The organism is Desulfobacterales bacterium (genome assembly GCA_030066985.1).
GTDB lineage: Bacteria > Desulfobacterota > Desulfobacteria > Desulfobacterales > JAHEIW01 > JAHEIW01.
In genome coordinates, this window is sequence record JASJAN010000031.1 from 1 (window position 1) to 56171 (window position 56171).

The following is a 56171-nucleotide window of genomic DNA, read 5'->3' on the forward strand; positions in this document are numbered from 1 at the left end:
AGCTGATTGCAGCGCGCGCAACCGGGCCCCAGTACCTTTACTTCCAAATAGTTATCTTCGGATTCTTCAATGGGTTGACCGACGCTTTTTTTAAACTCTCTTAAAAATGCCTGTCCATATGCTGTACGGGCGTGATCGGGAATGTAATTCATTTTCGCAAGTCGATCAAGGAGCTCAGTTGTGATTTCATCATCCGGTCTTCCGGCGCACACCTGGGCGACTTTCGATAGTGCCTGCTTTAGCCCGATAATTCCCATTCGGTTCTTGCCGACCTTAATCTGAGTAACCTCATCTGATGTCATTTTGGGTCTGTTTCCAATTTTTGGTGAATTCGATGAAAGGATCACGCATCAAGCGAAAAAATGCCCGAAGGTCATTCCGCTGATGGTGGCCATCACAACAACCAGACCAATAAATGCAACCGTTTTTTTGGTGCCCAATACACTTCTGATTACCAGCATGTTCGGCAGGCTGAGGGCGGGTCCGGCCAGCAACAATGCCAGCGCCGGTCCCTTGCCCATGCCGGCACCCATGAGTCCCTGCAAAATCGGCACTTCGGTGAGCGTTGCAAAATACATAAAAGCCCCGACGACCGATGCAAATAGGTTGGCCCATATGGAATTGCCGCCCACCAATCCGCTAACCCACTTTGACGAAATCAGCCCTTCGGATCCAGGCCGACCCAACAGCAAGCCGGCAACTAAAACACCTGCAAGTAAAAGCGGCATCATCTGTTTGGTGAAATCCCAGGTGGACAGAAACCAGTCTTCGGTTTCTCCCCGGGTCGTGGTCGTTAGGACAACCAGCGCCATGATGCCAATTGTAAAGGTGAGCAAAGGCAGATCCGGAACAATCATAGCAAAAGCCAATATGATGATGGCGGCCAGAATGACTTTATACAACTTTACCTTAAACCACAGCACTAGCAGCACACCCAGCAGTGCGGCAAAAAATCCGGTTAGTGGCCATTTCAAGCTATAAATCGCATTGTAAAATCCACCAGATTCGCCAGTCTCTCCCCAGGTGGCAAAAACCAGAATCGCCACCATGACGGCAAAATAAATCACGGTTTGCCACAGAGGCCTTTCGCCTTCGTCGTCGGGCATATGCAAGGCGGCTTGCACCTTGGCCTCCTCTTCTTTCCTGAATAAAAAGTGCATGATCAAGCCAATAATAATGCTGAATACAACAGCGCCGATGGCCCGGGCAGCGCCAATTTCAACACCCAGTACCCGCGCGGTCAGCACAATCGCCAAAACATTGATGGCCGGGCCCGAATAAAGAAATGCAATCGCCGGGCCCAGGCCGGCCCCTCTTTTCCAGATGCTGGCAAAAAGTGGTAAGACGGTACATGAACAAACGGCCAGGATGGTGCCGGAAACTGAAGCTACACCGTAAGCCAACACCTTTTTGGCGCTACCCCCCAAATATTTCATAACCGCCGCCTGTGAAACGAAACAGGCAATGGCTCCGGCAATAAAAAAAGCCGGAATCAGGCATAAAATCACATGCTCGCGAGCATACCATTTGGCCAGTGCCAGGGATTCGATGACAGCACTGGTAAATCGTTCGCTGTCAACTGGCAACCAAAAAATGACCAGAAAAGCACCGACAATCAGACTCAGCGGTTTCCAGATTCCTTTCCAGTCTACAAGACTTGGCTGTTTTTTGGTTTCGGTGTCTAATGATTTATCGGCAGCTGATTCGCTGCCGCTTATGACAATTGCTTCACTCATATGTTGCGCCTCCTAAACTGCAATTGATTTAGCTGAATGTCAGCCGGTAACAATCAATCTTTTTGAATTATGAAAGCCTCAAATTTATATATGCATATTTGTCTATATATTTTTAAATAGTACAACTAGCACAATTCGGATCGGTTGAGGAAAGGAGCCTTTTTATTTAATTCGGCCACCTCAGGGTCATTGTCAAGCCAGTGCCGGATATTCCCGAGCAAACTGGCAGCATAGGGGCTGCGGGTGCCGTCCGCCAGAAAATAATTTACCCACAGACCATCCTTCTGATAATCCACCAAACCAGCTTCCTCTAATATTTTCAAATGCTTGGAAACGGTCGGCTGGGCAACTTCCAGGGCAGCCTGCAGTTCGCAGACACACATCATTTTATGCTGCAGCATTTTTATGATTTTGATCCGATTGGGATCTGACAGTGCCTTCATGACTTTGATAAAATCTTTCATGGCAACTCCTTATATATTCCGATTTAGCAATATACTAATTCCTTCTCTAATCGTCAAGTGCTTTTTCAAATTGTGTTAATGCCCGATGATAACCTCGCGCATTGCCGCGCCTTTCAATTCATTTCCGTCACAAAGTTCGTAAATTGGCAATTAACAGTAATTCGTAACGTAATACTTTAATTTTATACAATTTTTAAAATCACCTAAGTGACAAAAGATAAAAAAGCGAAATTATGCAATTCAAATTGTTGACATCAACCAGAGATTAGAGTAGATATCTTTATATTGTATACATTATTTTTATATACAAATATTAGGCGCGCATGTTTTTGCCGTTATTAAGATTATCGGCATTGGGGCCCCAGATTGCATAGCACATTCAACAATTTATATCTTCAGGTAAGATAGCCCGTGAGCAGCAGATGTTGTTGATGCTCTGGGCAGGATTTTTCCAGAACTCTCTCTTCAGGCATAACAATAGACGGAGGCATGCAAATGTTCGCTTTGGAAGGATTTACCGTTACAAAATTTATCATCACGATCATTGCCATGATTGGCATTTCGGCCTTGTTTTCCATTTTCGGCCGGGGCGGCGGTGAATTCAAGCTCCCAGTATTAATAACGGTTTTAACGATGCTGCCCTACTTTGATATCGCCACCATCAGTTTATTTTGCATCTTTGTTCAAGGTATTACCATGCTGGCAGTGTATGGCTCCAAACACAAATTGGTGGACTGGCCCCTGGCGTTTGCCCTGGCTCTCATCGTTGGTTCATTTGCATTTATGGGCGGGTATTTCGCATTTAAGGTCAAGGCCCTTTACCTCAAAGGCACCTTTGCGGTGTTATTGCTCATATCGGCATATTTTATGTGGAAAGGTAAAGGCGTTCCCGGCAAGCCGGGCAAATTTGGTGTCTGGCATCGCGTCATGGGAAACGGTGAAGAATATGACATGAACTTGTTATTAATTGCTCTGCCCGTAGGAATCATCGCATTTATCGCCGGAATGGTCGGCATATCCGGTTGCGGGTTAATCATTCCAGTTTGCATCATACTTGGAGCCGTTCCCATCAGAATTGCGATCGGCACCAATACGATGCTCGTTCTAACATCCTCGGGCACTTCGTTTTTAGGCCACGCCGTCAGAGGAACAACACCATGGACTTTAACAACCATTCTGGGAGTGGCTGCGATTTGCGGGGCTTTTATCGGTGCCAATTTGCATATCGATATACCGGAAAAGTACATCAAGGCTGGCTTTATCACCCTGCTGGTTGTGGCATCTATATGGATGGTAGCTAAAATTTACATACTGTAATGTAAGACAAACGAATGATTATAGGGAGGAACGAAACATGAAAAAGTTAACCAAAAAGGAACGAATCGAATGTGTATTTAATATGAAGGAACCCGATTGTGTCCCGGTTTTTCCACGCAATCAGGCCCAAATGATATATTCCATGGGCTGGAAATTGCCGGAAATGACGGGTCAGGACTGGTATGATGCCGAAAAATCCGCCCTGGCGGCTTTATGGAACCTGGAATATATGGATTATGACGTTGCATTCGGCTGTTATTACGATATGGGATTCGGCGTTCCGGCCCTGGGCGGCATCCTGGACATACCCGAAAAATGGGGTATGAGTGTGCAGTGTTTGAAACATCCAGTGGAATCCAAAGCAGACTGGGATACCGTCAAAAAACAATTTCCACTGGACCCCCTCACGGATCCGCGGATGCGCGGTGCCCTGAAATCCATCAAATATGTTTCCACGGCAGTGGGTGATCATACGCCCGTCACACCGGCTTATTATACGGGCATTTGTGTGGTCAGTTTGATTTTAATGGAAGTCGGCGGCCTGATGGAGGCCTGCATGGAAGAGCCTGAATGGGTAGATGATATGTGCCGCCGAGCCTCTGATTTTGCAATGGACTGGATTCGCGCGCAGTACGAGGCCGGTGCCAATAGTTGGTTGTATCTGGCAGATTTTTGGGGCACCGAACTGATCTCACCGCAGATGGCCGATCGATTTATTACACCTTATGTCATCGAGATGAGCGAAATGGTTGAAAAAGAGTTTGGCCAGAAGACTTTTTATCATGTCCACGGGAATATGACCCGACCCAAGTCACAAGAGTGGCTTGAGAAACTAACAAAAGACGCCAATATCGTTGGCTTGCATCTGGACAAGGCCCATGACGCGAGCTGGATCAAAGAGGTCGTCAAGGGTAAAATGGGGGTGGCCGGCGGATTGCCGTTTAAGGGCGGTTTTCTGGATAAAGGACCGATTGAAAAAATTACTGCGGAAGCCAAAAAATCTCTGGATATCGCTGCTCCGGGTGGCGGTGTCATATTTGTGCCCACAGGACAGGTCCTGCCTTCCACACCCAATGAGCACTTTAAGGCCTGGATCGATATTGCGCATGAATACGGCAGATATCCGCTTGCATAAAGTGTTCAACATCCAAGGAGGAACTGGTTATGTCTGATTTTCCCGAACTGACCCAGGCGGTCATCGACGGCAACCGCAACAAGGTCGTTGAGATTGTCAATGCAGAATTAGAAAAAGGCACCACTCCCCAGACGCTGCTGTCGGATTACATGATCCCCGGCATGCTGCATGTGGGCGATCTGATGCAGGAGGGTGAATATTTTATTCCCGAGGTATTGCGTTCGGCCAAGGCGATGAAGGGGGCTTTGGAAATCTTGGAGCCGCTTTTGGCTGAAAGCGGCGGCGCGGAGTCAGCCGGCTATATTGTCATCGGCACTGTTGACGGCGACATTCACGATATCGGCAAAAATCTGGTGGCCATGCTGCTCAAGGGCAGCGGCTTTGAGGTCAACGATGTGGGGGTATCGGTGAAAACCGAGACATTTATTGAAGCGTTACAGGCAAAAGAAGGGCCGGTTTTGCTGGGCATGTCAGCGCTGATCACCCCTACCCTGGATGAAATGCCGGTGGTGATCAAGGCTGTCAAAGAGGCCGGTCTGCGGGATCGGGTCAAGATCATGGTCGGTGGAGCACCGGTCACCCAGGAGTTTTGCGATGAAATCGGTGCTGACGGTATGGCCGAAGACGCCGCAGCCGCAGTCACTCTGGCAAAGCAACTGCTCGCCGCATAAGATAAAAATTATCAATTGCCACTCAAGAGCAAAAGGAACCTAACAGATGATAGAACAAATTCAAATTTATACCCGCGGTTGCGTTCGATCCATAGCAGTGGAAAAAAGTCTGAGAAAGGCGGTCAGCAAAATGGGATTGGACGTTGAGGTCAAGGCCTATGATGATCCTGTAGTCCACAAAGCGGAAGGCCTCGATAGTTTCCCTTCCGTAAAAATAAATGGTGAACTCAGAGTTGAGGGCGACTTTACGTCTGTCGATGATTTTGAAGAAATGCTTTCAGAATATCAAAATTGACATGTGATCGCCCTAAATGATAAGACCCTACGAACACAGGCTGGAATGTCATAATAGAAGTCTCGGATCAGATCTCAACTGAATCAACGGGAAACTGGAACTGAATGCCCCCAAACATGAACAAGGAAGGTGAACTCGTGGTGACAGCTGATAAGCAGAGGGAAAATAAAGCTTCTAGGCACCTTGAAGAACAGAGCCAAAAGGTTGCCGAACTTTATAATTCGGGGACGAACTGCGACAAAGCGGTTTTATTAATCCTGCAGGAAATTTTAAAACTGCCGCCAGAAAAATGGGATTTTGCCGATTTTTATGCCGAAAACCCGGATGCCGATCGATTTTTATGCAAAGCGCTGGCCGCCGGTGCGATGGCTATTTATCTGGATGTGATCGGCCAGATGGAAGCCGAGACATCGCAATCCTCCGATATTAAAGAATCCATCGAACGCGTAAATCACATCTTTAATCAGCACCTGGAAGAGACCAGTGAAGGGAAACCCATTCATCCGGTTGATTTCGATCCATTCGCATATGATGAGGCATTGAAGGGCATAGAAATCGATGAGCGTTATAAAAAATCCTATCAAAAAAAAGTAAAAACCTTATTTCAAAGTTTTGAAACCGAATTTAATGCCTGCAACTGCCAAGATGTACTGGGTTTCGATCCATTCAGTTATGTGGATTACGATGAGGAGATGCAGGAATACATTGAAGAGGGCGAGTGGATGCAAAAATGCATCGATTGTATGCAGTTCCTGGTTAAAAAAATGGGAGATGCTGCCTAATCCCCTGCTCTTCCGACTTTTTCGGGCGTAATCTCCAGACAGCCGGATTAAAACACGCGCAGTGGCCGACCGATCAGCGGTCACTGAATACGCCATGACCTTCACGGTAATATCATATCCTGTTTCAGATTTTACATATTGTTCCAAATAATTTTGATAATGAAACAATCTGTTAAAACCTCGTTTTTTGAAAACAGTTTCCAATGATCTATATCAGGTCAGAATTTAATATATAAAAAGCCTGACCCATCATTAACCACTTGAATTTAGTACTTAAAAGAATCCGGCATAACAAAGAGGCAAACTGCGGCCAGTGCCATTTTGAGTTTCCGACCATTCTGGTATGTGTTTTGCTCAGTGATGATCATAGAAAAAGTGCCATAACACAGACGCAAACCAGGCGAAGCGGGTTCGCCACCGTCCATCAAGTCTAATATCCATACCCATGAACAAGGAATTGTAAAGCCAATTCCTTTGTAAACGCTCAAACAGTGACTATCAGAACCGTTGGAGGGGTGCTGCAGCTATAAGAGTCACAGCCCTGCTGCAGCCGCTATTTTTATTAATCCGCATAATTAAGGAGGCTGGATGATGAAGAAATTTAAACTTTTTTCATGTATAGCAATTATTGCGCTGCTGGCATTCGTGATCTGCGGCAACGCTGCTGCCAAGACTGTCCTGCGAATGAATCACCAATTTCCGGCAGCTGCGGCCGGATCCAAAATTGATCAATGGTTCGTAGACGAGGTTAAAAAAGCCACCGGTGGAGAAATTGAAATCCAGATCTTTTGGTCCAACGCGCTGGGTGCCGCCAAAGAAAACCTGACACTGCTCGGCACCGGAGCTATCGATGCCGCCGGCATGTCCGCAGGCTATTTTCCAGCCCAGTTGCCATTTTTCGCCGCACCGAACTCGCTGCCCATGGCAATGGATAATATTTGTCAGTCCAGTGCCTTGATGAAGGCCTTTATGGAAAAAATTCCGGCCTTCCAGGAAGAAGCCGAACGCAACAAAGTGGTTCCGATTTTCTTTCACCTGCTCAATCCCTACTTGCTGGTCACCCGCGAGCCGGTCAACACACTGGATGATCTCAAAGGCAAAAAAATCCGTACCTGGGGCGAGGACATGCCGCGCCTGGTAAAAGCCGCCGGCGGCACACCGGTAACCATTTTTCTGCCCGAGCTTTATGAAAACCTGCAACGCGGCGTCATCGACGGCTGCCCCTTTTCAGTGGATTTCATCCAGACCTATAAAATCTATGAAGTTGCCAAATATGTGACTGAGGTTGTTATGTGGGAAGGCCCCGCCTGGGGGGTATTCTTCAGCCAGAAGTCCTGGAACAAGCTTTCCGACAAGCACCGGCAAATCATTCTGGATGTAGCGGAAAGAGCCCGTAAACGAGAATTGACCAAGACCGCGGAAGCCGAGATTGCTGCCAGGAAATTCCTCGAAGAAAAAGGAGTTAAGTTTTCTGCATTCCCGGCTGCCGAACTGGCCAAATGGCAAAAAGCTAATCCGGATTTTTACGGAGACTGGATCAAAAAAATGGAGAAGCAGGGCAAGGGTGCCGAGGCCAAACAGACTGTGGAGCTCTGGAAAGATCTGCGCAGCTGGATCAATTGTCCGTAAATGCTAACAAACTCGATCAAACAGGGGAGAACTCATCGCTTCTCCCCTGTTTGTTTCAGAGACCCGTATGACAGAGAAAAAGAAAAAAAGTCTGTTGGACCGGACAAATGAAATCGGCGCGGTGCTGTCGGGTGTTGCGCTGCTGCTCATGATGATCATGGGAGCCCTGGATGTGTTTCTGGGCAAGGTGTTTAACACACCCGTACCCGGAACATTCGAAGCAACCGAGGCCCTAATGGTCGTGAGTGCTTTTCTGGCGATTGCATACAATCAGCAGGTTCGCGGCCACATCCGGGTCGAATTATTTACATCCAGAATGCGCCCCAAGCTGCAGCTGAAATTTGAGGTCCTTAACTATTTTCTATCAGCCCTTTTTTTCTTTTTACTGACCTGGCAGGGCTGGCGATTTGGTATCGAAAGCCTTAGAGTCGGGGAATATGAATCGGGACTGATTGCCTTTCCGGTTTACCCCGCAAAGTTATTGCTCGCGCTGGGTTTGACCCTAATGACCCTACAGTGTTTGCGGGATCTGGTGACGGCATTCAAAAATATTTTCAATCCCGAGACCAATCATACGACTTAGGTCTAACTCTATTGGGAATTAACCCATGGATCCGTTTCACGTCGGTATCGCATCAGTTATCGGACTACTAATTTTATTGGGCTGTGGTGTACCGGTCGCAGTTTCCCTGGGTATTTCCGGTTTCTTTGGATTGATGTTTGCTTTGGGGCCCAATTTTGCACTTTCAATCGTGCAAACCCTTCCCTACAGTGTTGTTGCCAATTATTCCTGGGCGGTCCTGCCGCTTTTTGTTCTGATGGGCACTTTGGCGGCGTCGGCCGGTCTCACAATGGACCTGTTTCGAGCCGCCAACATGTGGCTCAGTCGGCTGCGGGGCGGCCTTTATCTGGCGGTGATCGCCGGCTCTGCAGGGTTTGCAGCTGCTTCCGGATCGACGGTGGTCAACTCGGTGGTTTTCACCCGGCTGGCTCTGCCGGAAATGCTGAAGTATAAATATTCAAGGTCGCTATCACTGGGATGTATCTGCGCGGCAGGGACGTTTGCCGCTATGATTCCTCCAAGCCTGACAATGGTCATCTACGCCATCATCACCGAACAGTCTATCGGCAAACTTTTGCTCGCCGGAGTCATTCCCGGTATCATCTCCGCGATTCTTTATGCAATATTGATTTTTTCGCTGGTGCGATTTAAGCCTTCCCTGGCGCCAGCCATACCTGAGGTACGACACAGTTTAATGGAGAAAATGAAATCCCTTAAAGGTGTCTGGGGAATCGTGCTTCTCATCCTGCTGGTGCTCGGCGGAATTTATTCCGGGCTGTTTCCGCCTTCCGGCGCCGGAGCAGTGGGCGCCTTCGGAACATTTATGATCGCCCTGTTCAAACTCGGGCCGAAAAAGGGCTGGCTGATGGAAGGTCTGCGGAATTCGGCTGCGGTGGCATGCACTATTTTCACCATATTGATCGGCGGATTAATTTTTTCCCGGCTGCTGGTCATCACCGGTGTCGTCACCGAGTTTACCCAGTTTGTTTCCAGTCACATCCACACGGCCGCCGGCATTATGGTGGCCTTCAGCCTGATGTATATCATTATGGGGTGTTATCTGGATACCGCTTCCATGATGATCATCACTCTGCCCTTTGTATTTCCGGTCATTATGCAGTACGGCATCAATCCGATCTGGTTCGGCATTATCTTTGTGAAGGTCATTGAAATCTCCGTTATCACACCACCGGTCGGCTTGAATCTTTACGCCGTGATGAGCGGTGCCGGCAAGGATGCCAATTTCAGAGATCTCGTGTTCGGGGTTATCCCTTTTATAATAATGGATGTGATTACATTGACGATTTTAATTGTTTTCCCGGGCCTGTCGACCTGGCTTCCGGAAACCATGATGGGTAGTTAAAAATCTCAGGAGGACACCTGTAATGCGGTTTGCAACTAAAGAGTTAAACACATTTTCAGAAGAACAAATCAAAGAGTACCAGGAAAAGCGGCTGCGTCGACAGCTCACATACAGTTTTGAAAATTCAGAATTTTATCAAAAAAAATTCCAGGATTGTGGCGCACATCCTGAAGACATAAAGACACTGGAAGATTTCCGTAAACTGCCCATCATGATGACCAAACAGGACGAGCGCGATAGTCAGCATGAATCGCTGGAACGTTTCGGGCACCCCTTTGGAATGCATCTGTGTGCGCCCCTGGACTCACTGGAATTGACGTCGACCACCTCCGGGACCAGTGGCACACCGACGTTTACCTATACTTTTTCCAGACGGGATATCAACGGTCCCGTGGCCGACCTGTGGGCCTTTATGTTCAAGGCCGCGAATATCAACCCGGGGGATCGCGTGCTGTTTGCCTATGCCCTTGGCGTTTATGCCACCAGCATGCTGCTGTGGGGGATCAGAAAAATGGGCGCTTTACCGATCGACGTGGACGTTCGCGGCGGAGCGGATGCCATTTTACAATTTGCACAGCTCACCAAACCCGTTTCTTTCGCCACCACACCTTCCCTGGCTGAATTTATGATTGGCAGAGCGCCGACCACTATCGGCAAAGAAGTGGGTGAGCTCGGGTTTGATTCTCTGCTTCTGTGCGGCGAACCGGGGCCCGGTATTCCGGAAGTCAAGGAGCGCTTGGAATCGGCCTATGGCGCCCGGGTTTATGATTACTGGGCACCGGGGGGATTGGGGTTCGGTCTTTCCTGTGATTCGAACGAATATCATGGCCTGCATTGCTATGCGCCGGATTACAATTTATTTCAAGATGATTTAATCGACGTGTCGACGCGAGAGCCCATCGATAGTGTTGACGGCGCCATCGGTGAGGCTGTGCACACTTCTCTTGATCGAGACGCCTGTCCGATCATCAAGTATGCTTATGGAGACATTGTCCAGGTGATCACTGACACATGTCCTGAATGCGGTTTTCCGGGCAAACGCTTAAAATTTGTGGGGCGATCCGATGATATGCTGATCGTCAAAGGCGCTAACGTATATCCGGCCGCCATTCAGGAGATTGTCAACTCTTTTTTCCCGCGTGTCACGGGTGCCATGAAAATCGTGCTTGATGAAAAGCCCCCGCGGGTCGTACCGCCGCTGAAAATCAAAGTGGAATATGCTGAGGGCATGCAGCAGAATCAATTGGATACACTGGCAAAAGAAATCAAGTCGGCCTGCAGTCACAGCATAAAAATCAACCCCCAAGTCATCTGGGTGCCGCCCAACACGTTTGAAAAATCGCTGCGCAAAACCTCTCCTTTTGAAAAAACCTTTGAATAATTTGTTTTTTTCACAGGGAGTTTAATGATATTGGGTTGACCGTATTCCTACAGCGTGGTATAGATTTCAACGTACACTTAAAATACAAGTGTGATGGATACACCATAAATATGCAATGCTTACGACGAGGGGGTGATCTAATTGCGTTTCAAGCTATGACCGTCCGCGTTTCTTCTACCGACCCAGTCCACATCTCTTATCTAACCTAAATTGTCCAATCAAAAAGGAGTCTTAACGATGTCACTAGAAAAATATCACAAAATGGGCGAAATTATGGATCGATTTTTAAGACCCAACACCTTTCCCGTCGCCTACAAATTAATCAAAGATGAAAGCGAAATCCCAGAGAAGGCGCTGCGTCCGTTGAAAAATTATAAAACCCGCCTGTTAATCTGTCAGTGCCTGCATCTGACCAAGACCACCGGTAGAACCCACGCCTTGCTGACTGAGGATAATTATTGCCTCGAAGGGTCCTGTGCCCACGGGTGGGCAAAAAAGCCTCCATACATGCTAGACGGCACGGCCATCTATCCCCGACTGGTGCCGGACCTTGAAGTCGCCAAAAAATTTGAAAACGACAAACCCTTAATCCCTCCGGACAAAGGCTATATCGGGGTTGTCATGTCACCCTTGGGCTGGACAAAAATAGAACCCGATCTGATTCTGTTGAGCTTAAATGCCGCCAGGATGAACCGCGTTATCGAGGGCATCTGTGATCAAACCGCAGAGAAAATCGTGGCCGAGAACAGTGGCCGCGGCGGGCTTTGCTGCTGGGGCATTGCACCGGCGATGAATACCGGTAAACCCACCTATGTTATCCCAACCTTTGGTGAATATCGCTTTACCGGCGACAGTGATGACGATATGTGGTTTATCCTGCCGGTAGCCTATCTCGAACCGCTGGTCAAAGGCTTTGAACATATGCATAAAGCCGGCTGGCGTTATCCGATTCCGCGATTTGTCGAACATGAGCCCCGCTGGCCGGACGGCATGTACGGCTGGGAAACCTACGAAGCCTTTCAAGAGAAAGAAGGAAAGGGCGAGAAGTACGAAGACTATAAGGATGACTGGTTTGGAACCTATACGGATAAAGACTGGTTTGAAAAATAAGCCTGCTGATGCGTCATCTGTAAAAACAAATAAGGCGCCCCTGCGAGGGTGCCTTATTTGATTATACAGTCCGGTTGAAAGCATTTTCGGCCACGAGCCTGAAAATAAATCAACTACCCCATCATACCCGACCCGGTTCATGCGCCCGCCATTTTGAAATTTACCACTCGTAAACAATAGACCATTGTGGACACACATTGTTTCATATGAATCATTTTGTTTCATTCCGGCTCCCTCATGAAACGTTTCATTTATCAAGGTCAAAACATATGGTTCAGATAGCAATCAGACGTGAAGGCACCAGAGGTGAAATACTTTCCAGTTTCCTTATATTATTAAATATTTTTCAATCCTGCAACACCAGGTATTTCGTTGCTCAAAAAACTCTGTATACACGGCTCTTGGTATGTGTATTGCAACAGCTAGAAATGAAATTCGATACCCAGGTTGCTTAAACAAGCCAGATCAAGGTTTCAAATCACACCCCTGGGGGGGGGAACACCATATCTTTAATGATGAATCAGATTGAATTTGATATGGAAGCCCGTCATGACCCGATCAACTTCAATCTTTCTAATCAACTGACAATAAACCCAAATTTTAATAAGGACAAACCTCAGATGAAAATTACGTTTTTAGGCACCGCCGGCCTCGTGCCCGGTATGGGGCTCAAAGTTACTGGATCACGCGGTATGCTCTCGATGTTGATTGATAATGACACCCTTTTGGAAGTCGGTGACGGGGCTTTAAGAAATATCAATGCCTACGGTGTTGATCTAAATGCCATCCGGCGTATTATGATTTCCCACCTGCACTCCGACCATTTCATCGGTATCGTACACGTGCTTTTCGATATGATGAATGTGTGCAACCGAACCGAACCACTTGAAATTATCGGACCGGCCGGCATTCAGGAAGCCACCCAGGGTTTGATGGATCTGTGTGAGCTTCCGGTGGCCGATAATGAAAAAAGGGGCTATGACCTCATATTCAAAGAGCTTGGCGAATCGGAACATTTTGAAGATGTCCGCACCGTGCGCGGGGAGCATCCTTCCGAGGCGCATGCTTATCGCATCGAACGCGATGGCCGCTCACTGTTTTACAACGGTGAGTCCAGTTTTACAGAACCGGTGATCGATCTTGCCCGGGGCGCGGATCTTTTTATGAGCACGGTCGTCGTAGTGGAACCCCATTCCTTTCATATCGCACCGGAAGATCTGGGCAAAGCAGCCACTGAGGCCGGCGTGAAACGCATCGCGGTGGTCCACTGGCCTACGGAATATGAAGAAAACAGAGATGCGTTCAAAACACTCATCCTGAAGCATTTTGAAGGCGAGGTGCATGTACCGGATGATTTCACCACGATTGAAATTTAATCAGTCCGTCATAAATCGGTTTAATTAACGATATACTTGCTCAGTATAATGATTACCGGAAGGAGGATTGAATGAATAAAAAGGAGCGATTTGATGCGGTAAGGCAGCGCAAAGCGCCGGATTACATGCCGGTGTGGCCGCGGGTCATGTCTCAGATGCTATACAGTCACGGGTATTTACTGCCCGAGGTCACCGGTCATGACTGGTATGACTCAGATAAGGTCACCGAGGCGGTATTGGCCAATATCAAAGAAGTCGACTACGACATCGCCATCCCCTCCTATGTGGACTACGGGTTCGGTGTTCCACCGCTGGGCGGCAACATTATGATTCCGGAAAAATTTGGTTTGGCCGCAGGCACCACCGAGGATCAACCGGTAAAGAGCAAAGACGACTGGCCGAGGGTGCAAAAGCTGATGGCCCAATACGATGTCACCAAGACCGACCCGCGCATGGCCGGCTGTCTTGAAGTAATGAAAAACGTATCGGCCGCCGTCGGCGATGAGATGCCACTGGTGCCGATGTATTATGTAGGCACCACCGCAGCCATGTTTTTGTTTCGGCCCAACGAGGCCTTTTTAGAGGACACCTATGATGATCCGGACTGGGTGGCGGAAATGTGTGATCTGGCCACAGAGTGGGCCATCGACTGGATCGGTGCTCAGTATGAAGCCGGTTGCAATTCGGTTTGTTTTACCGCCGAGACCATGGGCACCTTGATGCTCAGCCCCAAGATGTGCATCGAGTTCAACCTGCCGTGCGTTAAAAAGCTGGTTGAAGCGGTCAGAAAAAATCACAACCAGGCCACCTGGCTGCACATTCACGGGGATATGACCACCCCCAAGGCCTTTGAATATCTAGAGTTGCTGGTTAAAGAAGCCGGTGTGGAAGGTTTTCATTTTGACGAGTTCAACCCACCGGATTGGATCAAGACCGAAGTCATCGACAAGTTAGGGGTGCCAGCCTGCATCATTACCGACGGAGCCGACATTGTTAAAGGGCCGCCGGAAACAATTGATGCGCAGGTTAAAGATCAGATCTCTAAAATCGGCGATGGGCTGGGAGTGATGATGGCGCCCAGCTGCCAGGTGCTGCCGGCCACCCCTCAGGAAAATTTTAAGACCTGGGTGGATGCCACCCATCAACACGGTAAATATCCGCTTGCATAAAGCACCAAACCCTTAAGGAGGAATTGGTTATGTCTGATTTTCCCGAACTAACCCAGGCGGTCATCGACGGCAATCGCAACAAGGTGGTTGAGATTGTCAATGCAGAAGTAGAAAAAGGCACCACCCCTCAGGCGCTGTTATCCGACTTTATGATTCCCGGCATGCTGCATGTGGGCGATCTGATGCAGGAGGGTGAATATTTTATTCCCGAGGTATTGCGTTCGGCCAAAGCCATGAAGGGCGCTTTGGAGATTTTGGAGCCGCTTTTGGCTGAAAGCGGCGGCGCGGAGTCAGCCGGCTATATTGTCATCGGCTCTGTCGACGGCGACATTCACGATATCGGCAAAAATCTGGTGGCCATGTTGCTCAAGGGCAGTGGCTTTGAGGTCAACGATGTGGGTGTGTCGGTGAAAACCGAGACATTTATCGAAGCGCTCAATGAAAAAGAAGGGCCGGTTTTGCTGGGTATGTCAGCGCTGATCACCCCTACTCTGGATGAAATGCCGGTGGTGATCAAGGCTGTCGAGGAGGCCGGACTGCGGGATCGGGTCAAAATCATGGTGGGCGGAGCGCCGGTCACCCAGGAGTTTTGCGATGAGATCGGTGCCGACGGCATGGCTGAAGACGCCGCGGCTGCAGTCACTCTGGCAAAGCAGCTGCTGACCGACTAGTGCTCAATTTGTAAAAGGAAAGAGGTTTAAACAATGGCAGACGTACTGACGACAACCGTAAGATCAGCATCAAAGGAAGTTTCCTTCAGCCGTGAGTTGCCGACGGCGATTATCGGTGAGCGCATCAACCCCACCGGCCGCAAAAAGTTGCAGGAGGAGCTCAAGGCCGGTAATTTTGACACGGTCAAAGCCGATGCGCTGGCGCAGATTGAAGCCGGTGCGGCCATCTTGGACGTCAATGCCGGTGTGCCGGGCGCCGATGAGCCGGCGCTGCTGGTGCAGATGATCGAGGTGCTCAGCGAGTTGACCGATGTGCCGCTTTGCATTGACACGGCTAATGTTAAAGCGCTGGAGGCCGCGCTGGCGGTTTATGCGGGCAAAGCGCTGGTCAACTCTGTCAACGGTGAAGAAGAAAAGCTGGAAAAGATTTTGCCGTTGATCAAACAATACGATGCGGCGGTCATCGGTTTGACCATGGATGATGAGGGTATTCCCAAGACGCTGGAAAAACGCATCGAGATCGCCGGCAAAATCATGGATCGCGCCGCCAAAGTCGGTATTGCTGCCCAGGACATTGTCATCGATCCTTTGGCGATGTCGATCGGCGCCGACGATCAGGCCGGCAAGATGGCGCTGGATGCGGTCGAGGCGATTGTCAAAGACTATGGGGTCAACATCACCATGGGCTGCAGCAACATATCATTTGGCATCCCGGATCGCGAGTTGCTCAACGGAGCGTTTTTGGCCATGGCGATCCGCTGCGGGCTAACCTGCCCGATCACCAATCCGCTGTTTGATGAGGTAGTCATCTCGATTCTGGCCGCCGATCTGGCCATGGGTCGTGACGAATTTGCCACCAACTGGATCGGTGGTTACCGCAAACGCCAAAAAGCCGCTCAAAAATAGGCGCGGCAAGGAGAGACACATACCATGATTGAAAAAATTCAATTTTACACTGCCGGCTGTCCCCGGTCACAGATCTCGGAGAAAAATTTAAAAAAGGCCATGGGCAAGCTGGGCATTGAGTTTGAGGTCGAAAGCATTGATGATCCAAAAGTTCATGAAGCAGACGGGGTATCGGCCTTTCCGGCTATAAAGATCAACGGCGACATCAAGTCCGAAGGGAAATTCATCACAGTTGATCAGTGTGAAGAAATTTTGGACGAATACAAATAACGAGGCGATATTTTGATGAACAAATCGCATTCGGGCGTATGCCTGAACCGTTTTTCTTTTGTCTCAACATTTTAATTAACCTGAAAGGAGGCGGTCACTTTCCCCTACCCTAATGATAAAACAAAAAAACCATTAAGTTCTGAAGAGGCATGCAAACGGGTTGCTGAACTTTTTAACAAAGGAACCAACTGAGACAAAGCCGTTCTGCAAGGTTTGCAGGAAGCGTTGGGGTTATCCCGGGAAAAATGGGAACTGGGATCTTTTTACTCGGAGAATCCGGATACCGAAACCTTTCTGTGCAAAGTGCTGGTTGCCGGAGCTGTCACCATATATCTCGATATCATTTCAGGCATCAATATACAGCAGATGCCGCCTGAAGGACAGGATTCGGCTCAACGCGTAAATACAGTGTTTAATATTTTTCTCGAAAAATGCAGCGGTGACAGGTGTGTGGATCCGGCAGTCTTTGATCCGTTCAAACAGGATCCGGCTTTGGACGGCACTGCGGTCGATAGCAGCTTTAAACAGGAATACAAACGCCGGATTCAGAAGCTTACAACTGCCTTTAAAACACATTTTAAAGTTAACACTTGTCAAGAGATTTTAGGGTTCGATCCTTTTCGTTATGCCGAATACGATGAAGCCATGCAGGAATTTATCGAAGAAGGCGAGTGGCAGTCCAAATGCAACGAATGCATCGAATTTATCGTAAAAAAAATATGTGAGAACGACTAGGCACGTCGCTTGATAACCATTAAGGGTCTCAGCAACTGAAGCGTCTGGGGGCCAATGAAAGGAGGTGATTTAAGGATATCACTGCAATCAGGATACACCATATCCAATAAAAGCAAACCAATCAGAGGGGGACTACCTATGAAATTAAAACACATCATTCTACTTTTACTTGTGGCTCTTTTTCTTATTCCTTCAGTTCCTGCCTTTGCTGCCGGTAAGCTAATAGAAACAGACGTCATCACCACCGAAAAAATGAAAATCGTCTGGGGCTATTGTCCGTATGGCATGCTGGAAACATCAGTCATGAAGGAAAAACAGTTTTATAAAAAATACCTCCCTAATGTTGAAGTTGATTGGTTTTTCGGCCTTTGGAGTGTTCATCTGATTAACAATTGGATTGCCGGAAAACTTGAAATTGCCTACCTCGGGAACATGCCCGCTGTCATGCTCCAATCCAAAATAAAAAACACCAAATGGGTTGGGGTTGCGGTTTATCCGCACGGTGATGTTGGTGCTGTCTTCGTACCAAAAGACTCCAAAATTAAAAGTGTAAAAGAACTGGACGGTGCGACTATCGCCACCGGTGTGGGTTCTTCACATCACCGCATTCTGGAAGAAATTGCCAAACAGGAAAATATTAAATTTAATATTGTCAGCCAGAACCCGGAAGTGGCTGTGGGCAATCTGGAAGCCGGCAAGCTGGACGCTTTCTGCTATTGGCCGCCCTACATCGAGCTTGTCCGCGAGAAAGAGGTCGGCAAGTGCATAGAGCCTTGCAACGCGAATAAATATGAACCCTATGTCAACGCCATCTGGCCGCTGCTTGTCAGTGAAAGATTTGCCAAAGCCCATCCGGATATCGTCAGAGGGCTCGTTAGGGCCGACAATGACCTGCACGACTTCATGAAAAACCATCCGGATGAAGCTGCCGAAATTGTTTACAATGAGCTGGAAAGAAAGATTCCGCTCGAATCACTAAAACGTTCGCTGGCCCGGTATAAATACTCAAATGAGCTGACGGACGAGCACATCGAAGTCATGCAGCGCGACATTGACTTTCTGTATGAAAAGAAGTTTCTCAAAAAACATTTCAAGGCAGCTGATTGGGCTGACAACAGTTTCTATAAATAAAGCGTTGCGTCATAAACATCATCCAGCCTGAATATGTCTGCAAAGGAAGGATGCGCATAGCATCCTTCCTTTCGGGCGATATCAGGGTATCTTTCACGACCTTTTGCACCTGTTTTAAAAGGAAACTGTTATGTCCAATGCAAATGAAGAAGCCCTGGATTTTGTCTGGCAGCCGCCGACGATAAAATCCAAGATTTTTAGCCAAACGACAATCCTGGGCACTATATCGGTACTGATGGTATTTGTTGCATGGGGTTTGCTGGTTCATTTTGAGGTCTACCGCTTTGTGCTCTTTCCCAGCCCAGCTGAAGTATTGGAAGAAGGTATCATCTGGGTCGGCAGCCATGTTTTCTGGATGGACGCAGCCGCAACCACCGCGCGAGTCCTTGGCGGGGTATCGGTCGCATATATTGTTGCCATTCCGTTAGGATTGATGATCGGCTGGAGGAAAACATTTTCCGATCTGACCTTTCCAACACTCGAGCTTCTGCGCCCTATTCCGGCGCCGGCTTACCTGCCCCTGGCCATATTGCTTTTGCCCTGGGAAGAGGCGAGTGTGGCTTTTATTCCTTTCATCAATGCTTTTTTTCCGGTTCTGCTCAATACGATCGTGGGCGTAAAAATGATCGACCGTGACTATTTCAGAGCGGCACGTTGTTTGGGCTCTTCCCCCAAACAGATATTCTGGCATGTCGTATTACCCGGAGCCTTGCCTTCCATCTCTGCAGGATGTGCCATCGGCATGGGTATCGGTTGGATGGGGGCCGTCGTGGGAGAGATGATCACCGGAAAATGGGGTCTGGGCTACCGTATCTGGGAAGCCTATATCCTGATCCAATATCCGCTGATTGTAAACGGGATGATTGCCATCGGAATTCTCGGTTTTGGAACTTCTGTTTTGATTCGATATCTAACCGTGCGTCTGGTCCCATGGAGGCGCGCCATTACCGAATCTTTGGAAGAATCCATTACGACATAGAGAGGAGATCATCGTGTCCGATCACACCGTCACCAATGAATCACTATTTTGGCACCAAATCTACCGAAGATTCGTTAACTGGAGCCTTTTTAGACAAATCATGTCATTTGTCTTGTTTTTAGTACTCTGGAGTCTCATTGTCGTTGCCGTGGATTATTTTGCACAGATCCCGACGCCCAAGGCCGTTTTCCTGGCCTTGTTCGAGCTGCCTTTCAGTGTCGTATTCATTAATATGCTGAAAAGCTTTTTCAGAGTTTTAGCCGGATTTTTTCTGGGAATCATCATCGGATTTCCCATCGGTGTGGCCATTGGATATTCAAAGGTTGCAAAAGGTCTTATCTTTCCGGCCTTTGAAATGGTGCGCCCGATACCACCCATTGCCTGGATACCGGCAACCGTGTTGTTCTTTGTTCATATTGAGTCTCAGATTATCTTTTTGACTTTTTATGGGGCCTTTTTCCCCATTGTCTATAACACCATGGGGGGCATTTCCGAAGTTGATATTCGATTGCCCAGGGCGGCAATGTCATTCGGACTCAACAGGAGACAAATGCTGTGGAAAGTCATTTTACCGGCAGCCATGCCACAAATCTTCACCGGTATGAAACTGGCCATGGGAATTACCTGGATTCTGGTCGTCGCGGCGGAGATGATGGCCAATAAAGGGGGCATGGGCTATTACGTCTGGTATAATCATACTGTAATGGACTATCCGCATGTTGTTTTGGGCATGGGGATCATCGGCCTGTGCGGGGCGATTTGCTCTATTGGCATCGCCTGGGTGGGTAATTACTTCACCAGATGGCAACGGATTTTTTAGGAGGCTATGCGCATGTCAGCCAGCAATCAGGCAAGCGAGGTCATTTTTACAAATGTGGGCCGGATGGCCGTTTTCAAAAAAACACAGACGATCATCCTAAAGAACTGCTCATTTACGGTTGAGCCCGGAAAATTAACCGTCTTGATCGGCCCCTCCGGATGCGGAAAAACAACGATTATAAATTTGATCGCCGGTTATGAACGGCCCGATCTTGGAAAAGTTGAGATGGATGGTCAACCGATTACTGGGCCCAATTGGGAACGCTTGGTTGTTTTTCAGGAAACTGCTCTTTATCCCTGGCTGACATGTTATGACAATGTGATGTTCGGACCACTTGCCCGCAAAGTCATGACCAGGGAACAGGCTCATAAAGAAACATTGAGACTTCTGGCAAAGGTGGGTCTGGAGGATTTCCGTGATAAATACCCCAGTCAGCTGAGCGGTGGCATGCAGCGGCGCGCCGAATTGGCCCGTGCTCTGATCAACCAACCCAAGGTCATGCTGATGGATGAACCTTTCAGAGGGTTGGATGCCATGACACGACAGCTGATGCAGGAATATTATCTGAAGCTTTTTGAAGAAACTCATGCCAGCCACGTATTCGTTACTTCCGAACTGGATGAAGCCATCATCCTGGCAGATAATCTACTGGTTATGACAAATAAACCATCAAATATAAAAAAAGTCATCGAAGTCGATTTGCCGCGTCCGCGCGATTGGAGCATGGTGACATCAAAAAGATATCTGGAAATCAAAGCTGAAGCTTTAGAGCTTCTGCATGAAGAGGCCGTCAAGGCTTCGACAGCCAGCGGCAAGGTGGATGTTGATCTTTCCGGATTATTAGAAACGTCTCATGCGGACTAACCGCATGAAAAAGTGAGGGAACTGTGGAAAGTAAACCCGATGGAAAAAGAGAAGGTAGAATTCTCATCGAACATGTCGAAAAAGTTTACGATCCAGAAGGTGTCAATGTCCATGCTTGCCGAGACTGTAATGCTGACATTCAGCCCGGCGAATTTGCCATGGTGGTGGGGCCGTCCGGATGCGGCAAGACGACTCTGTTAAATGCTATCGCCGGATTTGATAATGCCACCAGTGGTGCTATTTACCTGGATGATGAAAAAATCGCTGCCCCCGATATCATTCAAACACCCGGCGCGGATCGGATGGTGGTTTTTCAGGGTGGGGCCCTGTTCCCCTGGAAAACGGTCATGGGTAATATCACCTACGGGCCGGTCATGCAGGGTAAAATGCAGCTTAAAGAAGCCGTGAGCATGGCCCGGGAATTAATGGATCGCCTTGGGCTCAGTCGGGATATAGAAGCGCTGTATCCGGACAATTTGTCCTCCGGCATGAAGCGGCAGGTGGAAATCATTCGGGCACTCATAAATGACCCTAAAGTATTATTGCTAGATGAGCCGTTCCGCGCCCTGGACAACATGTCTAAAGGACTGATGCATGAATATCTGCTTTCGGTATTCGAGCTGACACACAAAACCATTTTTTTCATCACTCACGATCTTGATGAAGCCGTTTTTTTAGCGGATAGAATTTTTGTCATGACTACCCGCCCGGGAACCTTCAAAGCCGTCATTGACGTCGACATCCCCAGACCAAGAAATTTCCGGGTTTTGGCGACCGAGCGGTTTGTAGAAATAAGAGAGCACGTCAGAGCTGAAGTAGAAGAAGAATCCATGAAGGCTTTTGAAGCCGGTGAGCGCGAGCTGGCTTAACCAGGTAAAGATTGAAAGATAATAGCGCTATGGTAAAAAAATATTAATTCCCTTTGATGGCTCTGAGCATTCCAAAAAGGCCATCCTGTTTGCGTCTGATGTTGCCCAGAAGCACCATTCAGAAATTTTTCTGGTGCATGTTGTTAAAGACAGGGATATTCCGCCTGAAATCCTGGAGTACATCGAGAGTGAAAAAATCGACGGCGGTATCGGCAAGGTATCGGCCAAGCTGATCAGTGAAGGTATCATGAAGGCTGCTCAAAAGCAGCTGCAGGCGATGGGATTAAAAATTACCAAATCAATGGTCTTCCGTGGTGATCCTGCTGAAGAAATTTTACAGTTTGCCAAAAACAATGATATCGATATGATTGTGATTGGCAGTCGCGGCCTTGGGAAAATCAAAGGTCTTCTAATGGGTAGCGTATCCAGTAAAGTCTGCCATCTGGCGGAATGCACCTGCGTAACGGTAAAATAATATTGGCTGGTATTCGTTTAGCTACTTTTTATAATTTAATAAATTCCTACTGACACTTCTCAAGTGGACGTTATTAAAAATGGGTCTGCTTAGACAATTGCATGCTTCGGGTCTTATTTTGTGAATCCAAAAACGCGAGTTTTAGTTGCCTGCCGGATTTTTGAACCTGAGCTTGAAATGCTCCTCACTCCTGAATCGAATATTGAAATTCGATATCTGGACCAAGGCCTGCATCGTTACCCGCATAAAATGCCTTCCCTCGTTCAGGATCAAATCGATCAGGTGGCCACCTGGGCCGGTGAAGTTGTTCTCGGGTATGGATTATGCTCGAACGGCATCGCCGGTGTGACTGCTGGCAAAAGTGGCCTTATCGTACCTCGCAGCCATGATTGTATCGCATTTTTTTTGGGTTCCTGCACAAAATATCGCGTGGCATTAAAAAAGCGTCCGGGCACCTATTATTTAACGGCCGGCTGGATTAAGGAAGGTCAGGACCCATTAGGTATTGTTGACAATGACTACACGCCACGACTGGGTCGTAAAACCGCCATATGGGGAATGACCGAAGAATTGAAAAATTACAGCCATGTGGCTTTTATCAATACCGGCGCCGGTAATACGGCTCATCTCCGTCAGAGGGCTGCAGAAAACGCCGATTTTTTTAATAAGAAATTTATAGAGGTCAAGGCAGATTTAGGATTTTTAAAAAAGCTGCTTTACGGTCCCTATTCCAATGAAGAATTTATCTTTATGAAACCGGGGGATTGCATTGAACAAAAGATGTTTTTAAACTACCCTTCCCAATCCTGCTAAAATTGGATTGGACAACAGCTAAACGTATTGTTGCGAATCCGGCACCAGGAATTATGTTTTGGATTTAAGGCGCTGAAGTGCATTTTTTTGCGAGTATTTTGAAAGGAGAATTGATTGATGGACCTTACAAAAATAAAGCCTGATGAAACATTAGATGTCAGGGGTATCAGCTGCCCCATGCCAACTTTAAAGACAGCCAAAGCCATGAAAAGTCTGGAGATCGGTCAAATTTTAGAAGTGCTGGGTACCGATCCGGGAACCAAAAAAGATATGCCCAAGTTGGCCAGAAAATCCGGACATGAGTGGCTGGGTTTTATAGATGATGAAGAAGGCTTTTTTCGTTTTTATCTGAAAAAAGGCGAAAAAAAATAAAGGAGCACGGAAATGGCCCAAACGATCGGTATCTGCGTCTCAACCGGAAACAATCTACACCATGTGATCGGGTTGGCAAGGGCGGCCAAGAGTGCCGGCAAGCAGGTCGAAATCTTTTTTACCGGAGATGGTGTCCTGTTGACCCAGAATTCCCGCTTCTCAGAACTTATAGATATTGCCCAGGTGGCTGTATGCGAAGTCAGCTATATTGACCGCGGATACCAGGGTAAAGAACTTGCCGGCCTGGTTGATAAGGATTTTGTGACCCAGGCACGCAATGCGGAAATGGTCGAGGAATGCGATCGTTACGTGATGCTTTAGGAGGACGGTATGGCCAAAAAAGTTGCTGTGCTGATAAAGGACAAACAAAGACAGTATGAGGGATTACGCTCAAGTTTGGGACTTTTGATGGAATTTCATATCGTCAGTATGATCGTTTTAAATCATGAGATCGAATTGACCGAAGAATATAAAGACAACATGGAATTCATCGATGAGATGGAAGGAACCCGTTACAGCAATGTGCCAGCCAATGTTGAAAAATACGGCTTTGAACCTCTCGACCTAGCAGCGATCCCCAAAAAGCTTAAAGAAAACGACATTATTATCGCTTTTTAAGAGGTACGATAATGAAAATTTTGCATATCTTGCGTTCCGAACCCGATGAAAATACGCGCGCTTTTATTGAGCAGACATTTGAAGACGCCCAAAATGTTGAGGTGCCCCTATATGAGGACCATATTAACTATGACGCGTTGGTCACAGAGATTTTTTCAAGTGATAAGGTCATCTCCTGGTGGTAACCGAGCGATGTTTAATGGGCAATAGATTGAAGCCGTACTTTCGTAAAATATGCCACCATTTTATTTAGATGGAAACCTTGCCCCGGTCATCTAATCCGGATTGAGCAATAACCATATCTATCCAATCCCGCTCAAGCGCTAAGCCCACAAGAAGCAAAAAGGTCTAACTATGTCGACCTTACTGATTGCGGCTCTAATTGTTTTTGTTTTTACAGCAGTGTTGACCATCGCCGGTGTCGGAGCGGCATTCAGCATTATTCCATTCTTTTTTTGGATGGGATTGCCTCTGAAAGAAGCCATGGCGACTGCCTTGCTATTAAACAGTCTCAGTATGGGTTTTGCCTCGGTCACCTATATACGCAATAAATTGGTTGTTTTCCAAGTTGCACTTCCTGTATTGATCGTGGCTTCGATTTTTTCTCCGCTGGGGGCCTTTTGCACACAATTTATCTCGCGCGAAATTTTGTTGTGGCTGTTTGCAGGGTTCTTAATCTTTGCCGGTTCTATGATGCTCCTTTTCAGACCTCAAGCGAAGGAATCCTTTTACACCTGGAAACAGCAACTGCTTATAGGTGGGCTCATTGGCGCAGTTGCCGGTTATATCGGTGGCCTGCTGGGAGTTGGCGGCGGAAACCTGATCGTTCCGGCTTTAATCTGGATAGGTTTTGAAGCCCGCAAGGCAGCAGCCACATCGGGGTTTATCGTCATTTTCTCGTCTTTAGCAGCCTTCCTCGGCCATGTCCTGCTGGGCAATGTGAACCTGCCGCTTCTGGGAATATCGGCTTTTGCTTCAATCGGCGGTGGGCTGCTGGGCGCATGGCTATTATCAATTAAACTAAAAGGGTCACATGTAAAGACTGTCATCGGTCTGGTGCTTTACATAATTGCCATAAAAATGATATGGGGACTGTTGTCATAAGTCCTGTATCGATCCATTATCGCATCAAGAATCGTTAAGGCCTAAAACCATATGAAAATTGTAACCACCATAGACCAAATTGTTGATCATATTCGCAACGCCATTTTTAGCGGCAAATTTATTCCCGGGTCGAAGCTAAAGGAAAAGGAAGTTTCCGATTGGCTTGGCGTCAGTCGTATGCCGGTTCGAGAGGCTTTTAGAATATTGGAGGCGCAAGGCTTGATTGAAATCGAACCGAACAAGGGTGCTAAAGTTACCCGCATTTCGCTTGAGGATTTGGAAGAAATATATGAAGCCAGGGTTTTACTGGAAGTGTATTGCCTGCGTAAATTCGTTGGCTTGATAAGCGACCAGAATATAGCGATTATGGAAGGTATTTGTGATAAAATGGAAACCTCCATAGAACAAAAAGATCCGCTGGCTTATTTTGACCATTCTTTTAATTTTCATAAATATTACATTTCACATTGTCAAAATAAGGTACTAGAGTCTGTCTTTATGCGAATGGAAAACTCAATTAGATGTCTGCAATTTAATTTGGAGAAAAAACCAGAATTCTATCGCAAGTCCCTCAAAGAGCATCGTCAGATTCTGAAGGCACTACGAGCAAAAGAAGCTGATGACTGCGAAAAATTAATCCGCCGTCACTTGGAATCGGGTTATAAATCCAACAAAAAAATCGTGACGCAGCTGCAGAAGACATAATGCCAAAAATCTAAACGCCTTAGGTTTTGTTTGGCAGTGAAGCTGTCTGTTATCCTTTTGGGCCGCCGTAAAATCAAATCTAAAATCCTTTATACAAATGATTGACAAAAAAAACTCGAAACGGAAAAAGACAATGGTAAAGCAAGCGATCGAGGATTTATATATCTGTGGACTGCCTTACTTGCAGGATTTGCATCTTAGGGCCGAATGGGACGGTAAGGCCGGCAAGGGATATTTCACGACCCAATCCCATCATTCTGGAGGCGCAAAAGGTTGGGTGTATGGGGGCCTAATAGCAAGTATGATTGATTGTCACAGTATTGCAACAGCAATTGCCTCTACTTGCCAGGCTGAAGGACGCGAGCCTTCGGCACAACCGAAAATTCAATACGTAACGCGCCGCCTGGATGTCAATTTTAGATTCCCCACACCCGTAGAAACAGAACTTTCTTTGCTGGCAGAGGTAAAAGAGATAAAAGGCACGGACGTTGTGATTAGTTGTTCGCTTTTTGCTGATGATAAGGTATGCGCGCAGGCTGAAGTAATTGCGGGGCGTATCTGGTGAACACAAAAATTGTTCGCCTTTCTTTGGTATCCGCTTGAAAAACTTACCGACTGGGTTCATGCTATTTAAATATACGGCTTCCTATATCAAAACATAAATTGGGTTAGCCGAAACGCCTTAAAATAACAAGAAATGAAATTACTATGAAAAATACGGATTCGATGTTGCATAGGCGAAGCGACGAAGCTAAGGCTTTGATGCAGGTGGCATTGGGACAGGAAAAAGCGGATTTGGCGGTGATCAATGCCCGGTTGTTAAATGTCTATACCGGGGAAATATTGGATGATTATGCCATCAGCACCAAGGGGCGCTGGATTGCCTATGTCGGCCAAAACCCAGACGATACCATCGGGCCCCACACCGAAGTCATCGATGCTGATGGTCAAACCGTTATTCCCGGTCTGATCGACGGCCACACCCATCTGTCGTGGCTGTGCAAGATCGATGAATTTTTAAAATATGCGGCCAGGGGCGGTACCACCACCATTGTCAGTGAAACCCTGGAAGTTTTTCCAGCCGGTGGATTTGCGGGTCTGATCGATTACCTGGCATCGTTTAAGGACCAGCCCATCAAAATATGGGCCACTGCGCCGGTGATGATTTCGATCAGCAAAACAGCTCAAGGCATCTCAGAAGCAGAGCTTCAAAAGCTGCTCGAGCGTGACGACATCATCGGGTTGGGTGAATCTTATTGGCAGGCGGTAATACAGGATCCCGACTGGCTTCTGGCGTTATTTAAACAAGCTCAAAAGGCCGGCAAAACCCTCGAGGGGCATACCGCCGGTGCCAGTGAAAAAAAACTCGCTGCCTACATTGCCAATGGTATTACCTCCTGCCACGAGCCCATCAATGCCGAACAGGTCCATAAGGGGTTGCAGCAAGGACTGCACATCATGATTCGTGAAGGGGCGGTGCGCAAAGATCTTGCGGAAATCGCTAAAATCAAGAACAAGGGTATCGATTTGCGACGCCTGATTCTGGTCAGCGACAGCATATCACCCGCCGACTTGATGGCCAACGGCTATATGGAAGCCATCGTTCAAAAGGCCATCGATTGCGGTTTTGAGCCCATCAATGCCATTCAGATGGCAACGTTGAATGCTGCCGAGCATTTTTCGCTGGACCACCTGATCGGAGGGATTGCGCCAGGCAGATATGCGGATTTTGCGATCATCCCGGATATCGCCACCATCGCTGCTCAGATCGTCGTCAGCAATGGACAGGTGATCGCCCGCAACGGAAAATTACTGGAGGCCCCGCGGTCACATGCTTATGCGTCCGAAAGCCTGAACACCATCAATCTGCCACGTGACCTGAAACCTTCCGATTTTATCATCCGTGCACCTGACAGCGTTGAGCATATAAAGGTTCGCGTTATGAACATGGTCACGGATCTGGTTACCGCTGAAATCAAGGATTGTATTGCAGTTCGTGATGGCCAGGTTTCCGCTGATCCGGATACAGATCTAGCAAAAATAGCTGCTATTGATCGCATCCACAACCCCGGTCGCCTGTTCGTGGGATTGATCAAAGGATTCGGTGTCCAGTCCGGTGCCATCGCCTGCAGCGCTGCCTGGGATACCACCGATATTGTCGTGGTCGGCAGCAATGACAAAGACATGGCCGCAGCAGTTAACCGCATTCGCAGCTTACAGGGCGGCGCTGTTGTCTGCCGGGACGAAAACATCGTCGCGGAACTTCCGATGCCCATCTTTGGTATCATCTCGAATTTAAAAATTGAAGACGTTGTTAAGGCATTTAAAAATGTTACCCGGGCAGCTCAAAATCAGGGCGTCCCCTTCCCCGATCCGGTACTTTCCTTGATAACCTTAACTGGCGCAGCGATCCCCTATCTGCGCATCTGCGAGGAAGGTTTAGTGAACTTAAAAGACGGCCAACCCGTTTCGCTTTTTATTGAATAAAGTCCAAAATATGGTATGTTTTCTTGATCTCAGAGGATCTGGACTTAAGTTTATATTCAGGCTTAATAAGTACCATCTAATTTTGGAGATTTCCTGTTATGGCTGAAAAAGACCTATTGGAAGGCAAACGAATTCTTTTGGTGGATGATGAACCGGATGTACTGGATACCCTCGTGGACTTGCTGCCGATGTGTGAAACGGTTAAAGCATCCAATTTTAAAGCGGCCAAAGATTATCTGGAGTCCGAGTACTTCGATTTGACGATTCTGGATATTATGGGGGTTGAAGGCTATCAACTGCTGGAGATCGCCAAACAAAAAGAGGTTACGGCTGTGATGCTGACCGCCCATGCCCTCAGCCCGGAAAATGTGGTCAAATCTTACAAGGAAGGCGCCGCCTCATACTTACCCAAAGAAGAAATGGTGAACATCGCCTCTTTTTTAAATGACGTTCTTGAGGCCAAAGAACTGGGCAAGAGTCCCTGGGGCCGCTGGTATGATCGCATGGGATCATTTTTCGAAAAAAAGTTTGGCCCCAAATGGCAGAACAGCGAAAAAGATTTTTGGGAAAAATTTCCGTTTTATTAAAAACCGATGTCTGTCACCCTCAAATGGTTTCCGCCCTCCTGGTTTCAAATCCAAACCGAAAATGCGGTCATCTATATTGATCCCTCATATTTGCGCTCTTATTACACCCATTATCCCCACAAAATTGAATTCAGCCGTTGGCCCGATCCCATTGATGGCTTGCCCGAAAAGCTGCCAAAAGCAGACCTCATCCTGGTAACCCATCATCATAAAGACCATGCCAAAGATGTTACGATCAAGAGGCTCAAGAGAAAGAATACGCTGGTGGTTGGCCCAAAACGTTGTATTAATAATCTGGGGAAAAATATTCGGGTTGTTAAACCCGGTGTTGATTTCACTTTCCGGGACATAGCGATCAAAGCAGTTGAGGCCTACAATACGCCGGAAGGAAGTTCGACGCGTAAGGTTCATCATCAGGGCGACGGTGTTGGCTATGTCTTAACTGTAGAGGACAAAACCATTTACCATGCCGGTGACACAGATTTTATTCCCGAGATGAAACAATTGGGATGGGTCGATGTGGCCTTGTTGCCCATCGGGGGCACATTTACCATGGATCTGACCGAAGCGGTGCGGGCCGCCATTGCCATAAACCCCAAAGCCGTCATCCCCATGCACCTCAGCAAAGCCAATCCTCAGGACTTTAAAACCAAAATAGAAAAAAAATCAAAAATCAGCGTCGTGCCGTTGCAAATTGGTGAAACTTACAAGCCGACGTGACCAATGCCGGCAAGACCGACCGGAGCAATAACTCGATGAATATAAGACAAACACTGTTATCTATCGGCATCGAGGTTTGTTAATTTCGTAACTACATCTGAAAATTTTGCTGAATCGTAATTTATCATATCTCGCCAAAGAACCAAATATACCCAAGGGCTGATACAGTGAGAATATTACAGATTCAGCGATATTGCAGATATCATCAAATGGTATTGAAAAACCCCTGCGCAATGCCGGAGCCATTTACGCTTTTTGCAAAATATCCGTTAATGCGGTCACAAGCCTCTCGGTTTCCTTCATGGTATTATAATGAGCAAAACTCAACCTAAGAACACCATCATCTGGGTCAAGACCCATTTTTTTTAAGATTCGGTAGGCGTAGAAATGACCATGCTTGGTTGCAATCCCCCTTTTTCCCAACAAGGTACTCAACTGGGCCGATGTGGCATTTTGCGAAATAAGGGCTATATTCGCCTCCCGGCCTTGCATGGTGTTTTTCCCGAATATTCGCGTTGGCAAATCTGTAAGTCTTTCTAACAACACCTTACACAATGATGCTTCATGACTATTCATCAGATCGGAAATCATTGATACTTTGACATTCAGGGGCAATTCAGATTTTTCAAAATGATGATCATAAAGTATTTCAAAATAGTCGCCTAGCCCGGCAAGGGCCGCAATTCCAGCATGGTCTGGTCCTGCCGCATCCAGCTGAGACCAGGGCCGGTGGGCATTAAAAAAATGGCACTGGGGCTGCAACATTTCTAAAAAATCTGGTGATACGTACATGATCCCTTGGTGGGTTGCATAGGTCTTATAGGTAGAAAAACAATATGCATCAGCCTTGGTGTTCGCTAGATCAGGCCAGCGGTGCGGTGCGTATGAAACGCCGTCGATAATAACTTTTGCTCCAACACTGTGTCCCATATCGATTATCTGACCGATGGGATTCACTGTTCCGATAATATTGGAGCTGTGAGTAACACAAATAATTTTGGTATTACTGTTAAGTAATTTTTCCAAGGATGCCAAATCAAGTTCGCCGGTACTTTCATTTACCTCCCACAAATTCAAGTTTGCTCCGGTGTGCTTGGCAACCCTTTCCCATCCGCCGATGTTTGCCTCATGGTCTTGCTCTGAAATAATGATCTCATCATTTTTTGAGAGAAATTTAGCGCAAGCACTGCTCAATGTATTCAAATTCTGGGTCGTCGATGGTCCTATGGTGATCGTATCCATGGTGACACCCAATAGATCTGAAATCATTTTTCTGCCTTTGTCCATCTGCTCTCCTGCAGCATGGGCAAGTGCATTATCGCCGTAAGGTTGAACCTTATTATTTTTGTAAAAATGCTCAAGTTTATCAATCACAGGTCTGCAAGGAAATGTACCACCCGCATTATCAAAAAAAGCCCATTCATTGGATTGGTCTAAATCAAAGAAAGGAAACTGTTTGCGTGCAAAATCAACATCAAAAATCAACTGATCTGTGGAATTAGCCATAATTTTTAAGCACCTTTTTATACACTAATATTTTTCCCGATTTCATATCATAAGCTCTTACATATCAACAGGCCAAAGCAAGCCTTCAATATGTTGCATGTGCCAAATCGCAGATACCGTGCCTGAATATGGAATGTGGAGAAACTACAAATTTACTGGATGGGCGTAGGCAATACATATGAACCAACATAGCTGGTTCGAGAACATACTAAAAAAATGAGTGGCCAAGCACCGGCTGGTTTATAGATAATTCTAAACCAGCAAAAATGGTAGTCATGACCACTCATCTTTGGACGGAATTTTATCATGGATCAAGCGCGCCCCTTTCCAGCCAGGAAGCGCAGTTGACAGAGAATTGCATCCGTTTAGCTAAATTTTATGGGCTCAGTTATTTTTTGAGTGACAAATCCCGAATAGCGGCTTTGGGCGCATTTTTCTTAACCGAAGCAATGCCTTTTAGCATCGATGCTCTGCTCGCATATGATTGGCTTTTGCCGACGACTTGTTTGTTGGCTGCCACCAGAACAAAATAAGGCTTACCGACTTTGGTTTTCTTTTCTTCAAAGTTCGCCTTCTTGCGACAGCTGGCGCATACAGCCTTGATTCCGTTTTTTGCTGCTGCTTTACTCTTGTAAGTCTGACTTGTCAGCACTACTTTTCCGTTGGCTGATTTGAGGTTGAACGAGAACTTGCCGCTTCTGCCTTTTTTTAACTCAAATTTACCGATCATAAGACCCCCTTTTTGTTTACAGTGGAATAAGGTTTACTGCACGCATCCGTTTTTTATGCCCATTGAATTCCCGGGCGAATCCAATTAAACTTCCCAAACATAATACATTTCTTGCGTATCACAACTTTTTCTGAGTCTCAACACTTATCATTCACGGCTGTAGAAAAATCTTGTTTACCGGAATAATGTGGTCAATTCATTTCAATGAGGTCTGACACATTGATTTCAAGCATTTTAACACTGGCTAAAATACGCACCGTGTTGCGGGCAATGGCCGGAAACTCTTCTCCGATGCAGTTAAGCTCTTGGGCCGTTTTCTTCAGCAGTTGAATTTTGGCATTGATTTCATTCAGATCAATTTGCTGTGTCATCATTTTTCCTTGTTTTAATTTACGCTGTCTGGATTAACTTGCCTCTAATGGCCATACCCGCCAGAATTAGCAGGCGCAATATGCTCCGGCGTGGCAGGCAGGATTAAAAAGATGTGGAATCATTGGTTAAGAAAAACCAATCACAAGATGGAAAATTTTTTGTTTTCGGCCTCTCACCGAAAACAAAAAACCCTTTGCGCCCTCTGCGTCTCTGCGGTGAAAAAATATCATCTTTATTTCTTTGGCCTTAAATCCTTGAAGCGCTTAGCCTTAACCTCATACCGGGGCAATGTTTCACAGCCGCAGATTTCAATATCATAGCGCAGATTGGTCTTCAATCTGAGCTGATCCACCAGCTCGTTTTCAATCAGCGAGCATTGGTCCTCTGCATCCGGCAACACCTCAACCCTTAGTTTAATTTTATCGGCATCCCCTAATTTTTCCACTATGACTTCATACTCGTCGCCCAAACCTTCAATACTGCGCACGACCTCTTCGATAGCCGAAGGTGCAAGCAGGACGCCTTTGACCTTGGTGATATCATCTGCCCGGCCAACCACACCGCCTTTGATTAAACGTGAGGTCCGCCCGCATGAACAGGAATCGGCAGCCCATTCAATCACGTCTTTGGAATCAAAACGCACACAAGGCTGGGCCATGCGGTCCAGGGCGGTGATCACCATCTTGCCCCGCTGCCCGGGTTCTTCGATGATCTCTCCGGTCTCGACATCTTCGATTTCCACCAGAAACAATGCTTCGTTGACATGCATACCGCCGGGTTGATCCGCACATTCAAATGACCAGGCGCCGATTTCAGTCGCACCTGCGTGATCGTAGACTTTCGCCCCCCAGGCTTCTTCCAGGCGTCTTTTGGTGCTCGGTATGCTGGCACCGCATTCACCGGCACATGTAATTTTACTGATCGGCAATGCAGCAGGATCGATATCCATTTTTAGACGAGCAATTTCGGCCATCCCCAGAATATAGGTAGGGGTACCCATCAGGGCAGTTGCCTGCAGCTCTTGAATCTTTAAAAGACGCGCCTTGGTATCCAGCACACCACCCGGAATCACTTCACAGCCGATTTTTTCAGCCGCATAATGCCCAGCCCAAAAAGCCACAAATATATTGTAGCCGAAAGGAATAAAGACCCGATCCTGCGGCCGGTAGCCCTGAGCCCAGAGGATATAGGACCAGCACTCCATCCACCACTCCCAATCCTGCCAGGTGTCAGGTTGATACACCGGTTGGCCGGTCGTGCCGCTGGTCTGACGAAAGATGGTCACTTCATCTAAGGGCACGCAGAGGGCTTCGCCATAGGGAAAGGGTTCTTTGCGCTGAATGTCCCGCATCATGGATTTCTCCACTTTGGGAACCCGCTCAATATCATTGAATGACCGGATGTCTTCCGGTTTTACGCCGGCATTGTCATAAAGACGCCGGTGGAAGGTGGAGTGTTCGTAGGTCCACTTAAAAATTTTTTGAAATTTTTTCAGTTGTAGTTTTTTGATTTTATCGGGCGGCAGGGCTTCCAGCACTGGATTCCAATAAATTTGATTAGAATTCATTTTCATTCCTCAATTCTGTATAGCCTGTGATAAATTTAGCTAAACCTAGCCCATGTTGGTGCCTGTTTGGGTTTGGGTTTACGCCCGTAAAAAACATCATCCATAGTGTTAAAAAGCCTGCGCGACAAACGATTGCGACTGATCAGAGATCGGATGATCCTGTGGGGAAAAGTGCTGGCATGGCTCCAGGGGCACACCCGCATGCACACATTGCAGTCGGTGCCCACCTTTCCCCAATAGTCAAAGCAGGTTTCGGCATTCAGCTTCCAGCGCAAGGTTCCGTTGACTTCGGTTGGATCGTCCAGCGAAATAGATTTGGAAGGGCAGCAATTGGCGCACTTTTTACAAATCCTACAAAAGTCTTCGACACCAATATCCACCGGGCTGTCGGCGACCATTTCAAGATCGGTGGTCACCGCAGCCAACCGAACTCGCGGCCCGAGATCCTTGGTCATCAGATAGCCCAGCCGGCCGGTCTCTCCCAAACCGGCATCAACAGCCAACGGAACAAGCAAAGTGTCATAATGCCGCACGTGATTGGCGGTGGCCGAATAACCCATATTGGCAATATAGGCTGCCAGTTGAGTGGCAATAACAGCGCCTTGAGCATAATTGCTCATACTGGAGATGACAGTGGGTGTATGGGGCGCAGTTCCCACCAGTTCGAAAGCCATCTCAGTGGTAAAAACAATCGCATATGGGTGGGTGATGTCGATGTCTTTGCCCCAGTCTTCCCAGTTTTCACGAAAAATCTCTCCCCGTTTGGAATACAACCACAACGGGTTGATCCTGGTAATTCCCACATGTTTGGCGCCTAGATTGAGGGTATAGCCTTTAATGCGGTCACTGGCCTCCTGCGGGCTCAACTTAACCTTCTGCGCATTGAATTCAGGATGGGGCACCGGTTGATATGTTTCCGGTGCCGAGAGGCTGAGGGCGATGCCCTGGGAAGATAGGGTTGCCGCAATGTTGGGTCTGTCTTTGGGTTTGTCGATGACTCCGGGTTTTCCTAAGGGCCCACCCATTTCTCTGCGGCCGGCATCCATCTTTTCATATTCAGGCCGCATTTCATAATAGATCCGGTATGGTTCCGTACCCGGTTGAATAGTACGATTGCGGGCAAAAACAATATCCCTTTCATCAATCTTTTTAACCTCACCGACAATTGCGCCGCGCGTTCCCATTAGCGCCTTTGGGTTGGTCGGTGTCTTTTTTACAAAAAAAATAGCAGCCAGAGCTCCGCCGGAAATTAGACAAATCAAAATGCCAACGCCACTGCCCGAGTAAAGGAATCCAGTTCGCCACCAATTAATAAACAGGAGCACTAGTCCGGCCATTGCCATAAATTGTATCCCGGCGAAAATGGATGCGCGTTTTTCCAATTCCCTTATGGATGAAATCAAATAGCTCAAACCTACAGCAGCCTGGCCGATGAGCCCCACCAGTACAAGTAGAAAAATGATTTCCATCATGCTACCACCACTCCAATTTAAGTTAAAACTTTTTAGACAATTATGCGGCCTGAAAGACGATTAATACCCTGATTAAATTTCCTTGGAAATTCAATTGAAGGGCCAGGCAAGCTGCGCGGTCGGGTCGTGTAAATAAACCCGGTTCCTCGTTAAACAAGTTTCCCGGAGATTCGGTCAGCGAAAAGGGATGGGAAGATATTAATCTGCAAATAATGATCAATGCGCGGTTTGGGTTATGTCCCGCTAAAAGGCCGGCAAATCGCTCTGCAGAAACCACTTTTCCTGTTCAGTGTCATATTCCCATTTTTGGCGGTCAATCAGTGTTTTTACGGTCACATCCTTCATACGGTAGTACTGAAAGTCAACCAATTGGATGATTTTGGTTTTGTCCTCTGAAATAATTGTTTGTTTGACTTTGTAATTGGTAACTTTGACGTTGCGGTAATTTTCAAAATCCGGCAGCACTTCTTCCCTATCCGTAAGCTTTTTAAAAGCAAACGCGGCTTCGAATTCACCCCAGCGAATCGCCCGCAGGTATGCTCTGGAGGTTTCGTCAAATTGACTCAGTTTTTCGCCGGTTTCCATTGATGCGCATCCCAGCATCAGCAGGATAATGACAATCGCTTTGACCGCATATTTGAACATATCAGCTCCCTTTTTTAATGGTGTAACAAAAATCACAGTAGGCCGCTCCTTCCATTATGGTCCGGGTTCGTTTTAGATTGATATGATGATTAAATCCTTTAATCAAGGCAAAGTCACGCGTACATGAAAAAAGGCTGCCCCATGTGGCGAAACCCAATTTTTCGTACAGCTCGGCATAACGGCAACGCGTCACATTAAAATAAAATTTCTGCTTGCTTTGCTCAATAATATCGATCTCCAAAGCGTTATCCTGGGTCCAAAATCGGAGCAATTCAGCAAAATGTGCCAAAGAATTGCCGCCGACCTGTTGGGCTAATTCAGCACCCTGGTCGGTGGCAATTTGAACAATGCCGCTGCGGACCAATTCCAGCCCTTTCTTATTCCCAAATTCGTGACTGAAGGCCTCAATAAGCGGCACCAGAATACGGGCTTCTACCTCCCTGCGGGTCAACACGCCAATTTTTGCATTTAGATCGTCCACGCTAACCACCCTATCTCATCATGTTGCCTAAGGCTTTTTTTAGGTATTCAAAACAGACGGCGTATGTCAAGGTGTTTGTGTGATTTGGAAGTTAAATTGCTCAAATTATTTCATTTTTAAACTTCATCAGCGTAAAGTTTCCATCCGAAAGCTATAAAAAGCTTGCCAAATAGAAGCGGGTTGTTCTAAAAACCTTCTATTTCAAACAGATAAAACAATTTTCTGGATATGCCATTTACAGAGCGCCATAACATGTCACGCCAGGAAGTCATCAGCGCCTATTTAGATGCATTGGCCAAAGGTGATGATATTGGGATCTTAAAATTGTTTGCCGATGATGCAAGGATCACTTCGCCTCTCTACGGTGAATTGGCAGCTGCTGATTTTTATCGACAGCTGTTCCAGGATACGGCAAGTTCACAGATCCGTTTAAAGGATATCTTTGCAAATGTGACAGACCCTGATCAATATGCGGCCCATTTCGTTTATGATTGGACACTCAAAAATGGCGAACTGGTATCCTTCAGATGCATGGATATTTTTAGATTTAAAAAGGATTCAAATAAAATTCATCACCTGGTAATTATTTATGACTCGAGTCGCACCAGAGATGCATTTACCAGACAATCCAGCGCTTAAATAATCTTGTATGTCAGCAGGCAAATGCACAAAATTCGATGGGTGATCACATTAAAAAGTAAACAGGATATGGTAAAATGAAAGAGTGGCTTCTCCCGGCAAGTATGACGATGATCTGTTGGGGCATTTGGGGTTTTATACCAAAAATAACCACCCGATACATCAACCCGCTGAGCGCTTCGGTCTACGAGGGCATCGGCAGTGCTGTTTTTGCTTTAATCGTTTTTTTCTTCATCGGTTTTAAACCCGAGGTACACCCCAAAGGCATTTCCTTGGCTTTTGCCACCGGTTTATTGGGTATGCTGGGAGCGCTGTTTTATCTTTTTGCGATGCCAAAAGGCAAGGTTTCGGTGATCGCCACCATTTCCGCCTTAAATCCGGTGATTACGATTGCGTTGGCCTATTTCATTTTAAACGAACCCATCACTTTGAAAGAAAGTCTTGGGATGGTATTTGCTTTTATCGCCATCGTTTTGTTCACTGTCTAGGTCGTGTCGCGATAAAAACGAAAGGAAATAAAGTATGCCCAAACATATTGGAATTGTCGGCTGCAGTGCTGAAGGCGCAGCCCTGTGTTATCGCACGATATGTGGCGAAGCACCGCCCGTAATGGGTGAGCATATGCATCCTGAGGTCAGCATGCATACACATCCGTTGGCAGAATACATGATTCACATTCGCACGGGCGACTGGAAAAACGTTGCCGCCCTGATGCTTTCTTCAACTCAAAAGCTCTCTGAAATCGGGGCCCAGTTCGCCATTTGTCCGGACAACACCATTCACGAAGCATTTGATTATGTAAAAGAGAAGTCACCGATCCCCTGGCTCCATATTGCCGAAGCCGTTGCTACAGAGGCGCGCGCACAAGGCTATCAGCAGCTGGCCATCTTGGGAACCAAATATCTCATGACGGGTCCTGTTTATCCCGGCATGCTAAGCAAATTTGACATCAAAAGTCAGATACCCACAGATAAAGATCGTGAGCGCATCGATGACATTATCTTCAAAGAGTTGGTAAACGGGGTTTTCACCGAGGCATCACGTCTTTATTTCAATACCGTTATCGAAAAGTTAAAGGACAGCGGGTGTGATGCAGCCGTGTTGGGATGCACCGAAATCCCATTGCTGGTTGATCCGGAAGACTGTCCCCTGCCGGTCCTGGACTCCACCCGTTTGTTGGCCCGTACTGCCATAAAAGAGGCTTTAGCATAAAGATTCGCTGTTTGCGGATAAACAGTGAGAAATGATTTGAACTGAACAGGGAAACGCTTATGAAGACATCGATTTTAAACAACAGACTCAATCGGGTTATGATGACAGGCATTTTTTTGGTTTTGATCGGCTGCGAATCCGCTTACTATAAAACCATGGAGACCATGGGTTACCATAAGCGGGATATCATGGTCGACCGCGTGCAGGATGCCCGTGATGCCCAGGAGGACGCCAAGGAGCAGTTTGAATCCGCTTTGGAGCAATTCAGCACGGTTCTTAATTTTCAGGGCGGGGAACTTGAGGAAAAATATAATCAGCTCAAAACCGAATATGACGCCAGTGAAAAACAAGCGCAAAACGTGCGCCTTCGAATTGAAGAGGTCGAGGATGTGGCCGCAGATCTGTTTGCTGAATGGCAGGAGGAATTAGATCAGTACACCAGCAGCAGTCTCAGAAAATCCAGCGCACGCAAACTCGCTGAAACCAAGCGCCAATACGCGAAATTAATCGGTGCGATGAAACGTGCCGAGCGTAAAATTGATCCGGTCTTGAACGCATTTCGTGATCAGGTTCTGTATCTGAAGCATAATCTCAACGCCCAGGCCATTGCCTCACTGCAAAGTGAGCTCGTCTCAATTGAATCCGATGTTGCCAGGTTGATTAGGGAAATGGAAGCGTCTATCAAAGAAGCCAATGCATTCATTACCTCAATGCAACAATCCTAAAACGTGTTTCAGGCTGCCTATCTTTTGTCCGAGGGCTGCGTTATAATCCGTTTCAAAATGCTCGCGTACTATCGTGTAAGCTCCACTTTCGAACGTTATTGCGCCTAACCCTCAGACAAAATCTAATATTTCTAAGCCAGTTTATAAATGCGTAAAGTCCTGAAAAACGTTTAGCTTTATTTATTTCCTGATTTTTTTTGTTCATATTTGCCAATTTGTGCTTATCATTTCGATTTAAGCCTGTTTTCAGCTTTCCGTAAACCGGATAATAGGCAAATCGAATGATAATTCTATATTAGTTTTAAAACCTTTTTTTGCAGCTGCTTCGAGGAAACAAAGATGAATATTGGATTGATACTGGTTGATATTCAGAATGATTATTTTGCCGGGGGCCGTATGGAGCTGGTAGGGATGGATGCGGCCGCTGTAAATGCAAGCCGATTGCTGGCATATTTTCGTGATAAACAACTACCCACCTTTCACATCCAGCATATTTCAACCCGGGAAGGCGCCACCTTTTTTCTGCCAAATACCCGGGGTGCCGAAATTCATGACAGTGTCAAACCTCAGCCTGAAGACCGGGTAATTCAGAAACATTATCCGAACAGCTTCCGCGAGACCGCTCTTTTGGACGAGCTTAAGAATGCCACGGTTGACAGTGTTGTCATTTGCGGTGCGATGAGCCATATGTGCATTGATGCAACAACACGGGCCGCCGCTGATCTGGGATATCAATGCACACTTGTTCACGACAGCTGCGCAACCCGCAACCTTGATTTTGGAACCCGGAAAGTACTGGCTGAGGATGTGCATGCATCATTCATGGCAGCCTTGGGCGCTGCTTATGCTCGGGTAATCAGTTGCAAGGACTTTTTTACGTGAAAATTAATAAGAGATCTAAAATCATCTTACTGAAAGCGGTCAAACTAATTGACCTCCTTAACCAAATGGGCTGTTCATCAAATATGTATAAATGTCTTTTTATCTTATTAATTTTCACCCTTGGATCAACGCGGCGAGCCGGAGGCTTCCATCTGCTGCGTTATTAATGACGAGGCATAGTACACTATAGCCTCGCCCTTAAATGCCTTGCATATGAAAGCCTCCAACTCGTGCAAAATTCGGGTAAACATAGTGAGTGAATTTAAAAAATGCACCTTCTGCGGTCATCGATGGCAAACACGTGAAGATTTTTTGCAAGATGCTGCAACAGATATGATCGGATATCAGGTTAATTTTGGTAATTTGCAACTGGGCTTTTTTTTATTCAATCATTTAACATGCGGCACGACCTTGGGCATTGCTGCCGCCCTTTTCAGTGATCTGTATGACGGACCTGTCTATAAACAAAGACAGACCAGGACGGAAAAATGCCCCGAATATTGCCTGCATGAAGAACAACTTGAACGCTGCCCGGAAGAATGCGAGTGTGCCTATGTTAGAGACATCATTCAAACGGTCCGGCAGTGGCCCAAAATTGGATAAGCTTAAATGCTTGAATATTTGAGTGCCGGTCTTTTACTGGGATTGGCAGCGGGTTTTGCACCCGGTCCGCTACTGGTTCTGGTCATATCCGAAACGCTGCGACACGGCATTGCCGCCGGGCTGAAAGTATCCATCGCTCCCTTAATCACGGATGTGCCCATTATTCTCATTTCTTTAATCGTATTGAACCGCCTGGCTGAGTTTAAAAGCATACTGGGCTGTATTTCGATATTTGGCGGTTTGTTTATATTGTATCTGGGATACGAAAGTCTCAAAACCAAGGGGGTTGAATTAAATTTATCCACTGTCAAATCCAACTCCTTTAAAAAAGGTGTCATTACCAATGCCTTAAATCCACACCCATACATTTTCTACATGACAGTGGGCACCCCGATCATTTATAGAAGTATTCAACATAACCTCCTGGCAACGGTATCATTTGTTGGCAGCTTTTTATTGCTGTTGGTGGGTTCCAAAGTTATCCTGGCAATGGTGGTCGAACGCTCGCGCACCTTTTTAAAAGGTCGCGTTTATATCTGGGTCATGCGAATCTTGGGTGCGCTTTTGATTATTTTTTCAATGGTCCTATTCAGGGATGGGTTTGAATTATTGGGCTGGCTGTAGAGGCAAGCCTGTAAGAAAAAGGATGTTATTAGATGCCAAGATCGTTTGAAAATGCCATTACCCGCGTACCAGCCCAAACCTTTGACCGCGGTCTAACAACGTCAAAACTGGGCCCGCCCGATTATGCTTCGGTTTTAAAACAACATCACGCCTATACAGATGCCTTGGCATCCATTGGGCTCAACGTTATCGAGCTGGAGCCACTACCCCACTACCCGGATGCCCATTTTGTCGAGGATACTGCTGTGGTGACGCCGGAAATGGCCATAATCACCAACCCCGGTGCCGCATCCCGTCAGGGTGAAGAAAAGACGATCGCCGCTGAGTTAGAAGCGTATCGCCAAATCGAAAGCATACAGGCACCCGGCACGCTGGATGGCGGCGATGTCTTGATGATCGACAACCATTTTTTGATTGGGTTATCAGAACGCACCAACCAACAGGGAGCGGACCAGTTCGGTCGCATTCTTGATAAACACAACAAGACCCATACCACCGTTGCGGTGGGCGCAGGCTTGCATTTTAAATCCAGTGTGAACTTTGTCGGCAAGAACACGCTCATTGTGACACCGGATTTTGCTGAACACCAGGCCCTGAAGGCCTACGATAAAATCGTGGCCAACCCAGATGAGTGTTATGCCGCCAATACGCTCTGGGTTAACGATCACCTGCTGGTACCCAAAGGATTCCCGAATACAAAGGCTAAGCTTGAAGCGCTGGGGCTGCCGATTATCGAGCTGGATGTCAGCGAGATACAAAAGATGGATGGGGGGCTCACCTGTCTTTCTATCAGATTCTAAAACTGGTTCCAATACCGCTACCTCTTGCCCGATGGTCCGCCTAAGGCGGATTCCAATCCGCTTCAAAATACTCGCGTACTATCGTGTACGCTCCGTTTTTGAAGCGAATTGCGCCTTGCCCTCGAACAAAATGTAACGCTCTTGAAACCAGTTTAGGTTAAAATAAAAACTCAAACAATTACTTCTTCAGGATATTATAGATTGATACTGAACAAATATATATTCTGTAATAATTAAATATGAGAAAGGGGGAGATGGATTTGCTGCCTGAAAAACAAAAAACAACCTACAGAGCATTTTATGATTCAGCGCGACACAACGATATCCTGGACCCCAAGACAACCCTGATGCTACATCTGGCATCGGCAATGGCCATTGGGTGCTATCCGTGAATGCAGGAATACCTTGGCGTTGCCAGGGAAGAAGGCCTCAGCGATACCGAAATTGGAGCGGTACTGTCAATTGTCATGGCGGTATCCGGCGGAAGGGTTCAGGCCCAATTGAAAGATGCGGGTAAAATATATGAATGATGTTCAAATAGAAGAATTGCGACAATTTGCAGTTGAATTTGTAGCAGCTGAACCGGATCGTCTGGGGGGCAATAATTTCTGGCAGGAACCGCTTTTGGTCAGCGCACCGATAGATGAGCGATTTGATATCCTGCCGCAGATTGCCTTTAATGAGCATTTGCACCCCCATGATTTGCTGCCAACTGCCAAATCATTGATCGTTTTCTTTATTCCCTTTAAACGCGATCTGATCAAAGAAAACAAAAAGGGCGAACGCCCCTGCCGCAACTGGGGTTTAGCCTATGTTCAAACCAATAAGTTGATTGAGCGCTTGAGCCAGGCGCTATCGCAATTGCTGGTTGCCAGAGGGTTTCAATCAGGCCTGACGCCAGCCACCCACAACTTCGATGAAGATGTTTTAATGGCCCGCTGGTCGCACAAACACCTGGCCCATCTGGCAAACCTGGGCCGTTTTGGAACCCACTGCATGCTAATTACGCCGGTGGGCTGTACCGGGCGTTTGGGAAGCCTGGTGACCGAGGCTGAATTGGGAGATCATCCACTTATCAACACCCGGGAAGCCTGTCTTTTGAAAGCCGGTAAACGCTGCGGCAAATGCATCGAGGCCTGTCCGGTCTCCGCAATAGAGGCGAATCATTTTGACCGGCACGCCTGTTGGAAGCGACTTAATGAGAATCGTGAGACTCTGGCCTATTTTTCGGATTTGCCGAAATCAACGCATGTGTGCGGCAAATGCGCTGCATTAATGCCGTGCAGCTTTTTAAATCCGGCTGCCAAGCTTTAAATGAAAGCGCATGCCCGCAGGGGGGACAGCACAGGAGAAAATCTCTCTCAGGTTGAAAAACAAGCGATAATACGCTATGAAAGGTCCAGCCAACAAACCCATTTTGGCTTATTTGTAAACTCAAAACTCCAGGAGGAAAAGGGCTTCATGGGCAAAGGAGATAAAAGAACGAAAAAGGGGAAAATTTTCAGTAAATCCTATGGCGTCAAAAGACCGCGCAAAAAAAAGAAAAAATCTGAACAGAAAGAAAAATAAATTCTAATCCAGTTTTAACCTTTCAAACAATAAGCCCAGGGGATGGCAGGGTGCCGCTTGAAGTTTAATTCTGTAGCAGGCAATTTCTCATGGGAGCCGACAATCAGCCAGCCTTTGGACGCAAGTGCTTGGACAACTCTGCCCAGCCCTTCTTCCTTAAGGGGCGCTTTATGGTAAGTTAGCAGATTGTTCCTTAAGAAAATGATATCAAAGCCTGACCCCGGTGGTGTTGCGAAAATATCCTGAATCCCCCAATCAATGTCCTCTCTGAGAAATGGCTTAACATCAAATCGATGACCGCTTTTGCGAATATCAAAATAGTGCTCGAGCAGTTCCGGTGGGATTTCTTTTAAGCTGCCTTTGGTGTACTCCCCTGCCCTGGCTTTGTGGATATAGGCGGGATGTTTGTCGGTCCCGGTGATGTTAAGAACAGGCAAATGCGTATGTGTCTGACTCAGGCGATGCCAGACAATTTTTAAACTGTAGACCTCTTCACCACGCGCACAACCTGCTGACCATACGTGCAATCTCTTAGACTGCCTTTTTAGAATTGCGGGTATAATATCTTCTTCCAGACCGATCCACAGTTGCTTATCCCGGAAAAAACGGCTGATGGATACCGTCATTCTTAGCTCGCAGTCCTGCCGGACCGTTTCGTCTTGGTTGATCAAATCAAGATAGGCCTTCATGCTGGAACAATTTAAATCCTGCATATGGCGTGAAACGCGCTTTTTAACACCTTTTCTGACCTTGCGGTACCCAGACCATGAAAAGTCAAATCTATCAAGCAATTGTCTAAATTGATCATCGTGCATGGCGTTCAGTTTAAGATGGCTCTGGCGGTTATTCAAGAAAAAAGGAAATCGGTACTGGCGTGTTGGCGTAGCCTACTTCGCCGAATTAGATTCGACTACGAAGGCCAAGTTGGAGCGTTGGAGTGCTAGCAAAAATATGACCTTGCGGCGACATGCGAATAAAGATAATAGATTGGTCAATTCAATATCGATTCAATATTTGAGAAATGTTAGATGATGGTGGTGAAAATATGCAATTCGTTGGTGTGGATGGTTGCAAAAAAGGCTGGTTTGCGGTAGCACTCGGTTCGGACCGGGAATGGGCCATAGGGGTTTTTAAAACCATCGACGACCTTTGGAATACGGTGAATTCAGCGTTGATGATGTTTATTGACATACCGATTGGCCTGCCGGATTCCAGCCGGCGTGTCTGTGACCAGGAAACAAGAAAGTTACTGGGGGAAAGAGGCGCAAGTGTTTTCCCGGTACCCTGCCGCAAAGCATTGCGGGCTAAGAACTATCGCCAGGCGTGTCGCTTAAACCAGGAGGTCTTGGGGGTGAAGCTTTCCATTCAGACTTGGAATATAACCGCCAAAATAAAAGAAATCGATAACTGGTTACAATGTCACCGGAAAGCACAACCACATGTACGCGAATCGCATCCTGAGCTGTGTTTCTGGGCGTTGGCGGGCAAGCGCATTATGGCCCACTCCAAAAAAACCGCGCAAGGTTTTGCAGAACGTTGCGCCATACTGCAAAAAAACTACTCACAGGCCGGGGTAATTGTTGAGCAGGCCATGACTCAGTTTCGACGCCGAGACCTGGCCCGTGATGATATTTTGGATGCGCTTGTTCTGGCTGTTTCCGGGCGTATTTCAGCAGGCAAACCCAAAACCATACCGCTGAGCCCCTCGCTGGATAAAATGGGTCGTCCCATGGAAATTGTGTATCCACCGGCTCAGTTTATTTGAATGCCGCAAATAAAATTTATCATCAGTCCCAATCGAATTTGGAGGCCATCGATGGATCAAAAGGTAAAAGATGCGATTTACAATGCAGTGCAACATGAACCCTTTGCAAAAGCAATGAAGATTCGTCTGGTGGATTTGGAGTTGGGGTTTTCAGTCGTAGAGATGATTTATGACCCAGAGCATATGAATAACATTTATGAGCGCGCCCATGGTGGTGCTGTTTTTGCGCTAATCGACGAGGCCTTTGAAACTGCAGGCCAAACCGACGGCACCATTGCAGTGGCCTTAAATGTGAATGTCACCTACGTTTCCAGCCCGGAACCGGGCACAAAACTGCGTGCAGAAGCCAAAAAGGTCAGTCAGACCAAGAAAACCGCCGGTTACGACATTCGCGTCAGCGACGCAAAAGGCAATCTGGTTGCCACTTGTTCCGCCCTCGCCTACCGCACCGGCAAACCCATTCCTTTTTTGTAACAAAAATAGTCCATTCACAAACTATAACCATTTAGGTATTCACAAATTTTTGCATGTGATTTAGCAATCGATCCACAAATTGCTTTTGGGTCCGATTAAAGTCGGGTGCTTGGCTTTCATTGGCAGTTTTAAACCAATGAATGAAATGTTTGATATTGTCTTGGGTGTGTTTTGATTCCATATGAAAATGGGTTCGAATTTCATAAAACAGGCAGCTCAACTCTTTTTGAAAAGACAGGCAAGTGAAGCGCTTGCCGGTTCGTCTGCTCTTTAAAAATTGATCGATCCCAAAATGTCTCAAGGTAGCGGCGATACCTGTATGACCATGCCGCAGAGTGACTAAAAACCTTGAGCTATCTGGCTGTTGGCGATTTCTGTAAGATTGGGTATTAAGGGATGGAAAAATCCATGTTCTCATCTTCAGCATCTGTTCGATCAACGATTTTTCCCGTTTCCCCAACAAATCGTTATTGCGTGCAAACCTTTTAATCCAGATAAGAAAATGATCAAATGCCAAACTGTTTTCCATATTGACAGGCGGGCATCTGAGTGTTTTCCAAAAAAGAGCTGCGTATCCATAAAACAGCAGCTTTGATATTTGATTCGCCGGGTAACATTTTTCAGCGAATTTAAAAGAAAAATTTGCCATAAATTCAACGGTAATACGACTAAACAGTTTCGAACAACATTCACACTTTTCGCTGTTAAGTATTTTCAGATACACCGGCAAGTATCGGCAATGCTCTTCTTCCAAAAAACGATATGCGCGCGGCAAAATAATCCATGGCGTCGCGATGTCATCCAACATTTCAAAAAGTTGTTGCGGGAAAATGCCTTCTTTTAAGCTGCCGAAAATGCTTCCTGGCGACGCTGCCGAGGATAGTGAAAAGCCGTCACTGATTTGATCGGCTTTTAATTTGATCCCTTCACGGACTACCTCAACTTCGCGGTCGATCAGCGGTTGAAAATGTATAATGGATTCATCAGCAGGACCCATTAAATTCCAGGCTGACGGTGCTATCTGAAAAAGGACCTTTGAAATCGTCCGATCAAATCCGATACGATCGAGACCTGGCAGAATGCGTTGTGCCAGCAATTTAGCCAACCCCGTAGGAAACTTTTTTAACGAGAGGTGTTTGTATACCTTCAGGCATCTGCGCCGAGCGCTATTTTCAAAGGCGCGTAGATGACTCTCTAAATCTATACCCTCATCAGCATGAGGAAGATGATGGTGTTGATTTAATTTTCGCTTTTTTTCAGAGAGTTGGTGAACGCTGGACAGGGCAATGTGAGAAGATCTTAACCGATGATGTTGTCGGAGGGCAATGTGAGAAGATCTTAACCGATGATGTTGTCGGTAGGAGTTAAAATCGATCAGTTTGCAGGTACTTGAGGGGATCATTGCGTAAACCATAATCTGAATTAAAAGCAATGCTAAGAAATGTCATCAATGAGCCTGCATCGGATTGTCCATCCTTTGATGTGTCATTTTCACTAAGGTTTACTTGAGCGATCCTTATGAAGATCAGACAGATAACGATCACAAATCCGATTCGTGCAACTGTTGTCATGATATACCACATTGTGACAGATTAAAAAATTGATTTAAGTCAAATACGACCGTTGTGATTTTGGCTATTTAATCGGATCCGAATTTATGTGAGTGCATTTAATTCGGTTCAAGCAGATAACATTTGGATTGATTTTGACCAGATTATGCTTAAAATGAATGTCTTGTAGCCAACCACTCAAAAAATAGTTCCATAAATTATTATTCATCAAATTTAATACGGAGGATTCCTATGTTTTGTTATCAATGTGAGCAAACTGCGAAAGGTGAAGGATGTACCAAAATCGGTGTGTGTGGCAAGCAGCCCGATGTTGCCGCCCTGCAGGATCTGTTAAACTATGTTGTCAAAGGGTTGTCTCAGGTGGCGGTCGAAGGACGCAAAGTCGGTGTTAACGATCAGGCGACCAATCGATTTACCAGCAAGGCCATTTTCTCGACTTTAACCAACGTCGATTTTGATCCCGAACGTTTTGTTAGCCTGATCAATGAAGCGGTGGCAAAGCGTGATGCCTTGAAAGAAAAGGTTCAGGCCGCGGGCGGACATACTGATTTTGGCGAAGGCCCCACGACCTTTGAGCTCGGTTCCGTTACTGAAGCGTTGGTGGCTCAGGGAGAAAAAGTGGGCATTCACTCGGATCCGGATGCCAACACTGATATTATCTCCTTGCGTGAATTGTTGATCTACGGCATCCGCGGAATGGCTGCCTATGCTGACCATGCCGCCATCTTGGGTCAGGAAGACGACTGTGTGTATGCCTTTATGCAGGAAGGAATGGCGGCGACCCTTAATAAGGATCTGAGCGTCGATGATTACATCGCACTGGTATTAAAATGTGGCGAAGTCAATTTGAGAACCATGGAGCTGCTGGATGCCGCCAACACAGGCACATACGGCCATCCGGTGCCCACGGCGGTGCCCCTGGGCGCCAAAGCCGGTAAAGCGATTCTGGTGTCTGGCCATGACCTTAAGGACCTGGAGGAGATTTTAAAACAAACCGAGGGCAAAGGCATTAATATTTACACCCACGGAGAGATGCTGCCCTGTCACGGATATCCAGAGCTTAAGAAACATGCTCATTTTTACGGCCATTACGGTAGCGCCTGGCAAAACCAGGCCAAAGAATTCGATGCCTTTCCCGGTGCGATCTTAATGACAACCAATTGCATCCAGAAACCCAGGGATTCATACAAGGACCACATTTTCACCACTGGGCTGGTGGGCTGGCCGGGCGTGCAGCACATTGCCGGCCCGGACTTCACCCCGGTTATCGAAAAGGCCCTTGAAATGCCCGGGTTCAGCGAGGATCAAAACGGCAAACAGGTTATGGTCGGGTTTGCCCGCAATGCGGTCATGGGTGTGGCCGACAAGGTCATCGAAGCAGTTAAAAGCAAGGCCATCCGTCATTTTTTCCTGGTGGGGGGCTGCGATGGCGCCAAACCCGGTCGGGATTATTACACCCAATTTGTCGAGCAAATTCCAGATGACTGCGTGGTCCTGACCCTGGCCTGCGGCAAGTTTCGGTTCTTTGACAAAGATTTGGGGGATATTGGCGGTATTCCGCGACTGCTTGATGTCGGGCAGTGCAACGATGCCTATTCGGCCATCAAGATCGCCACAGCGCTGGCCGATGCCTTCGAATGTGAAGTCAATGACCTGCCCCTGTCGATGGTTCTTTCCTGGTATGAGCAGAAAGCCTGCGTTATTTTGCTGACCCTGCTCTATCTAGGGATCAAAGATATCCGTCTGGGGCCCAGCCTGCCTGCGTTTATTTCGCCCAATGTCTTAAATGTGTTGGTGGACAAGTTCAACATCATGCCCGTTAAAACAGCGCAGGAAGACCTGCAGGCCATCCTGGGATAATCTGAAATTTTAAAGTGATCAGCCATCCTCATTGATGGCTGATCACTTAGCCTCTCCGCTTACTGCGCATCAACGGATAGACTGTTTGGGCGCAGCCCCTGTCTTGCCCCTAAGCGTCTATTGTTTATCCTAAATTTAGTATACAATCCTTAATTTCTGTAGTATTCAGTTCGAACCACAATTCATATTGAGCTAAATTTTAAATTGCGCATCATTTGCCACGTCAATTCACAGAAAGGGTTTAGACATGAAAAAGTTTACAATTCTGGTCATTTTTGCCATTTTTCTCATGTTTTCATATCTGAGCATAGCGACTTCGACTGCCATTGCCGGCGATAATACCTGTGTTCTCAAAGCAGCAGTGGATGTGATCGTTGAGGTATGGGATGTAGATGATCAGGGCAATAAAGGACCTCGCAAATGGAAAGGATCCATTAAGCAAGGTGAGAAAAAACGCATCGAAAGTCATTATGGCCAAATTCGCTATGCTTACACCACAAATATGACTGAGAACGAGCCGCTTTCAGGCGATGTTGGGCGCCCGTGTTTCAACGGAAAAATCATTGGTGTGCCTTAAAAATTGGTTTAAGGATAGGGAGATCAGAAAATGAAGGCTAAGAAGTCGTATATCCTATTCATATCCACGGTTTTTGTAATTGGTTTTATGGTAGCGATTGAAACATCTGCAGGTAATTTTACCTGCAAGATCAGGGCTGGCAGGCAGGATACCTATGTGGTTGTCACCGATTATGATCGGGATGGAAATCCGATGCGCCAGCGCGGAGAAAGGTTTAAGGGCGTTGTTAAAAAGCATCAGACACAGACGATTAACAGCCTGTATGGCAAAATTCGCTATAGTTACAGACTTTATAATCAATCACGATCCAGCGGTCGCAATTATGATAATTGCGAAGGCGGTAAAATTATTCAATTGCCATAATATTTTATCACCAGTGATTCCACCGCAATATGAATAGAGGGGTCAGAGCTTGAAATGATCTTTATTAACAATTCAAGCTCTGACCCCTCTATTTATTTTGAGACTTTACAAACAAATCCGTATCATTATAATCTAGCAACAAAAAATGAGGGTTACCATCAAAAAAATAGCAGTGAAACTGCCGCTAGCAATAGGAATTGACCACTGCCAATTCAGATTCTGCAGCGGGATCTTTATACAAACCGCTTTTTACTTGATTGATATCACCTGAGGGTTACGTGGATAACAGATTCGCTGTTGAAATACGCTGTGTTTCAAAAATTTTGAATCCCAATTCGGTCGCTGCCGTAACCGCCCTGGATGATGTTTCGCTTTCCATCCAAAACAATGAGTTTTTTACGCTCCTCGGACCGTCCGGCTGCGGCAAGACAACATTGCTGCGCGTGATCAGTGGCCTCGAGCACCCCTCCGATGGCCGGATTCTGCTGGACAACGAAGACATCACTCAGCTGCCACCCCACAGGCGGCCGGTCAATATGGTGTTTCAAAACTACGCTTTGTTTCCTCACCTTTCCGTGGCCCAAAATATATCTTTTGGGTTGGAAATGCTCAACAGAAAAAAACATGACATAGCAACAATCGTCGAAAAAATGTTACATCTGGTCCACATGGCAGATCTTGCTCCCCGTTCCGTATCGCAACTATCGGGTGGCCAAGCCCAAAGAGTGGCGCTTGCGCGTGCGCTAGCACCCGGGCCCAGGGTCCTGTTGCTGGATGAACCCTTGTCGGCGTTGGATCGCAAGCTGCGCAAGAATATGCAGGTCGAACTCAAACGCCTACAGCATGAAACAGGTGTCACCTTTATCTTCGTCACGCACGACCAGCAAGAAGCCCTGACGATGTCGGATCGGATTGCCGTCATGAACCAGGGCCGTATCCTGCAAGTCGGAGAACCGCAGGAAATCTACGATCACCCTATAGATCGATTTGTAGCCGGTTTTGTCGGTGAATCAAATTTTATTGAAGCCGAATACACCGGACAGACTGGCGATCATGAAGCCCTTGTCAAGCTGGCATCAGGAACGGTTGTGACGGTTTCACTGCCCGAGCATGCGCCTTCTCCAGGACCGGTGACGCTTTGTTTGCGGCCGGAACATGCGCATGTGGTCGGGAGCGGGAAAGCATCAGCGTTGCAAGGTCGACTGGAAAATATTGTCTATGTTGGGACAGACACCTATTATCATCTGCGCTTGAATGATTCAGAAAAATTCACAACCCGCCAACAGAACCGCTCCGGCCGTCGGGCCGAATTCAAGGTCGGCGATCACCTGGGGGTCGTCATCCAGGAGAATGCCGTCCAAATACTGCAAGGATGATAAAGGTCCGTATGGCAAATCCGAAAACAAGCAGACATGAGAGCGACAAAGGCCGCCGCAGCGTGTTGGCAGCGCCGGTGTTGCCGAATCGTCATAGCCCCAGAAAGCGATGGTTGCTGCTAAGCCCGGCACTGGTGATCATTGGAGGCCTCGGAATTCTGCCGCTGTCAGTCATCGTGGTCTATTCATTTATGTCACCCGGTGCTGTTGGCGGTATCGAGTGGAAACCGACCCTGGAAGCATGGTTAAACCTGGTTCTGGATCGTGACATCTTTGACCAGACCCTGGGCTTCAATTTTGCACATCTGACCATATTCGCACGCTCCGTCGGTCTGGCCCTATCAGCCACCCTGTTGACGCTGTTATTCGGGTTTCCAACCGCTTATTTCATTGCCACACGGCCTCAAAGACACAAAAATTTCTGGTTGTTTCTGGTGATTCTGCCATTTTGGTGCAATATTCTGGTCAGAATCTTTGCGATGATGTTGTTCATACGCGAACAGGGATTTATCAATCATCTTCTGATAAACCTCAACTTAATCGACAGTCCGCTTCAGATCCTTTACACCAATGCAGCCGTGGGGATCGGCCTGGTCTACACCTATCTGCCGTTAATGGTGATGCCGTTGTATGCCAGCATGGAAAAATTGGATTTTGGCCTGATAGAGGCCGGCTACGATCTTTACGGCAACCGCTGGTCGATTCTGACCCGAATCATTATTCCAATGGTGAAACCGGGAATTGTTGCCGGCAGCATCCTGGTATTCATACCTGTTCTGGGTGCTTACGTGGTACCCCGAATACTCGGTGGCGGCAAACATTTGATGTTGGGCAACCTGATTACCAACCAGTTCAGCACCTCGCGGGACTGGCCTATGGGGTCGGCCCTGGCGCTATTCCTGACCGCTCTGGTCATGATCGCTTTGATGTGGTATGTCCGTCATACCGCAAGGAGCCGAAACCATGGATGATCACCGTACCGCCAATGCTGTAAAACGCTATTTCGATGCGGCCCGTATGCCCGGCTTTGCACCAATGGCGTTTTTCTGTTTGCTTTGCCTGTATGGCCCCTTGATCATGATGGCCTTATTTTCATTTAATGAAAGTCGCTCGGTGACACAGTTCCAAGGGTTTAGCCTGGGCTGGTACCAGCAAGCGGCAAACAATCCCTTTGTTCAGGATGCCGCCCTGCTGTCGATTAAATTGGCGCTAAGCGCAACCTTTCTGGCCACCATCGCAGCCACCATGGCCGCCCTGGCGACCACACGCTGCAAACCTTTCAAGGGCTATACGCTGGTTTACGCCATCATTAATCAGCCGTTAATGGTCCCTGAAATCGTCACGGCGGTGGGAATCCTGGCTTTGTTCAGTTTAATCAAGCAGCTTACCGGTGTTCAGGGTTTCGGGTATCTATTGATGGCCCACACCGTGTTCTGCATCCCTTTTGCCTATATGCCCATTCGGGCCCGGCTGGAAAACATGGATCTCCTGTATGAGCAGGCAGCGGCCGATTTGTATGCAACACCCTGGCAGGTTTTCCGCAGGGTAACCTTACCACTGCTGATGCCCGGGATCCTTGCCGGCGCCATGCTGTCTTTTGTGGTTTCGCTGGATGATGTCATCATCAGCCTGCTGGTGGCCGGCCCCGGGGAAACCACCCTGCCGGTGTTTATGCTGGGACAGCTGCGCAGGGGGTTTACCCCGGAGATCAACGCCATTTCGACCGTGCTCATCGGTGTTTCCTTTGTGATCATTGCAGTGGTCTTATGGCTATCTGTGAAAAAGCGCTATTAGAATTGAGTCATCAGAGAGCATCGACAGCCATCTATTAATTAGCGGAAATCTGAATTCGAAATCTTAATGTTTAGATGGCTTTTATGAAGGGGGTTTACTTCAGAAAGTTGTTCCAAATTTTGGTGTACATTTGATTGACGTCCTGGCTGCATTCAGGGATGAATACCATTTTGCTGACATCATTGGGTCCGGTGATTTCAGGGGCTTTTGCCATTTCCGCATCCATGTACTTTTCACTGCCGGCGAGGGCGTTGCCAAAACGCACATAATTCGAATTTAAGGCGGCGTTCTCAGGCGCCATGATGAAGTTCATAAACAGATAGGCTTCTTTGACGTTTTTGGCGTCGGCCAGGAGAACCACATTGTCCGACCAGGTGGGAAACCCTTCTTTGGGATAGATATATTTGACGGAAGGCAACTGAGCCCGGATACGCATGGATGCACCATTCCAATTTTGGGAGGCATAAACATCCTCGGAGGTCATTTTTTCGATGACGCCATAGTCGATGGTCTTCCAGTGAGGCTTGCTGTTGAGCAGCAGGTCGTTAATTTTCTTCAAATCTGTAGGATTTGAATTGCACATTGGCAATCCCAGATAAAACGAGGCGGCATTGATCACTGCCTTCATTTCGGGCAGCATGTTGATTTTGCCTTTGAGCTGCTTGGGCGGATCGAATAAAAGGGCCCAGGAATCCGCCTTGGGACCATCGTAGTATTTTGTGTTGAGGCTGACGCCGGTGGTCCCCCAGTGCCAGGGAATGGAATACTGCCGGCCGGGATCGAAACTGACTTTAACATGCTCCGTCCTGACATATTTGAAATTGGCCATCTTGCTAACATCGATCCGTTGCAATAGGCCTTGTCTAACCAGGACCGGGATAATGAAGTGAGACGGTACCGCTAGATCGTAACCATGCCCGCCGGCTTTGATTTTAGCCAGCATCATATCGTTTGAGTCATAGGTATCGAGCTTGACCTCGATGCCGGTTTCCTGGGTAAACTTTTTTAATAGGTCGGGATTGGTATAATCACCCCAATTGTAAAAATGAAGGGTGCCGGCTGCACCAGTCGGGGCGGCGACGGTAAGAGCAGACAGCGCCAACATCAACCATGCGTAACATCTCATTTTCGAGCTATCCATTAAAATGATATTGAAGATCTGGTATACTAGATCAGGTCGTGACTTTTTTTGTTATCGCCTTATTACGATTCGATGTTCAGGCCGAGTGTGCCAAGACCTTCGATGATTCGATCGGCAATGTCTTCAAATTTAATATAGCGGCCGATCAGGACACGGCCGCGCTTTTCAAAGTCGGGTTTAAGCTCAAGCAGCGTGCGAACACAGGCTTGTCCCTCCTCAAGTTTTTCCAGATGGCCGCAAACTGAAGCTATTAATAACTGTGTCCAGAAAAATTCCGGCATCATAAGATTGGAGGATTTCTGGTATGCATCTTCGTATTTCCCATCTCGAATCAAGTTTATAATCACTATGTGCTGAATCCAGGGACGATAATAAGGATTTAGTCTAATTGCCTTTTCGATCCAGTTTACACCCTTTTCCCAATCTCCTGCCGACGCCATCACCCAGCCGATGGTATCTAAAACCATCAATGAATCCGGACACAGGTCGTAGGCGATTTGAGCTTCGTGTCGCGCCTCTGAAAGCCTGTTTTCCATGAGGCGTATATAGGCCAGAATCATTCGGGAACGTCGGTTGACCGGATCGAGGCTGACTGCTTTTTGGGCGAACTCCACGGCTTTTTCCAGAGGTGTTGGCAGATCGACGATTTCCAGCCCGTAGTTGTCGGCATATTGGGCGGCCAGCATCGACCAGATTTGCCCAAAATCCGGTTGCCGGGCTACCGCCTGCTCCAATGCTCGAATGGCTTTCACCATGCTTTGTGGGGTGAGCAGGGTGTCGGACTCCCAGTAACGCAGCATGGCTTCATAGGTCGTTATGTTCGGTGTTGACTTGTCTCTAAATACATCTACAAGGTGTCTGGTGATGACGGCATTATCACCGGCGATACGGACGGCGGCTTCTGAAGCCACATCTTCTTGAAACGAGATCATTTTGGAGACTTCAAGTTCCCCCTGATACTTACCCGACCAGATTTGAAGCCCCTTCTTAGCATCTTCCAACCTGATCCTCACCTTTATGCCCTGCGGATCGCGACGAACACTTCCGGCCATGATAAAATCGATACTGGGGTCCAAGAGGGCTGGTGCTTCATCCTGATGGAACGCTTCAAATACCCGGATTTCCCGAAAATGGCCCAGGGCATGGGCCAGCTCCGCTGTCAATCCGATCGATAGATAATCGTCATCCGCATGTTTGGTTAGGTTTTCCAGCTTTCGAACCAGTACGGTCGGCCAGGTGGCCATGACATCGACCGGCTCGGCCTCTTCAACGGCAATGGGATGGTCGTCAGGTGATTGTTCATTAAA

Annotated in this window: 67 protein-coding genes (1 of these 67 running past the window's edge); 53 read left to right on the forward strand and 14 right to left on the reverse strand. The window is 47.2% G+C overall.

Going from position 1 to position 56171, the window contains the following annotated elements:
- The 3 genes from QNJ26_15640 to QNJ26_15650 all read right to left on the reverse strand — a co-directional run.
- Positions 1 to 302: hypothetical protein (locus tag QNJ26_15640; protein ID MDJ0986972.1), on the reverse strand; the 302-nt coding region annotated here is incomplete at its 3' end.
- Between the two features lie 48 nt (positions 303 to 350).
- Positions 351 to 1736 (reverse strand): permease, encoded by a 1386-nt coding sequence (locus QNJ26_15645; GenBank protein ID MDJ0986973.1) that lies wholly within the window; start codon positions 1734 to 1736, stop codon positions 351 to 353.
- A gap of 125 nt (positions 1737 to 1861) precedes the next feature.
- A complete protein-coding gene (locus QNJ26_15650; GenBank protein MDJ0986974.1) occupies positions 1862 to 2200 on the reverse strand; it encodes a metalloregulator ArsR/SmtB family transcription factor in 339 nt (112 codons plus the stop codon).
- 495 nt (positions 2201 to 2695) lie between these two features.
- Here QNJ26_15650 and QNJ26_15655 point away from each other — a divergent pair, with 495 nt between their 5' ends.
- From QNJ26_15655 to QNJ26_15815, 33 genes are all read left to right on the forward strand, one after another.
- On the forward strand, positions 2696 to 3517 hold the full coding sequence (locus tag QNJ26_15655) for a sulfite exporter TauE/SafE family protein (protein ID MDJ0986975.1): 822 nt from the start codon (positions 2696 to 2698) through the stop codon (positions 3515 to 3517).
- A gap of 37 nt (positions 3518 to 3554) precedes the next feature.
- On the forward strand, positions 3555 to 4652 hold the full coding sequence (locus QNJ26_15660) for a uroporphyrinogen decarboxylase family protein (protein ID MDJ0986976.1): 1098 nt from the start codon (positions 3555 to 3557) through the stop codon (positions 4650 to 4652).
- 29 nt (positions 4653 to 4681) lie between these two features.
- A complete protein-coding gene (locus QNJ26_15665; protein MDJ0986977.1) occupies positions 4682 to 5323 on the forward strand; it encodes a corrinoid protein in 642 nt (213 codons plus the stop codon).
- A gap of 46 nt (positions 5324 to 5369) precedes the next feature.
- Positions 5370 to 5618 (forward strand): thioredoxin family protein, encoded by a 249-nt coding sequence (locus tag QNJ26_15670; GenBank protein ID MDJ0986978.1) that lies wholly within the window; start codon positions 5370 to 5372, stop codon positions 5616 to 5618.
- A 104-nt stretch (positions 5619 to 5722) separates the two neighbouring features.
- Positions 5723 to 6400: a hypothetical protein gene (locus QNJ26_15675; GenBank protein MDJ0986979.1), complete on the forward strand. Its 678-nt coding sequence runs from the start codon at positions 5723 to 5725 to the stop codon at positions 6398 to 6400.
- A 588-nt stretch (positions 6401 to 6988) separates the two neighbouring features.
- On the forward strand, positions 6989 to 8029 hold the full coding sequence (locus tag QNJ26_15680; protein MDJ0986980.1) for a C4-dicarboxylate TRAP transporter substrate-binding protein: 1041 nt from the start codon (positions 6989 to 6991) through the stop codon (positions 8027 to 8029).
- Positions 8030 to 8096: 67 nt separating this feature from the next.
- Positions 8097 to 8612, forward strand: a complete 516-nt coding sequence (locus QNJ26_15685; GenBank protein ID MDJ0986981.1) for a TRAP transporter small permease — start codon at positions 8097 to 8099, stop codon at positions 8610 to 8612.
- A gap of 25 nt (positions 8613 to 8637) precedes the next feature.
- Positions 8638 to 9954, forward strand: a complete 1317-nt coding sequence (locus QNJ26_15690; protein MDJ0986982.1) for a TRAP transporter large permease subunit — start codon at positions 8638 to 8640, stop codon at positions 9952 to 9954.
- A 22-nt stretch (positions 9955 to 9976) separates the two neighbouring features.
- Positions 9977 to 11335 (forward strand): phenylacetate--CoA ligase family protein, encoded by a 1359-nt coding sequence (locus QNJ26_15695; GenBank protein ID MDJ0986983.1) that lies wholly within the window; start codon positions 9977 to 9979, stop codon positions 11333 to 11335.
- A 237-nt stretch (positions 11336 to 11572) separates the two neighbouring features.
- On the forward strand, positions 11573 to 12445 hold the full coding sequence (locus QNJ26_15700) for a DUF169 domain-containing protein (protein ID MDJ0986984.1): 873 nt from the start codon (positions 11573 to 11575) through the stop codon (positions 12443 to 12445).
- Between the two features lie 620 nt (positions 12446 to 13065).
- On the forward strand, positions 13066 to 13821 hold the full coding sequence (locus QNJ26_15705) for an MBL fold metallo-hydrolase (protein ID MDJ0986985.1): 756 nt from the start codon (positions 13066 to 13068) through the stop codon (positions 13819 to 13821).
- 71 nt (positions 13822 to 13892) lie between these two features.
- The gene (locus tag QNJ26_15710) at positions 13893 to 14990 is read left to right on the forward strand and encodes a uroporphyrinogen decarboxylase family protein (GenBank protein MDJ0986986.1); all 1098 of its coding nucleotides are present in this window, start codon (positions 13893 to 13895) and stop codon (positions 14988 to 14990) included.
- A 29-nt stretch (positions 14991 to 15019) separates the two neighbouring features.
- Complete coding sequence (locus QNJ26_15715) at positions 15020 to 15661, forward strand: corrinoid protein (GenBank protein MDJ0986987.1); 642 nt, start codon at positions 15020 to 15022, stop codon at positions 15659 to 15661.
- A gap of 33 nt (positions 15662 to 15694) precedes the next feature.
- Entirely contained in the window at positions 15695 to 16567 is an 873-nt protein-coding gene (locus tag QNJ26_15720; protein ID MDJ0986988.1) for a dihydropteroate synthase, read from the forward strand.
- A 24-nt stretch (positions 16568 to 16591) separates the two neighbouring features.
- Positions 16592 to 16837, forward strand: coding sequence for a thioredoxin family protein (locus tag QNJ26_15725; GenBank protein ID MDJ0986989.1), 246 nt, complete (start codon positions 16592 to 16594; stop codon positions 16835 to 16837).
- A gap of 225 nt (positions 16838 to 17062) precedes the next feature.
- Positions 17063 to 17572, forward strand: a complete 510-nt coding sequence (locus QNJ26_15730; protein ID MDJ0986990.1) for a hypothetical protein — start codon at positions 17063 to 17065, stop codon at positions 17570 to 17572.
- Positions 17573 to 17710: 138 nt separating this feature from the next.
- The gene (locus tag QNJ26_15735) at positions 17711 to 18703 is read left to right on the forward strand and encodes an ABC transporter substrate-binding protein (GenBank protein MDJ0986991.1); all 993 of its coding nucleotides are present in this window, start codon (positions 17711 to 17713) and stop codon (positions 18701 to 18703) included.
- 130 nt (positions 18704 to 18833) lie between these two features.
- Positions 18834 to 19682, forward strand: a complete 849-nt coding sequence (locus QNJ26_15740; protein ID MDJ0986992.1) for an ABC transporter permease — start codon at positions 18834 to 18836, stop codon at positions 19680 to 19682.
- A gap of 13 nt (positions 19683 to 19695) precedes the next feature.
- Positions 19696 to 20502 (forward strand): ABC transporter permease, encoded by an 807-nt coding sequence (locus tag QNJ26_15745; protein ID MDJ0986993.1) that lies wholly within the window; start codon positions 19696 to 19698, stop codon positions 20500 to 20502.
- Between the two features lie 12 nt (positions 20503 to 20514).
- A complete protein-coding gene (locus QNJ26_15750; protein ID MDJ0986994.1) occupies positions 20515 to 21366 on the forward strand; it encodes an ABC transporter ATP-binding protein in 852 nt (283 codons plus the stop codon).
- 23 nt (positions 21367 to 21389) lie between these two features.
- On the forward strand, positions 21390 to 22235 hold the full coding sequence (locus QNJ26_15755) for an ABC transporter ATP-binding protein (GenBank protein ID MDJ0986995.1): 846 nt from the start codon (positions 21390 to 21392) through the stop codon (positions 22233 to 22235).
- Positions 22236 to 22281: 46 nt separating this feature from the next.
- Entirely contained in the window at positions 22282 to 22710 is a 429-nt protein-coding gene (locus QNJ26_15760; GenBank protein MDJ0986996.1) for a universal stress protein, read from the forward strand.
- Between the two features lie 177 nt (positions 22711 to 22887).
- On the forward strand, positions 22888 to 23523 hold the full coding sequence (locus tag QNJ26_15765) for a DUF1638 domain-containing protein (protein MDJ0986997.1): 636 nt from the start codon (positions 22888 to 22890) through the stop codon (positions 23521 to 23523).
- A 117-nt stretch (positions 23524 to 23640) separates the two neighbouring features.
- On the forward strand, positions 23641 to 23895 hold the full coding sequence (locus QNJ26_15770; GenBank protein MDJ0986998.1) for a sulfurtransferase TusA family protein: 255 nt from the start codon (positions 23641 to 23643) through the stop codon (positions 23893 to 23895).
- Between the two features lie 12 nt (positions 23896 to 23907).
- Entirely contained in the window at positions 23908 to 24216 is a 309-nt protein-coding gene (locus QNJ26_15775) for a DsrE family protein (GenBank protein MDJ0986999.1), read from the forward strand.
- Positions 24217 to 24225: 9 nt separating this feature from the next.
- A complete protein-coding gene (locus QNJ26_15780) occupies positions 24226 to 24513 on the forward strand; it encodes a hypothetical protein (protein ID MDJ0987000.1) in 288 nt (95 codons plus the stop codon).
- An 11-nt stretch (positions 24514 to 24524) separates the two neighbouring features.
- Positions 24525 to 24698 carry a hypothetical protein gene (locus tag QNJ26_15785; protein ID MDJ0987001.1) on the forward strand — a complete coding sequence of 58 codons (174 nt, stop codon included), beginning with the start codon at positions 24525 to 24527 and terminating at the stop codon, positions 24696 to 24698.
- A gap of 169 nt (positions 24699 to 24867) precedes the next feature.
- Complete coding sequence (locus tag QNJ26_15790) at positions 24868 to 25617, forward strand: sulfite exporter TauE/SafE family protein (GenBank protein MDJ0987002.1); 750 nt, start codon at positions 24868 to 24870, stop codon at positions 25615 to 25617.
- Positions 25618 to 25668: 51 nt separating this feature from the next.
- Positions 25669 to 26322 carry a GntR family transcriptional regulator gene (locus QNJ26_15795; protein MDJ0987003.1) on the forward strand — a complete coding sequence of 218 codons (654 nt, stop codon included), beginning with the start codon at positions 25669 to 25671 and terminating at the stop codon, positions 26320 to 26322.
- Between the two features lie 133 nt (positions 26323 to 26455).
- Positions 26456 to 26887, forward strand: coding sequence for a hotdog domain-containing protein (locus QNJ26_15800; protein MDJ0987004.1), 432 nt, complete (start codon positions 26456 to 26458; stop codon positions 26885 to 26887).
- 143 nt (positions 26888 to 27030) lie between these two features.
- Positions 27031 to 28809, forward strand: coding sequence for an adenine deaminase C-terminal domain-containing protein (locus tag QNJ26_15805; protein MDJ0987005.1), 1779 nt, complete (start codon positions 27031 to 27033; stop codon positions 28807 to 28809).
- A 98-nt stretch (positions 28810 to 28907) separates the two neighbouring features.
- Positions 28908 to 29396 (forward strand): response regulator, encoded by a 489-nt coding sequence (locus tag QNJ26_15810; protein ID MDJ0987006.1) that lies wholly within the window; start codon positions 28908 to 28910, stop codon positions 29394 to 29396.
- A 6-nt stretch (positions 29397 to 29402) separates the two neighbouring features.
- A complete protein-coding gene (locus QNJ26_15815; protein ID MDJ0987007.1) occupies positions 29403 to 30116 on the forward strand; it encodes an MBL fold metallo-hydrolase in 714 nt (237 codons plus the stop codon).
- A 246-nt stretch (positions 30117 to 30362) separates the two neighbouring features.
- On the opposite strand, the gene QNJ26_15820 is transcribed toward QNJ26_15815, so the two are convergent.
- From QNJ26_15820 to QNJ26_15850, 7 genes are all read right to left on the reverse strand, one after another.
- Positions 30363 to 31622, reverse strand: a complete 1260-nt coding sequence (locus QNJ26_15820) for an aminotransferase class V-fold PLP-dependent enzyme (GenBank protein ID MDJ0987008.1) — start codon at positions 31620 to 31622, stop codon at positions 30363 to 30365.
- Between the two features lie 388 nt (positions 31623 to 32010).
- Complete coding sequence (locus QNJ26_15825) at positions 32011 to 32352, reverse strand: YegP family protein (GenBank protein ID MDJ0987009.1); 342 nt, start codon at positions 32350 to 32352, stop codon at positions 32011 to 32013.
- A 191-nt stretch (positions 32353 to 32543) separates the two neighbouring features.
- Positions 32544 to 32726, reverse strand: coding sequence for a hypothetical protein (locus tag QNJ26_15830; protein ID MDJ0987010.1), 183 nt, complete (start codon positions 32724 to 32726; stop codon positions 32544 to 32546).
- A 230-nt stretch (positions 32727 to 32956) separates the two neighbouring features.
- Entirely contained in the window at positions 32957 to 34291 is a 1335-nt protein-coding gene (locus tag QNJ26_15835; GenBank protein MDJ0987011.1) for a phenylacetate--CoA ligase family protein, read from the reverse strand.
- Between the two features lie 35 nt (positions 34292 to 34326).
- Positions 34327 to 35763 (reverse strand): reductive dehalogenase, encoded by a 1437-nt coding sequence (locus QNJ26_15840; GenBank protein MDJ0987012.1) that lies wholly within the window; start codon positions 35761 to 35763, stop codon positions 34327 to 34329.
- Positions 35764 to 36006: 243 nt separating this feature from the next.
- Positions 36007 to 36408, reverse strand: a complete 402-nt coding sequence (locus tag QNJ26_15845; GenBank protein MDJ0987013.1) for a hypothetical protein — start codon at positions 36406 to 36408, stop codon at positions 36007 to 36009.
- A 1-nt stretch (position 36409) separates the two neighbouring features.
- Positions 36410 to 36889 (reverse strand): L-2-amino-thiazoline-4-carboxylic acid hydrolase, encoded by a 480-nt coding sequence (locus QNJ26_15850; protein ID MDJ0987014.1) that lies wholly within the window; start codon positions 36887 to 36889, stop codon positions 36410 to 36412.
- A gap of 252 nt (positions 36890 to 37141) precedes the next feature.
- Here QNJ26_15850 and QNJ26_15855 point away from each other — a divergent pair, with 252 nt between their 5' ends.
- The 12 genes from QNJ26_15855 to QNJ26_15910 all read left to right on the forward strand — a co-directional run bounded on the left by QNJ26_15855 (position 37142) and on the right by QNJ26_15910 (position 43943).
- Positions 37142 to 37528 (forward strand): nuclear transport factor 2 family protein, encoded by a 387-nt coding sequence (locus QNJ26_15855; GenBank protein MDJ0987015.1) that lies wholly within the window; start codon positions 37142 to 37144, stop codon positions 37526 to 37528.
- A gap of 77 nt (positions 37529 to 37605) precedes the next feature.
- A complete protein-coding gene (locus QNJ26_15860; GenBank protein MDJ0987016.1) occupies positions 37606 to 38016 on the forward strand; it encodes a DMT family transporter in 411 nt (136 codons plus the stop codon).
- Between the two features lie 34 nt (positions 38017 to 38050).
- Positions 38051 to 38740, forward strand: a complete 690-nt coding sequence (locus QNJ26_15865) for an amino acid racemase (GenBank protein ID MDJ0987017.1) — start codon at positions 38051 to 38053, stop codon at positions 38738 to 38740.
- 59 nt (positions 38741 to 38799) lie between these two features.
- A complete protein-coding gene (locus QNJ26_15870) occupies positions 38800 to 39465 on the forward strand; it encodes a DUF2959 domain-containing protein (GenBank protein ID MDJ0987018.1) in 666 nt (221 codons plus the stop codon).
- Positions 39466 to 39804: 339 nt separating this feature from the next.
- Positions 39805 to 40347 (forward strand): cysteine hydrolase family protein, encoded by a 543-nt coding sequence (locus QNJ26_15875; protein MDJ0987019.1) that lies wholly within the window; start codon positions 39805 to 39807, stop codon positions 40345 to 40347.
- Positions 40348 to 40599: 252 nt separating this feature from the next.
- Positions 40600 to 40950: a hypothetical protein gene (locus tag QNJ26_15880; GenBank protein MDJ0987020.1), complete on the forward strand. Its 351-nt coding sequence runs from the start codon at positions 40600 to 40602 to the stop codon at positions 40948 to 40950.
- Positions 40951 to 40956: 6 nt separating this feature from the next.
- Positions 40957 to 41574, forward strand: coding sequence for a LysE family translocator (locus QNJ26_15885; GenBank protein ID MDJ0987021.1), 618 nt, complete (start codon positions 40957 to 40959; stop codon positions 41572 to 41574).
- Between the two features lie 32 nt (positions 41575 to 41606).
- Positions 41607 to 42374, forward strand: a complete 768-nt coding sequence (locus QNJ26_15890; protein ID MDJ0987022.1) for an arginine deiminase family protein — start codon at positions 41607 to 41609, stop codon at positions 42372 to 42374.
- A gap of 254 nt (positions 42375 to 42628) precedes the next feature.
- Positions 42629 to 42766 carry a hypothetical protein gene (locus QNJ26_15895; protein MDJ0987023.1) on the forward strand — a complete coding sequence of 46 codons (138 nt, stop codon included), beginning with the start codon at positions 42629 to 42631 and terminating at the stop codon, positions 42764 to 42766.
- Positions 42767 to 42904, forward strand: a complete 138-nt coding sequence (locus QNJ26_15900; GenBank protein ID MDJ0987024.1) for a hypothetical protein — start codon at positions 42767 to 42769, stop codon at positions 42902 to 42904.
- Positions 42897 to 43688: a hypothetical protein gene (locus QNJ26_15905; GenBank protein ID MDJ0987025.1), complete on the forward strand. Its 792-nt coding sequence runs from the start codon at positions 42897 to 42899 to the stop codon at positions 43686 to 43688. The genes QNJ26_15900 and QNJ26_15905 overlap by 8 nt, the downstream gene beginning before the upstream one ends.
- Entirely contained in the window at positions 43689 to 43943 is a 255-nt protein-coding gene (locus QNJ26_15910) for a 30S ribosomal protein THX (GenBank protein MDJ0987026.1), read from the forward strand.
- 14 nt (positions 43944 to 43957) lie between these two features.
- Here QNJ26_15910 and QNJ26_15915 read toward each other — a convergent pair whose 3' ends face one another.
- Entirely contained in the window at positions 43958 to 44632 is a 675-nt protein-coding gene (locus tag QNJ26_15915) for a CheR family methyltransferase (GenBank protein ID MDJ0987027.1), read from the reverse strand.
- Between the two features lie 356 nt (positions 44633 to 44988).
- On the opposite strand from QNJ26_15915, the gene QNJ26_15920 reads away from it, so the two are divergent.
- Entirely contained in the window at positions 44989 to 45708 is a 720-nt protein-coding gene (locus QNJ26_15920) for a DUF429 domain-containing protein (protein ID MDJ0987028.1), read from the forward strand.
- 51 nt (positions 45709 to 45759) lie between these two features.
- Entirely contained in the window at positions 45760 to 46182 is a 423-nt protein-coding gene (locus tag QNJ26_15925) for a PaaI family thioesterase (GenBank protein ID MDJ0987029.1), read from the forward strand.
- A 31-nt stretch (positions 46183 to 46213) separates the two neighbouring features.
- Here QNJ26_15925 and QNJ26_15930 read toward each other — a convergent pair whose 3' ends face one another.
- Positions 46214 to 47278, reverse strand: coding sequence for a hypothetical protein (locus tag QNJ26_15930; protein MDJ0987030.1), 1065 nt, complete (start codon positions 47276 to 47278; stop codon positions 46214 to 46216).
- A 706-nt stretch (positions 47279 to 47984) separates the two neighbouring features.
- Between QNJ26_15930 and hcp the strand changes: the two genes are divergently transcribed.
- From hcp to QNJ26_15960, 6 genes are all read left to right on the forward strand, one after another.
- Positions 47985 to 49613: a hydroxylamine reductase gene (gene hcp, locus QNJ26_15935; protein MDJ0987031.1), complete on the forward strand. Its 1629-nt coding sequence runs from the start codon at positions 47985 to 47987 to the stop codon at positions 49611 to 49613.
- A gap of 247 nt (positions 49614 to 49860) precedes the next feature.
- Positions 49861 to 50190, forward strand: coding sequence for a hypothetical protein (locus tag QNJ26_15940; protein ID MDJ0987032.1), 330 nt, complete (start codon positions 49861 to 49863; stop codon positions 50188 to 50190).
- Positions 50191 to 50220: 30 nt separating this feature from the next.
- On the forward strand, positions 50221 to 50553 hold the full coding sequence (locus tag QNJ26_15945; protein MDJ0987033.1) for a hypothetical protein: 333 nt from the start codon (positions 50221 to 50223) through the stop codon (positions 50551 to 50553).
- Between the two features lie 278 nt (positions 50554 to 50831).
- Positions 50832 to 51929, forward strand: a complete 1098-nt coding sequence (locus QNJ26_15950) for an ABC transporter ATP-binding protein (protein ID MDJ0987034.1) — start codon at positions 50832 to 50834, stop codon at positions 51927 to 51929.
- Between the two features lie 11 nt (positions 51930 to 51940).
- On the forward strand, positions 51941 to 52900 hold the full coding sequence (locus QNJ26_15955) for an ABC transporter permease (GenBank protein ID MDJ0987035.1): 960 nt from the start codon (positions 51941 to 51943) through the stop codon (positions 52898 to 52900).
- Entirely contained in the window at positions 52893 to 53723 is an 831-nt protein-coding gene (locus QNJ26_15960; GenBank protein MDJ0987036.1) for an ABC transporter permease, read from the forward strand. Before QNJ26_15955 ends, QNJ26_15960 begins: the two co-directional genes overlap by 8 nt.
- Positions 53724 to 53817: 94 nt before the next feature.
- Here the strand turns inward: QNJ26_15960 and QNJ26_15965 are convergent, their stop codons facing one another.
- Positions 53818 to 54849, reverse strand: a complete 1032-nt coding sequence (locus QNJ26_15965) for an extracellular solute-binding protein (protein ID MDJ0987037.1) — start codon at positions 54847 to 54849, stop codon at positions 53818 to 53820.
- 77 nt (positions 54850 to 54926) lie between these two features.
- A protein-coding gene (locus QNJ26_15970; protein MDJ0987038.1) for a hypothetical protein crosses the window boundary here: on the reverse strand, positions 54927 to 56171 show its 3' portion. It continues 342 nt past the right edge of the window; the window shows 1245 of its 1587 coding nt (coding positions 343-1587); its start codon lies beyond the right edge, outside the window — the gene reads right to left on this strand; the stop codon is at positions 54927 to 54929.

Excerpts from the sequence above, each read along its gene's own strand:
- QNJ26_15645 (MDJ0986973.1), bottom strand. The coding sequence starts at position 1,736 with ATGAGTGAAGCAATTGTCATAAGCGGCAGCGAATCAGCTGCCGATAAA.
- QNJ26_15650 (MDJ0986974.1), bottom strand. The coding sequence starts at position 2,200 with ATGAAAGATTTTATCAAAGTCATGAAGGCACTGTCAGATCCCAATCGG.
- QNJ26_15655 (MDJ0986975.1), top strand. The coding sequence starts at position 2,696 with ATGTTCGCTTTGGAAGGATTTACCGTTACAAAATTTATCATCACGATC.
- QNJ26_15660 (MDJ0986976.1), top strand. The coding sequence starts at position 3,555 with ATGAAAAAGTTAACCAAAAAGGAACGAATCGAATGTGTATTTAATATG.
- QNJ26_15665 (MDJ0986977.1), top strand. The coding sequence starts at position 4,682 with ATGTCTGATTTTCCCGAACTGACCCAGGCGGTCATCGACGGCAACCGC.
- QNJ26_15670 (MDJ0986978.1), top strand. The coding sequence starts at position 5,370 with ATGATAGAACAAATTCAAATTTATACCCGCGGTTGCGTTCGATCCATA.
- QNJ26_15675 (MDJ0986979.1), top strand. The coding sequence starts at position 5,723 with ATGCCCCCAAACATGAACAAGGAAGGTGAACTCGTGGTGACAGCTGAT.
- QNJ26_15680 (MDJ0986980.1), top strand. The coding sequence starts at position 6,989 with ATGATGAAGAAATTTAAACTTTTTTCATGTATAGCAATTATTGCGCTG.
- QNJ26_15685 (MDJ0986981.1), top strand. The coding sequence starts at position 8,097 with ATGACAGAGAAAAAGAAAAAAAGTCTGTTGGACCGGACAAATGAAATC.
- QNJ26_15690 (MDJ0986982.1), top strand. The coding sequence starts at position 8,638 with ATGGATCCGTTTCACGTCGGTATCGCATCAGTTATCGGACTACTAATT.
- QNJ26_15695 (MDJ0986983.1), top strand. The coding sequence starts at position 9,977 with ATGCGGTTTGCAACTAAAGAGTTAAACACATTTTCAGAAGAACAAATC.
- QNJ26_15700 (MDJ0986984.1), top strand. The coding sequence starts at position 11,573 with ATGTCACTAGAAAAATATCACAAAATGGGCGAAATTATGGATCGATTT.
- QNJ26_15705 (MDJ0986985.1), top strand. The coding sequence starts at position 13,066 with ATGAAAATTACGTTTTTAGGCACCGCCGGCCTCGTGCCCGGTATGGGG.
- QNJ26_15710 (MDJ0986986.1), top strand. The coding sequence starts at position 13,893 with ATGAATAAAAAGGAGCGATTTGATGCGGTAAGGCAGCGCAAAGCGCCG.
- QNJ26_15715 (MDJ0986987.1), top strand. The coding sequence starts at position 15,020 with ATGTCTGATTTTCCCGAACTAACCCAGGCGGTCATCGACGGCAATCGC.
- QNJ26_15720 (MDJ0986988.1), top strand. The coding sequence starts at position 15,695 with ATGGCAGACGTACTGACGACAACCGTAAGATCAGCATCAAAGGAAGTT.
- QNJ26_15725 (MDJ0986989.1), top strand. The coding sequence starts at position 16,592 with ATGATTGAAAAAATTCAATTTTACACTGCCGGCTGTCCCCGGTCACAG.
- QNJ26_15735 (MDJ0986991.1), top strand. The coding sequence starts at position 17,711 with ATGAAATTAAAACACATCATTCTACTTTTACTTGTGGCTCTTTTTCTT.
- QNJ26_15740 (MDJ0986992.1), top strand. The coding sequence starts at position 18,834 with ATGTCCAATGCAAATGAAGAAGCCCTGGATTTTGTCTGGCAGCCGCCG.
- QNJ26_15750 (MDJ0986994.1), top strand. The coding sequence starts at position 20,515 with ATGTCAGCCAGCAATCAGGCAAGCGAGGTCATTTTTACAAATGTGGGC.
- QNJ26_15765 (MDJ0986997.1), top strand. The coding sequence starts at position 22,888 with ATGCTCCTCACTCCTGAATCGAATATTGAAATTCGATATCTGGACCAA.
- QNJ26_15770 (MDJ0986998.1), top strand. The coding sequence starts at position 23,641 with ATGGACCTTACAAAAATAAAGCCTGATGAAACATTAGATGTCAGGGGT.
- QNJ26_15775 (MDJ0986999.1), top strand. The coding sequence starts at position 23,908 with ATGGCCCAAACGATCGGTATCTGCGTCTCAACCGGAAACAATCTACAC.
- QNJ26_15780 (MDJ0987000.1), top strand. The coding sequence starts at position 24,226 with ATGGCCAAAAAAGTTGCTGTGCTGATAAAGGACAAACAAAGACAGTAT.
- QNJ26_15785 (MDJ0987001.1), top strand. The coding sequence starts at position 24,525 with ATGAAAATTTTGCATATCTTGCGTTCCGAACCCGATGAAAATACGCGC.
- QNJ26_15790 (MDJ0987002.1), top strand. The coding sequence starts at position 24,868 with ATGTCGACCTTACTGATTGCGGCTCTAATTGTTTTTGTTTTTACAGCA.
- QNJ26_15795 (MDJ0987003.1), top strand. The coding sequence starts at position 25,669 with ATGAAAATTGTAACCACCATAGACCAAATTGTTGATCATATTCGCAAC.
- QNJ26_15800 (MDJ0987004.1), top strand. The coding sequence starts at position 26,456 with ATGGTAAAGCAAGCGATCGAGGATTTATATATCTGTGGACTGCCTTAC.
- QNJ26_15805 (MDJ0987005.1), top strand. The coding sequence starts at position 27,031 with ATGAAAAATACGGATTCGATGTTGCATAGGCGAAGCGACGAAGCTAAG.
- QNJ26_15810 (MDJ0987006.1), top strand. The coding sequence starts at position 28,908 with ATGGCTGAAAAAGACCTATTGGAAGGCAAACGAATTCTTTTGGTGGAT.
- QNJ26_15815 (MDJ0987007.1), top strand. The coding sequence starts at position 29,403 with ATGTCTGTCACCCTCAAATGGTTTCCGCCCTCCTGGTTTCAAATCCAA.
- QNJ26_15820 (MDJ0987008.1), bottom strand. The coding sequence starts at position 31,622 with ATGGCTAATTCCACAGATCAGTTGATTTTTGATGTTGATTTTGCACGC.
- QNJ26_15825 (MDJ0987009.1), bottom strand. The coding sequence starts at position 32,352 with ATGATCGGTAAATTTGAGTTAAAAAAAGGCAGAAGCGGCAAGTTCTCG.
- QNJ26_15830 (MDJ0987010.1), bottom strand. The coding sequence starts at position 32,726 with ATGATGACACAGCAAATTGATCTGAATGAAATCAATGCCAAAATTCAA.
- QNJ26_15835 (MDJ0987011.1), bottom strand. The coding sequence starts at position 34,291 with ATGAATTCTAATCAAATTTATTGGAATCCAGTGCTGGAAGCCCTGCCG.
- QNJ26_15840 (MDJ0987012.1), bottom strand. The coding sequence starts at position 35,763 with ATGATGGAAATCATTTTTCTACTTGTACTGGTGGGGCTCATCGGCCAG.
- QNJ26_15845 (MDJ0987013.1), bottom strand. The coding sequence starts at position 36,408 with ATGTTCAAATATGCGGTCAAAGCGATTGTCATTATCCTGCTGATGCTG.
- QNJ26_15855 (MDJ0987015.1), top strand. The coding sequence starts at position 37,142 with ATGTCACGCCAGGAAGTCATCAGCGCCTATTTAGATGCATTGGCCAAA.
- QNJ26_15860 (MDJ0987016.1), top strand. The coding sequence starts at position 37,606 with ATGAAAGAGTGGCTTCTCCCGGCAAGTATGACGATGATCTGTTGGGGC.
- QNJ26_15865 (MDJ0987017.1), top strand. The coding sequence starts at position 38,051 with ATGCCCAAACATATTGGAATTGTCGGCTGCAGTGCTGAAGGCGCAGCC.
- QNJ26_15870 (MDJ0987018.1), top strand. The coding sequence starts at position 38,800 with ATGAAGACATCGATTTTAAACAACAGACTCAATCGGGTTATGATGACA.
- QNJ26_15875 (MDJ0987019.1), top strand. The coding sequence starts at position 39,805 with ATGAATATTGGATTGATACTGGTTGATATTCAGAATGATTATTTTGCC.
- QNJ26_15885 (MDJ0987021.1), top strand. The coding sequence starts at position 40,957 with ATGCTTGAATATTTGAGTGCCGGTCTTTTACTGGGATTGGCAGCGGGT.
- QNJ26_15890 (MDJ0987022.1), top strand. The coding sequence starts at position 41,607 with ATGCCAAGATCGTTTGAAAATGCCATTACCCGCGTACCAGCCCAAACC.
- QNJ26_15895 (MDJ0987023.1), top strand. The coding sequence starts at position 42,629 with ATGGATTTGCTGCCTGAAAAACAAAAAACAACCTACAGAGCATTTTAT.
- QNJ26_15900 (MDJ0987024.1), top strand. The coding sequence starts at position 42,767 with ATGCAGGAATACCTTGGCGTTGCCAGGGAAGAAGGCCTCAGCGATACC.
- QNJ26_15905 (MDJ0987025.1), top strand. The coding sequence starts at position 42,897 with ATGAATGATGTTCAAATAGAAGAATTGCGACAATTTGCAGTTGAATTT.
- QNJ26_15910 (MDJ0987026.1), top strand. The coding sequence starts at position 43,689 with ATGAAAGCGCATGCCCGCAGGGGGGACAGCACAGGAGAAAATCTCTCT.
- QNJ26_15915 (MDJ0987027.1), bottom strand. The coding sequence starts at position 44,632 with ATGAAGGCCTATCTTGATTTGATCAACCAAGACGAAACGGTCCGGCAG.
- QNJ26_15920 (MDJ0987028.1), top strand. The coding sequence starts at position 44,989 with ATGCAATTCGTTGGTGTGGATGGTTGCAAAAAAGGCTGGTTTGCGGTA.
- QNJ26_15925 (MDJ0987029.1), top strand. The coding sequence starts at position 45,760 with ATGGATCAAAAGGTAAAAGATGCGATTTACAATGCAGTGCAACATGAA.
- hcp (MDJ0987031.1), top strand. The coding sequence starts at position 47,985 with ATGTTTTGTTATCAATGTGAGCAAACTGCGAAAGGTGAAGGATGTACC.
- QNJ26_15940 (MDJ0987032.1), top strand. The coding sequence starts at position 49,861 with ATGAAAAAGTTTACAATTCTGGTCATTTTTGCCATTTTTCTCATGTTT.
- QNJ26_15945 (MDJ0987033.1), top strand. The coding sequence starts at position 50,221 with ATGAAGGCTAAGAAGTCGTATATCCTATTCATATCCACGGTTTTTGTA.
- QNJ26_15955 (MDJ0987035.1), top strand. The coding sequence starts at position 51,941 with ATGGCAAATCCGAAAACAAGCAGACATGAGAGCGACAAAGGCCGCCGC.
- QNJ26_15960 (MDJ0987036.1), top strand. The coding sequence starts at position 52,893 with ATGGATGATCACCGTACCGCCAATGCTGTAAAACGCTATTTCGATGCG.
- QNJ26_15965 (MDJ0987037.1), bottom strand. The coding sequence starts at position 54,849 with ATGAGATGTTACGCATGGTTGATGTTGGCGCTGTCTGCTCTTACCGTC.